The 54,663-nt window shown below is 55.3% G+C and carries 61 protein-coding genes, 2 tRNA genes and 1 pseudogene (1 of these 64 only partly in view); 25 read left to right on the top strand and 39 right to left on the bottom strand.

The features are described from left to right. Both AAC076_RS14500 and AAC076_RS14495 read left to right on the top strand, forming a co-directional pair. A protein-coding gene (locus tag AAC076_RS14500; protein ID WP_339846970.1) for a DUF3987 domain-containing protein crosses the window boundary here: on the top strand, positions 1-920 show its 3' portion. 754 nt of this gene lie to the left of the window's left edge; 920 of the gene's 1,674 nt are visible here — the last part of the coding sequence; its start codon lies off the left edge, out of view; its stop codon occupies positions 918-920. Continuing rightward, complete coding sequence (locus AAC076_RS14495; protein WP_339846968.1) at positions 917-1,498, top strand: hypothetical protein; 582 nt, start codon at positions 917-919, stop codon at positions 1,496-1,498. The genes AAC076_RS14500 and AAC076_RS14495 overlap by 4 nt, the downstream gene beginning before the upstream one ends. Before the next feature lie 829 nt (positions 1,499-2,327). Here the strand turns inward: AAC076_RS14495 and AAC076_RS14490 are convergent. The 7 genes from AAC076_RS14490 to dapA form a co-directional block, all read right to left on the bottom strand. Next, positions 2,328-2,531 (bottom strand): hypothetical protein, encoded by a 204-nt coding sequence (locus AAC076_RS14490; protein ID WP_339846965.1) that lies wholly within the window; start codon positions 2,529-2,531, stop codon positions 2,328-2,330. Then, complete coding sequence (locus AAC076_RS14485) at positions 2,521-3,543, bottom strand: hypothetical protein (RefSeq protein WP_339846963.1); 1,023 nt, start codon at positions 3,541-3,543, stop codon at positions 2,521-2,523. The genes AAC076_RS14490 and AAC076_RS14485 overlap by 11 nt, the downstream gene beginning before the upstream one ends. Before the next feature lie 616 nt (positions 3,544-4,159). Then, a tRNA-Ser gene (locus AAC076_RS14480) sits at positions 4,160-4,249 on the bottom strand. A gap of 47 nt (positions 4,250-4,296) precedes the next feature. Next, a complete protein-coding gene (purC, locus tag AAC076_RS14475) occupies positions 4,297-5,010 on the bottom strand; it encodes a phosphoribosylaminoimidazolesuccinocarboxamide synthase (RefSeq protein ID WP_339846961.1) in 714 nt (237 codons plus the stop codon). After that, positions 5,010-5,807, bottom strand: coding sequence for an MBL fold metallo-hydrolase (locus tag AAC076_RS14470; RefSeq protein WP_339846958.1), 798 nt, complete (start codon positions 5,805-5,807; stop codon positions 5,010-5,012). Before AAC076_RS14470 ends, purC begins: the two co-directional genes overlap by 1 nt. Positions 5,808-5,824: 17 nt before the next feature. Then, on the bottom strand, positions 5,825-6,928 hold the full coding sequence (bamC, locus tag AAC076_RS14465) for an outer membrane protein assembly factor BamC (RefSeq protein ID WP_339846955.1): 1,104 nt from the start codon (positions 6,926-6,928) through the stop codon (positions 5,825-5,827). A 35-nt stretch (positions 6,929-6,963) separates the two neighbouring features. After that, positions 6,964-7,839 carry a 4-hydroxy-tetrahydrodipicolinate synthase gene (dapA, locus tag AAC076_RS14460; protein ID WP_339846952.1) on the bottom strand — a complete coding sequence of 292 codons (876 nt, stop codon included), beginning with the start codon at positions 7,837-7,839 and terminating at the stop codon, positions 6,964-6,966. 242 nt (positions 7,840-8,081) lie between these two features. On the opposite strand from dapA, the gene AAC076_RS14455 reads away from it, so the two are divergent. Continuing rightward, positions 8,082-8,639, top strand: coding sequence for an ACT domain-containing protein (locus AAC076_RS14455; RefSeq protein ID WP_150277614.1), 558 nt, complete (start codon positions 8,082-8,084; stop codon positions 8,637-8,639). Positions 8,640-8,691: 52 nt separating this feature from the next. Continuing rightward, positions 8,692-9,156, top strand: a complete 465-nt coding sequence (locus AAC076_RS14450; RefSeq protein ID WP_339846947.1) for a peroxiredoxin — start codon at positions 8,692-8,694, stop codon at positions 9,154-9,156. Between the two features lie 12 nt (positions 9,157-9,168). Here the strand turns inward: AAC076_RS14450 and AAC076_RS14445 are convergent, their stop codons facing one another. Both AAC076_RS14445 and AAC076_RS14440 read right to left on the bottom strand, forming a co-directional pair. Then, positions 9,169-10,263 carry an AI-2E family transporter gene (locus AAC076_RS14445; RefSeq protein ID WP_339846945.1) on the bottom strand — a complete coding sequence of 365 codons (1,095 nt, stop codon included), beginning with the start codon at positions 10,261-10,263 and terminating at the stop codon, positions 9,169-9,171. An 11-nt stretch (positions 10,264-10,274) separates the two neighbouring features. After that, on the bottom strand, positions 10,275-10,523 hold the full coding sequence (locus AAC076_RS14440; RefSeq protein WP_339846942.1) for a sulfurtransferase TusA family protein: 249 nt from the start codon (positions 10,521-10,523) through the stop codon (positions 10,275-10,277). A 232-nt stretch (positions 10,524-10,755) separates the two neighbouring features. Between AAC076_RS14440 and AAC076_RS14435 the strand changes: the two genes are divergently transcribed. Next, positions 10,756-12,084: a M48 family metalloprotease gene (locus tag AAC076_RS14435; protein WP_339847001.1), complete on the top strand. Its 1,329-nt coding sequence runs from the start codon at positions 10,756-10,758 to the stop codon at positions 12,082-12,084. 7 nt (positions 12,085-12,091) lie between these two features. Here the strand turns inward: AAC076_RS14435 and nadA are convergent, their stop codons facing one another. The 17 genes from nadA to aspS form a co-directional block, all read right to left on the bottom strand. Further along, positions 12,092-13,150 carry a quinolinate synthase NadA gene (nadA, locus tag AAC076_RS14430; RefSeq protein ID WP_339846939.1) on the bottom strand — a complete coding sequence of 353 codons (1,059 nt, stop codon included), beginning with the start codon at positions 13,148-13,150 and terminating at the stop codon, positions 12,092-12,094. Positions 13,151-13,577: 427 nt separating this feature from the next. After that, the gene (locus AAC076_RS14425; protein WP_339846936.1) at positions 13,578-14,036 is read right to left on the bottom strand and encodes a PA2169 family four-helix-bundle protein; all 459 of its coding nucleotides are present in this window, start codon (positions 14,034-14,036) and stop codon (positions 13,578-13,580) included. 237 nt (positions 14,037-14,273) lie between these two features. Continuing rightward, positions 14,274-14,349: transfer RNA gene (locus tag AAC076_RS14420), tRNA-Lys, on the bottom strand. 47 nt (positions 14,350-14,396) lie between these two features. Then, positions 14,397-15,080 carry a 7-cyano-7-deazaguanine synthase QueC gene (gene queC, locus AAC076_RS14415; RefSeq protein ID WP_339846935.1) on the bottom strand — a complete coding sequence of 228 codons (684 nt, stop codon included), beginning with the start codon at positions 15,078-15,080 and terminating at the stop codon, positions 14,397-14,399. 1 nt (position 15,081) lies between these two features. After that, positions 15,082-15,741: a 7-carboxy-7-deazaguanine synthase QueE gene (gene queE, locus AAC076_RS14410; protein WP_339846932.1), complete on the bottom strand. Its 660-nt coding sequence runs from the start codon at positions 15,739-15,741 to the stop codon at positions 15,082-15,084. A gap of 136 nt (positions 15,742-15,877) precedes the next feature. Further along, entirely contained in the window at positions 15,878-16,690 is an 813-nt protein-coding gene (gene ybgF / locus AAC076_RS14405) for a tol-pal system protein YbgF (RefSeq protein ID WP_339846930.1), read from the bottom strand. An 8-nt stretch (positions 16,691-16,698) separates the two neighbouring features. Next, positions 16,699-17,196, bottom strand: coding sequence for a peptidoglycan-associated lipoprotein Pal (gene pal / locus AAC076_RS14400; protein ID WP_339846999.1), 498 nt, complete (start codon positions 17,194-17,196; stop codon positions 16,699-16,701). A gap of 45 nt (positions 17,197-17,241) precedes the next feature. Beyond that, on the bottom strand, positions 17,242-18,546 hold the full coding sequence (tolB, locus tag AAC076_RS14395) for a Tol-Pal system beta propeller repeat protein TolB (protein WP_339846928.1): 1,305 nt from the start codon (positions 18,544-18,546) through the stop codon (positions 17,242-17,244). Further along, the gene (gene tolA, locus AAC076_RS14390; RefSeq protein WP_339846926.1) at positions 18,546-19,592 is read right to left on the bottom strand and encodes a cell envelope integrity protein TolA; all 1,047 of its coding nucleotides are present in this window, start codon (positions 19,590-19,592) and stop codon (positions 18,546-18,548) included. Before tolA ends, tolB begins: the two co-directional genes overlap by 1 nt. Then, complete coding sequence (tolR, locus tag AAC076_RS14385; RefSeq protein ID WP_339846924.1) at positions 19,589-20,035, bottom strand: protein TolR; 447 nt, start codon at positions 20,033-20,035, stop codon at positions 19,589-19,591. The genes tolA and tolR overlap by 4 nt, the downstream gene beginning before the upstream one ends. A 12-nt stretch (positions 20,036-20,047) precedes the next feature. Next, positions 20,048-20,722: a protein TolQ gene (gene tolQ / locus AAC076_RS14380; protein ID WP_339846996.1), complete on the bottom strand. Its 675-nt coding sequence runs from the start codon at positions 20,720-20,722 to the stop codon at positions 20,048-20,050. 4 nt (positions 20,723-20,726) lie between these two features. Further along, a complete protein-coding gene (gene ybgC, locus AAC076_RS14375) occupies positions 20,727-21,194 on the bottom strand; it encodes a tol-pal system-associated acyl-CoA thioesterase (RefSeq protein ID WP_339846922.1) in 468 nt (155 codons plus the stop codon). 60 nt (positions 21,195-21,254) lie between these two features. Further along, positions 21,255-22,316, bottom strand: a complete 1,062-nt coding sequence (gene ruvB, locus AAC076_RS14370; protein WP_339846919.1) for a Holliday junction branch migration DNA helicase RuvB — start codon at positions 22,314-22,316, stop codon at positions 21,255-21,257. A gap of 29 nt (positions 22,317-22,345) precedes the next feature. Further along, complete coding sequence (ruvA, locus tag AAC076_RS14365; protein WP_339846916.1) at positions 22,346-22,951, bottom strand: Holliday junction branch migration protein RuvA; 606 nt, start codon at positions 22,949-22,951, stop codon at positions 22,346-22,348. Positions 22,952-22,973: 22 nt separating this feature from the next. Further along, the gene (ruvC, locus tag AAC076_RS14360) at positions 22,974-23,501 is read right to left on the bottom strand and encodes a crossover junction endodeoxyribonuclease RuvC (protein WP_339846913.1); all 528 of its coding nucleotides are present in this window, start codon (positions 23,499-23,501) and stop codon (positions 22,974-22,976) included. Between the two features lie 121 nt (positions 23,502-23,622). Further along, the gene (locus tag AAC076_RS14355; RefSeq protein ID WP_339846910.1) at positions 23,623-24,369 is read right to left on the bottom strand and encodes a YebC/PmpR family DNA-binding transcriptional regulator; all 747 of its coding nucleotides are present in this window, start codon (positions 24,367-24,369) and stop codon (positions 23,623-23,625) included. A 24-nt stretch (positions 24,370-24,393) separates the two neighbouring features. After that, positions 24,394-26,169: an aspartate--tRNA ligase gene (aspS, locus tag AAC076_RS14350; protein ID WP_339846908.1), complete on the bottom strand. Its 1,776-nt coding sequence runs from the start codon at positions 26,167-26,169 to the stop codon at positions 24,394-24,396. Between the two features lie 342 nt (positions 26,170-26,511). Here aspS and AAC076_RS14345 point away from each other — a divergent pair, with 342 nt between their 5' ends. Both AAC076_RS14345 and AAC076_RS14340 read left to right on the top strand, forming a co-directional pair. Further along, entirely contained in the window at positions 26,512-26,982 is a 471-nt protein-coding gene (locus tag AAC076_RS14345) for a Dps family protein (RefSeq protein WP_339846905.1), read from the top strand. Positions 26,983-27,207: 225 nt separating this feature from the next. Beyond that, the gene (locus tag AAC076_RS14340) at positions 27,208-27,795 is read left to right on the top strand and encodes a cold-shock protein (protein WP_339846902.1); all 588 of its coding nucleotides are present in this window, start codon (positions 27,208-27,210) and stop codon (positions 27,793-27,795) included. Positions 27,796-27,851: 56 nt separating this feature from the next. Here AAC076_RS14340 and AAC076_RS14335 read toward each other — a convergent pair whose 3' ends face one another. After that, positions 27,852-28,067 carry a SlyX family protein gene (locus AAC076_RS14335; protein ID WP_339846994.1) on the bottom strand — a complete coding sequence of 72 codons (216 nt, stop codon included), beginning with the start codon at positions 28,065-28,067 and terminating at the stop codon, positions 27,852-27,854. After that, positions 28,058-28,489, bottom strand: a complete 432-nt coding sequence (locus AAC076_RS14330; RefSeq protein WP_339846899.1) for an HIT domain-containing protein — start codon at positions 28,487-28,489, stop codon at positions 28,058-28,060. Before AAC076_RS14330 ends, AAC076_RS14335 begins: the two co-directional genes overlap by 10 nt. A gap of 315 nt (positions 28,490-28,804) precedes the next feature. Here AAC076_RS14330 and AAC076_RS14325 point away from each other — a divergent pair, with 315 nt between their 5' ends. The 4 genes from AAC076_RS14325 (at position 28,805) to AAC076_RS14310 (ending at position 33,275) form a co-directional block, all read left to right on the top strand. After that, entirely contained in the window at positions 28,805-30,058 is a 1,254-nt protein-coding gene (locus AAC076_RS14325; RefSeq protein ID WP_339846896.1) for an OprD family outer membrane porin, read from the top strand. A 152-nt stretch (positions 30,059-30,210) separates the two neighbouring features. After that, positions 30,211-31,953: a proline--tRNA ligase gene (locus AAC076_RS14320; protein WP_339846893.1), complete on the top strand. Its 1,743-nt coding sequence runs from the start codon at positions 30,211-30,213 to the stop codon at positions 31,951-31,953. A gap of 4 nt (positions 31,954-31,957) precedes the next feature. Then, entirely contained in the window at positions 31,958-32,689 is a 732-nt protein-coding gene (locus AAC076_RS14315) for a hypothetical protein (RefSeq protein WP_339846891.1), read from the top strand. Between the two features lies 1 nt (position 32,690). Beyond that, positions 32,691-33,275: a lytic transglycosylase domain-containing protein gene (locus AAC076_RS14310; RefSeq protein WP_339846888.1), complete on the top strand. Its 585-nt coding sequence runs from the start codon at positions 32,691-32,693 to the stop codon at positions 33,273-33,275. Between the two features lie 10 nt (positions 33,276-33,285). Here the strand turns inward: AAC076_RS14310 and AAC076_RS14305 are convergent, their stop codons facing one another. From AAC076_RS14305 to AAC076_RS14295, 3 genes are read right to left on the bottom strand one after another with little or no spacing between them, the layout of a single operon-like run. Further along, positions 33,286-33,558 (bottom strand): acylphosphatase, encoded by a 273-nt coding sequence (locus tag AAC076_RS14305; RefSeq protein ID WP_339846882.1) that lies wholly within the window; start codon positions 33,556-33,558, stop codon positions 33,286-33,288. Beyond that, on the bottom strand, positions 33,551-34,027 hold the full coding sequence (locus AAC076_RS14300; protein ID WP_339846879.1) for a TlpA disulfide reductase family protein: 477 nt from the start codon (positions 34,025-34,027) through the stop codon (positions 33,551-33,553). Before AAC076_RS14300 ends, AAC076_RS14305 begins: the two co-directional genes overlap by 8 nt. Next, positions 34,024-35,295, bottom strand: a complete 1,272-nt coding sequence (locus tag AAC076_RS14295; protein ID WP_339846876.1) for a YihY family inner membrane protein — start codon at positions 35,293-35,295, stop codon at positions 34,024-34,026. Before AAC076_RS14295 ends, AAC076_RS14300 begins: the two co-directional genes overlap by 4 nt. A 93-nt stretch (positions 35,296-35,388) precedes the next feature. Here AAC076_RS14295 and arsC point away from each other — a divergent pair, with 93 nt between their 5' ends. Genes arsC through AAC076_RS14280 form a run of 3 tightly spaced genes read left to right on the top strand, consistent with a single transcriptional unit; the run spans position 35,389 to position 36,756 of the window. Beyond that, the gene (gene arsC / locus AAC076_RS14290) at positions 35,389-35,742 is read left to right on the top strand and encodes an arsenate reductase (glutaredoxin) (RefSeq protein ID WP_339846873.1); all 354 of its coding nucleotides are present in this window, start codon (positions 35,389-35,391) and stop codon (positions 35,740-35,742) included. Continuing rightward, positions 35,739-36,356: an NAD(P)H:quinone oxidoreductase gene (gene wrbA / locus AAC076_RS14285; protein ID WP_339846870.1), complete on the top strand. Its 618-nt coding sequence runs from the start codon at positions 35,739-35,741 to the stop codon at positions 36,354-36,356. Before arsC ends, wrbA begins: the two co-directional genes overlap by 4 nt. Then, complete coding sequence (locus AAC076_RS14280; protein ID WP_339846867.1) at positions 36,349-36,756, top strand: DUF2069 domain-containing protein; 408 nt, start codon at positions 36,349-36,351, stop codon at positions 36,754-36,756. The genes wrbA and AAC076_RS14280 overlap by 8 nt, the downstream gene beginning before the upstream one ends. A 4-nt stretch (positions 36,757-36,760) precedes the next feature. Here the strand turns inward: AAC076_RS14280 and hda are convergent, their stop codons facing one another. Genes hda through AAC076_RS14265 form a run of 3 tightly spaced genes read right to left on the bottom strand, consistent with a single transcriptional unit; the run spans position 36,761 to position 39,818 of the window. Further along, on the bottom strand, positions 36,761-37,474 hold the full coding sequence (gene hda, locus AAC076_RS14275) for a DnaA regulatory inactivator Hda (protein ID WP_339846864.1): 714 nt from the start codon (positions 37,472-37,474) through the stop codon (positions 36,761-36,763). Continuing rightward, on the bottom strand, positions 37,474-38,592 hold the full coding sequence (locus tag AAC076_RS14270) for an AI-2E family transporter (RefSeq protein ID WP_339846863.1): 1,119 nt from the start codon (positions 38,590-38,592) through the stop codon (positions 37,474-37,476). Before AAC076_RS14270 ends, hda begins: the two co-directional genes overlap by 1 nt. Before the next feature lie 29 nt (positions 38,593-38,621). Then, a complete protein-coding gene (locus AAC076_RS14265; RefSeq protein ID WP_339846860.1) occupies positions 38,622-39,818 on the bottom strand; it encodes a DUF2066 domain-containing protein in 1,197 nt (398 codons plus the stop codon). A gap of 229 nt (positions 39,819-40,047) precedes the next feature. On the opposite strand from AAC076_RS14265, the gene purM reads away from it, so the two are divergent. The 3 genes from purM to AAC076_RS14250 are packed head-to-tail and all read left to right on the top strand — an operon-like array spanning position 40,048 to position 42,554. Further along, positions 40,048-41,115 carry a phosphoribosylformylglycinamidine cyclo-ligase gene (gene purM / locus AAC076_RS14260; RefSeq protein WP_339846858.1) on the top strand — a complete coding sequence of 356 codons (1,068 nt, stop codon included), beginning with the start codon at positions 40,048-40,050 and terminating at the stop codon, positions 41,113-41,115. 4 nt (positions 41,116-41,119) lie between these two features. Next, the gene (gene purN, locus AAC076_RS14255) at positions 41,120-41,800 is read left to right on the top strand and encodes a phosphoribosylglycinamide formyltransferase (RefSeq protein WP_339846856.1); all 681 of its coding nucleotides are present in this window, start codon (positions 41,120-41,122) and stop codon (positions 41,798-41,800) included. Positions 41,801-41,831: 31 nt separating this feature from the next. Continuing rightward, complete coding sequence (locus tag AAC076_RS14250; RefSeq protein WP_339846992.1) at positions 41,832-42,554, top strand: DUF3108 domain-containing protein; 723 nt, start codon at positions 41,832-41,834, stop codon at positions 42,552-42,554. 83 nt (positions 42,555-42,637) lie between these two features. On the opposite strand, the gene AAC076_RS14245 is transcribed toward AAC076_RS14250, so the two are convergent. From AAC076_RS14245 to ilvD, 3 genes are all read right to left on the bottom strand, one after another. Continuing rightward, entirely contained in the window at positions 42,638-43,861 is a 1,224-nt protein-coding gene (locus AAC076_RS14245) for a 3-hydroxyacyl-CoA dehydrogenase NAD-binding domain-containing protein (RefSeq protein WP_339846854.1), read from the bottom strand. Positions 43,862-44,047: 186 nt separating this feature from the next. Beyond that, the gene (locus AAC076_RS14240) at positions 44,048-44,365 is read right to left on the bottom strand and encodes an antibiotic biosynthesis monooxygenase (protein WP_339846852.1); all 318 of its coding nucleotides are present in this window, start codon (positions 44,363-44,365) and stop codon (positions 44,048-44,050) included. Positions 44,366-44,394: 29 nt separating this feature from the next. Beyond that, positions 44,395-46,071, bottom strand: a complete 1,677-nt coding sequence (gene ilvD / locus AAC076_RS14235) for a dihydroxy-acid dehydratase (protein WP_339846849.1) — start codon at positions 46,069-46,071, stop codon at positions 44,395-44,397. A 193-nt stretch (positions 46,072-46,264) separates the two neighbouring features. Here ilvD and AAC076_RS14230 point away from each other — a divergent pair, with 193 nt between their 5' ends. Beyond that, positions 46,265-46,963 carry a tellurite resistance TerB family protein gene (locus tag AAC076_RS14230; protein ID WP_339846847.1) on the top strand — a complete coding sequence of 233 codons (699 nt, stop codon included), beginning with the start codon at positions 46,265-46,267 and terminating at the stop codon, positions 46,961-46,963. A 61-nt stretch (positions 46,964-47,024) separates the two neighbouring features. Here AAC076_RS14230 and arsB read toward each other — a convergent pair whose 3' ends face one another. Further along, entirely contained in the window at positions 47,025-48,095 is a 1,071-nt protein-coding gene (gene arsB, locus AAC076_RS14225) for an ACR3 family arsenite efflux transporter (RefSeq protein ID WP_339846846.1), read from the bottom strand. A 336-nt stretch (positions 48,096-48,431) separates the two neighbouring features. On the opposite strand from arsB, the gene AAC076_RS14220 reads away from it, so the two are divergent. After that, positions 48,432-49,307 (top strand): EamA family transporter, encoded by an 876-nt coding sequence (locus tag AAC076_RS14220; protein ID WP_339846844.1) that lies wholly within the window; start codon positions 48,432-48,434, stop codon positions 49,305-49,307. 8 nt (positions 49,308-49,315) lie between these two features. On the opposite strand, the gene AAC076_RS14215 is transcribed toward AAC076_RS14220, so the two are convergent. Then, complete coding sequence (locus tag AAC076_RS14215; RefSeq protein WP_339846841.1) at positions 49,316-50,224, bottom strand: neutral zinc metallopeptidase; 909 nt, start codon at positions 50,222-50,224, stop codon at positions 49,316-49,318. Between the two features lie 386 nt (positions 50,225-50,610). Here AAC076_RS14215 and AAC076_RS14210 point away from each other — a divergent pair, with 386 nt between their 5' ends. The 6 genes and pseudogenes from AAC076_RS14210 to AAC076_RS14185 form a co-directional block, all read left to right on the top strand. Beyond that, complete coding sequence (locus AAC076_RS14210) at positions 50,611-51,882, top strand: integrase arm-type DNA-binding domain-containing protein (protein ID WP_339846840.1); 1,272 nt, start codon at positions 50,611-50,613, stop codon at positions 51,880-51,882. Between the two features lie 170 nt (positions 51,883-52,052). Next, positions 52,053-52,433, top strand: a complete 381-nt coding sequence (locus AAC076_RS14205; protein ID WP_339846837.1) for a hypothetical protein — start codon at positions 52,053-52,055, stop codon at positions 52,431-52,433. A gap of 286 nt (positions 52,434-52,719) precedes the next feature. Continuing rightward, positions 52,720-53,445, top strand: a complete 726-nt coding sequence (locus tag AAC076_RS14200; protein WP_339846834.1) for a hypothetical protein — start codon at positions 52,720-52,722, stop codon at positions 53,443-53,445. Between the two features lie 82 nt (positions 53,446-53,527). Next, positions 53,528-53,722 carry a hypothetical protein gene (locus AAC076_RS14195; RefSeq protein ID WP_339846832.1) on the top strand — a complete coding sequence of 65 codons (195 nt, stop codon included), beginning with the start codon at positions 53,528-53,530 and terminating at the stop codon, positions 53,720-53,722. 1 nt (position 53,723) lies between these two features. After that, positions 53,724-54,065 (top strand): hypothetical protein, encoded by a 342-nt coding sequence (locus AAC076_RS14190; RefSeq protein ID WP_339846831.1) that lies wholly within the window; start codon positions 53,724-53,726, stop codon positions 54,063-54,065. A gap of 135 nt (positions 54,066-54,200) precedes the next feature. Then, positions 54,201-54,663 (top strand): annotated as a pseudogene (locus AAC076_RS14185) (topoisomerase); the annotation flags it as partial.

Raw genomic sequence — 54,663 nt, 5'->3', positions numbered from 1 at the left:
GCCAAGGCTTCCTAGCGCGCTTTCTGTTTGCCGCACCGGATAGCCTGGCAGGAACGCGATTCATCACCGTGGAGTCATTAAGCCGCAGCGCCTATTGCGATGCACGCGTGCAACGCTACTGGGCACGCTGCAAAGAGATAGCCGCTAGCCCTGAATATATCGACCCGGAAACCAACGAAGTAACACCGCCTTTATTGGATCTAGACGCTGCTGCAATACGCCGCTGGACCGACTTAAAGAACGATATTGAATCTGAACTAGGACCGCTGGGTAACTACGCCGGGATCAAGCCCTTTGCCAACCGTGGTGCAGAACAAGCGCTGCGCCTGGCTGCGGTGCTGGGATGCTTTGAAGGGCTGGAGCAAATCAACGGAGACTGCTTGCACCGTGCTTGCCTGCTGGTAAGTTATTCATTATCGGAGTGGCTACGTTATACGGAGGTAGGGGGTGCCAGCCCCCTGCTGAAAAATGCAGCCTATGTCATGAGCTGGATGCTCCACCCCGCGCGAGTGGATAACTGGCAGACGTTCAATAAAGCAAAGGCTGGTAAGTCTTGGCCCCCTGCGATTCGACCCGCCAAAAAGCGTGACGCGGTATTGACTGTGCTGGTGGAACACAAGCACATACTGACCACCAACGGCGAGCAATTCAGAATCAATCCTTGTGCGGAAACTGCGGAAACTGCGGAGAGCCAGCAACGACATGCCTTACCAGTTGCGGATGAACTGCGAATAGTTGCGGAAAGCCGGAAGCCTGAGCACCCCGCATATCCGCAATCCGCAGATTTTCCGCAAATCCCCTCAGATTTCCCGCAACCCAAAACCAAGCAAACACGGGGCCTTCCGCAAAATCCGCAGCTTCCGCAGCTTCCGCAACTTCAACTATCCGCAGACACCCAGCGCTATGGTGGCGAACTATGAACGCCGCCGTCCTCATCGAGCAAGCAAACACGGCGGGCATCATACTGGCGCTGAATGGTGAAAGTTTAGCCTGGAGCGCCCGTAAGCAACCGTCGCCCGAATTACTGATCCAGCTACGCGAAGGCAAAGCCCAAATCATCGAGCATCTACGCCAGCAGCAACACGGCTGGCTGGATCGTGTGGCCGCCCTACTAAACACCAATGCCGGCACGCTGTTAGAGCATGGATTAATTGACTTGGACGACCTGGCGGAGCAGTACCAAAAGCACCCACGTTTTGCGGCCCTACTGATCGAAACTAGCCCAGCATGGCAAAAGGTTAATCTAGTACGAGACGAGGTACGAGCACCCTACGCTCGGGAGGTGCGTACCGAATGCGTACCGACCAAGGTTAACAAAGGAAACACCCCTAAGCGGGAGAACAGCACCAACAAGCGAAGAGCACCGGAGTGGATAGCAGGACGTGACGCCTTCCACAACCATGCGGTAGGCAACTGCAATAAATGCTACCCGCCTGCGGCCCGCTACTGCCCGACCGGCTTAGACTTGCTGGCGCTATACCAGATGGCGATGCAATGAACGGCTCGGATGCTCTGCGAAAGCTATGGCGTAAATACCATCTAGCCAATCAAACCCGCCATCAAGAATGGGCTGAAAGTGGCTACTGCCGCCCACCACCGGAGTCCGCGTCCTATCCTGACGCCCTGCGCGGCCTTACGTGTGGCGCCAAGACTAGAGCCGGCACACCGTGCAAACGTCGTGACTTATATCTATCTGGCCGTTGTCGATTACATGGCGGCCTATCGACTGGCCCGAGGGGCAAGAGGCTAACCCCATGAGAGGTTGTCAAAAGTTAACCTTTCGAAACCCCTAAACGGATCGCCGCCCCTATTTGCGAAACAACCCCATGCAACCCGCAACACCCCGCCCATTGGGTCCTTTCCCTAACCCCGGCCATTGCGGGTAATTCGAGTCCCGGTGCTTCCCTAGATACGATCCTGCGCCGGCAGCCGGTTGTTGCTTCCTAGTGTCACCGAATGATCGCGGATCACGAGAATGGCAGGGGTGGGCTAAAACTCTGACGCTTTTCTGGTGGAAACCGCTTCCATAACTTCCCCATCATAAACCCGCACAATTTTTCTACTTTCTGAACGGCAGAAGCGTTGCAAGAGGTCAGGAGAGTGGGTGGGTTAAAACTTCCGGCGAAGACCAACCCGAACGACGGGGAGAGCCAAATACTTGTATCCACAAAATTCATGTTTTGTTTAGATACCCAAAAAATTCAGCGCAATGAAGGATCGATGGCGAGACCAAAAGGCCTCTATTCAGGAGTTAGAACCAAAGCTTGCGCTGACCGTGAGACCACAAAAAAGCCCGCGCTTGGCGGGCTTTAGAGTCTAAAGGAATTTCAGGCAAACACTAAAGTACCATTAGCAAAAACAGCTGATACTTCACGGACTTGGGGTCGCGAAGCTTCGTAGGCATCTTTGCTTAAATTCCGATCTTGCGATGAACGGATGCTCCCGCCGATTTCGGCGTAAAAACCCTTGTCGGCAGACTTGGAAGCCTTGCCGCTGACTTGTCCGGATGTTTCACGATATTCAGTGATCATGAGAATACCCTACGTGAGAATGAACGAGACTTGGTTCGTTTAGCATGGCAAATTTCTCTCCACGCTTTATAACTCCGACATGTGTTCGACCGCCAACGGTAGCGATGCCGGTTTCGAAACGCTGCATTCCAGACTGCAGATTTACCAATAACTCTACCAATTCGACAGCATATTGCGTTGGAAGGTTCGCAAAGTCAACGGTGGTTACGTAGTCGTAGATAGGCAGATCTACACCTACCTGGGGCAGGCTAATCGGAAAAGTGCCCGGAACTGCAATTCCGGCGCCGTTCAGTTGGTCCAAAACCGATTTCGCAATCTGTTGAGCTTGCGTAGTCAAATCGTCCCCTACCTTTCTAAAGATAGCTCTTTGAAGCCGGCTGTCAATTCCCATTAAAAGACGCTCTACAAAGTCCGCTTGGCCCGCCCAGCAAGCGCCGGTGCCAGACCCATCCTCAAATTGCCTTACCCTGGTATTTTCTTTAATGGAAACTTTGTAGAGAGGGCTTCCCTGTTCCTCTGATGAGTAACCACCAATTATGAACTGCAGGTCTGGGAAATGTTGGCGCTGCTCTTCTCCAGCCGTAGAGAAGCTGACAGATGCCTCCCACTCTGCCCTCATGTGATCGGCAAACGAGCCTACGGCCTCTCTCACAGACGAGAAACCTTTATCGTTGGCACACGTTTCCCTGCGGAAATTGCCGGCGTGACCGGCGATAGTTAGGCCGTTCATTGTAGCCATCCCGGCTGTAACCCCCGCTACGGAGCATTCGTCATCCTCAAAAACAAGAAACATTTTTTGAGCGCCGGTGAATACGTCAGTCACAACGTGGCGCAGCTCGGATGCGGAAAAAACTTTATTGCCTTGAGCATCAATTATGTCGTTGCCCGCGAGATCCTTAGCAAAACTGTCTCCATTAGAAAATGGCATTACGGCAAGAGCCGTCCTGCTAGATAGGCTGTCGCAGCCAAGTACCACGCCTTCGTAGGTTGATATAGCAATATTAATAGTCACTTAAAATGCTTTCCCTTGTTTTATAAGCCGACTTCATTGTCGGGGTGTCCAGCAGCAGACGCCTATATTGACCATAGATCGCCGAGAGCCAGAAGAGCGGGAGTAATGTCTCTCACCTCGATTTAATCGGGAACAAGGGCGGGCCGTCATAGACGATCTGTAGGTACGCTACGCTCGTGTAACTGATTATCGGTTCATAAAGAATTTCTGTCTATTTCCGTCTAATGAAAAGCTTTAACAGTTATCGCGAGACCCGAACCATCACAACCTTAACCACCACTTCAAACACTAACCACTCGATCGCCTTCCGCTCGGCCCAGCGCTCAATGCGCCTCAAGAACCCCGCTGAGCGTATAAGCCGCATTAACGCAACCTTCCCATCCGAGCTGTTTACACCTCGCCTGAATGCCGCCTATCAAAATGATCTGTCAGAAATGAGGCTAGTGAGCAGCGCGGTAGCAACTATTTCCCTGACCACAACGTCTTGAGTTTGGATTTCATACCCCCGACATCAACTTGAGATTTAGCCAAAAAAACCTTGTGGGGGATCAAGTGGGGGAACAGAAATTCATACAAACAACAAGGCCCCGATATACGGGGCCTATATGCTTGTATCTGGCGGAGAGTCAGGGATTCGAACCCTGGGAACTGTTGCCAGTTCAACGGATTTCGAATCCGTCCCGTTCGACCACTCCGGCAACTCTCCTAAGTCGGCGCGCATCATAACAGCTTTGACTGATGCGGCGGTAGGGGTTAGCTCAGAGGGACGCCAAGACGCTGGGCCACTTCTTCATAGGCCTCGATAACACCACCGAGGCCCTGACGAAACCGGTCCTTGTCCATTTTCTTGCCGGTGGCCTTGTCCCACAGGCGGCAACCATCCGGGCTAAATTCGTCGCCCAACACGATCTCACCCTTGAACACGCCAAACTCAAGCTTGAAGTCCACCAGGATCAGACCGGCCTCATCGAACAGCCGACTCAGGATACTGTTGACCTGAAGTGTGAGCTCCTGCATCCGCTTGAGCTGCTCTGCGGTAGCCCAGCCAAACGTCACCACATGGGATTCATTGATGAAGGGGTCGCCCTTGGCATCATCCTTGAGGAAGAGTTCGAAGGTGGGCGGCGTTAGCGCCTTGCCTTCTTCGATGCCGAGACGCTTAACCAGGCTTCCGGCAGCATGATTACGCACTACGCATTCGACCGGAATCATGTCCAGCTTCTTCACCAACACTTCCGTGTCGGAAAGCAACGCATCAAACTGAGTAGGAATACCGGCCGCTTCAAGCTTTTGCATAATGAAGGCATTAAACCGGTTGTTGACCATACCCTTGCGCTCAAGCTGTTCGATCTTTTTTCCGTCAAAAGCAGAAGTGTCGTTGCGAAACAGCAGGATCAAGCGATCCGGATCGTCGGTAGTGAATACCGATTTGGCCTTGCCGCGATAGAGTTCTGTGCGTTTTTCCATTATCGGCTCCCGCTGTGCGCAAAAAGTGGTTGGGTCATGCCCGTTATATTCTGCCAGGGCAGCCCCTGGTTCTGTTCGGCCAGGTGCAACTCACCTGACCATCCGGCTAAAGCGCCATGCAATTCGTCCAGCGCCAGATCCGGCCGGTTATTTTTCTCGCTGATGTGCGCAATCGCCACATGCCGTAGTACGGAGCGATCCATTGCCGTCAGGAGCCCGGCAGCCTGCTGATTACTCAAATGCCCCAGATCACCTGCCACTCTGGCACGTAAACTGGGCGGATAGGGTCCGTTGGCCAACATGTGCGGATCGTAGTTGGCTTCAAGAAACAGCCCGTCCAATCCTCTGTAGCGTTCAATAATCCAGGGGGTGATCATGCCGGTATCCGTCAGAATGCCGAACCGGTACTGCCCACTGTCGAAGATGAACTGACACGGCTCACGCGCATCATGGGGTACAGCCACCGGCTCAACATGCAGCTCACCAATGGTAAAACCCCGATTCAGCTGCACGACTTCAACTGGCGCCTGAAATTCGCGTAACGCATGCAAGGTGCCGTGGGTCATGTAAACCGGCAACTGGTAACGCCTGGCCAGCGCCTCGACGCCCTTTACATGATCGGAATGCTCGTGCGTGACTAGGATCGCGCTCAGTTGCCGCGCACTCAAACCAACCTGGGCCAGCCGTTTTTCTGTCGCACGCAGACTGAAACCGCAGTCAATCAACAGACGAGTCTGACCGGACTCGACAACCGTGGCGTTGCCACGACTGCCACTGCCCAGCGAGCAATACCGCATAGGTTATACCCGCTTGATCAGTTCAGGTTCATCTGGATGCGCTCGAGCACATCGGTTGCAACCCTTGGATCTGCAGCGGTGTTGATGGTCTCATCCACTGTGACCTGCACGGTGCCACCAACAGCAGTCAAGCGAACCTCGGTGCGCTGCGCTCTGTCGTCTTCAGAAGCCTCGTCCCGACCGAAGAGCCGACCGAAGAAACCAGGCTCTTCCTGATTGCTGGCAGCCTGGGCAAGATCGATGTAGTAAACACCCGAACTGCGATTCAGGTCGGCTATGCGGATATCCGCCTGGCTGAGTGCCTGCCCGATAGCCGCCCAGGCTCGATTGAAATCGCTTTGCAGGGTTAAAACCGGATTGCCTGCGCCATCACGTGCAAGTACTGCCCGTGGACCTGCCTGGGCAGCCACCAGCGAAGTAATTGAAGCACCGCTGCTGGATTGGTTCAGATAGGTCTCGATTTCCGCCAGCACGGCTCTTTCGAGATTGGCGTTATCCGAGTTTGTCGGCCAATCGCTAAGCGTACCGCCCTGGCTGCGCGACATCTGGGTTATGTAAATCTCGCTGTTTGCGCCTTCCACACCCGGCTCGACCCGCATACGAAAACGGTGTTCCTGGCCCTCGATTCTGCGGCCCTCGCCGATGGCAGGGAGAATGCGGCGCAGCAGCGGATTGTCCGCCTGCAGGTCAAAGGCAACCCAATCGCTCTGCAATTGCCCAAGACTCGGGGTCTCGCTTGCCACTGGGACCTGATAATCATTCCAGAACTGGCGCACTAGAGGCCAAACTTCGGCGGCGCTGCGTTGTGCCTGTACCCATCGAATGGACCCATTCTGTTGCAGGGAAAACTCGGCCGCATCAGCGCTGACCAACATCGGCTGGGGACGGGGTACTTCGAACTTCTCGCTGGTCTCCTGAGCTTGTACCTGCCCGGGCACTGGCAGCAGGTCGCCCAGTGGCTTGCTGTTCACGCCCGCCGGAATATCAATTCTTGGCTCGATAACAACACCCTGGTAGTCCGATCCACGATCCCGGAAATAGCCATCCTCACCAGCGAGATAACCACAGCCGCCCAGACCAGCAAGCAGCGCGAGCGTTAAAGCACCCAGTACAGGCTTCATAAACAATTCCTTGGTATACATGGTTCGAGGCGATTTCACAGGATGCCGCATTCGCGAAGGGCAGCACGTACCGATTCGTGGAAGCGAGGACTGAGCGAAGTCAGCGGTAACCGCAGCGAGTCAGCCATCATACCCATCTCATGGAGTGCCCACTTCACTGGAATCGGATTGGATTCAACGAACATGGCCTTGTGCAGAGGCATGAGAGATTCGTTCATCTGACGCGCAAGATCAGCATTGCCTTCAAGCGCAGCCTTGCACAACTCATGCATTGCCTTGGGCGCCACATTCGCGGTGACGGAGACGTTACCCTTGCCGCCCATCAGAATAAGTTCCGCCGCAGTAGGATCGTCGCCAGAGTAAACCGCCATGCGATCAGCAACGCGATCAATCAGTTCGCGCGCCCGCTGGAGGTCCCCTGTCGCTTCCTTGATGCCGATAATATTACTTATGTCGGCCAGACGCTCCACGGTTTCCGGCAACATGTCACAGGCAGTTCTACCCGGGACGTTGTAGAGAATCTGAGGAACTGCCACTGCTTCTGCAATGAAGCGAAAATGCTGATACAAGCCTTCCTGGGTGGGCTTGTTATAGTACGGCGTCACGAGCAGGCAGGCATCGGCGCCTACACTGCGGGCCGCTTCTGTGAGCTCAACAGCTTCGCGGGTAGAGTTGGCACCTGTACCCGCAATGACCGGAATACGCCCGGCCACCTGGTCAACCACGCGCCGGATTGCTTCTTTGTGCTCGGCCATGTCCAGAGTCGCCGACTCGCCGGTAGTGCCAACGGCCACAATACCGTCGGTGCCTTGATCGAGGTGAAAATCAATCAGGCGCTCCAGAGCCTGCCAGTCAAGCCCGCCCCGTGAATCCATCGGTGTTGCCAGCGCCACCAGGCTGCCTGAAATCATGCAACTGCTCCAGTTGAAACATTGACCCGCAATGGTACTTTCGCCGTGCTGTCAGCACAAGGGAAGCCACACACAAATCGCCGCCCAACAGAGCCTTGCAAGATGTCTGCGCGGTCCTGCTCGCGGCAAGTCGTCCTCAGCACGTTGACATTGATCCCAGGGGCATAGAGGGCGACAATAATGCTTCTGACGTCTTGCCATAACCTGCACCGCAAGCCGCACATCAGCTTTTGAGGAACACCATGTCGACCCCAGCACCACAGAAGGAACAGTTCCTGGTTATCAGTGCCCTGGGCGGGCAAACCACCACATTGGTCACCACCTTTACTCGGTTATGCATGGAGCAGCGTTGTTTGATCGTCAGCAGTCGCATGAGCAGACACGGTACCTGCTCTGCCCTGCTACTACAGGTCAGCGGGAACTGGGATGCGCTGGCACGCCTGGAGACGTTGCTGCACACAGTGGCCCGTCGTGAGCAATTCACCCTTTCGATGAGCCGGAGCACCACACTGGACGAAAGGCCCCAGGCGCTGCCGTACAACGTGTTTGTCACCGCGGCACAGCGGCCAGAATTATGCGGAGAGCTGTGCGCTTTTTTCCAACAACTGGAAATCGACATTGAGGAACTGTTCAGCTTTACCTACATGGCGCAGCACACAGGTACCGCCATGCTGAACATGACGCTGACCATCGCCATACCGGCAAAAACGCAACTTAGCTGGCTGCGTGAACAATTTCTGGATTTTTGTGACGAACTCAATCTGGACGCGGTCATCGAGCCCTGGCGACCAGTACACTGAACACCGAACCTTTGCCCGAACCTGAAACCCAACGCGAAAGGAAAAAACCGGCATGACCATTGAACTGGACCAACCCGTACCTGCGTTTACCGCCCAGGCTACCAGCAGCGTAACAGTCGACTCAGAGCAGCTCAGTGGCCAGCATTACGTGCTGTATTTTTATCCCAAGGACAATACGCCGGGCTGCACTACCGAAGGCCAGGATTTTCGGGATTGCCACGACGATTTTATTGCGGCCAATACGCGGGTGTTCGGTGTATCACGTGACAGCCTGCGCACCCACGAAAACTTTCGCAGCAAACAAGGCTTTCCCTTCGAGCTGATTAGTGACGCGGACGATTCGCTCTGCCAGCTGTTCGACGTAATCAAGATGAAGCAGATGTATGGCAAGGAGTATGAGGGTATAGAGCGCAGCACTTTCCTGGTTGATGCCCAGGGCGTGCTGCGAGGGGAATGGCGGAAGGTGAAGGTAAAGGGCCACGTATCAGAGGTATTGGCTGCAGCCCGGTCTCTTTAGCACTCTCGATTATCAGGGAGCCTCAACCACCTCCGCGGGTTGCGGCTCCGGGTCCTGTTCATGCGTCCCCGGCCATGCGTTGAGGACAGCCTTGAACAAGGTGGCCAGCGGAATGGCAAAGAATATTCCCCAGAACCCCCACAGCCCGCCAAAAATCAGTACCGCCGCAATGATGGCGACGGGATGCAGATTGACTGCTTCGGAAAACAGAACCGGTACCAGGACGTTGCCGTCAAGGGCCTGAATCACTGCATAGACAATCATCAGCACCATGAACTCGTTACCCAACCCCCACTGGAAGAGTCCGATCAGGGCGATGGGAATTGTCGCGATGGTGGCACCTATGTAAGGAACCAGGACAGACAATCCGACCATGACTGCCATCAGTGCAGCGTAATTGAGACCCAGAACAGCGAAGGAGACATAACTGACCGCACCAACGATCAGTATTTCCACTGCCTTGCCACGAATATAGTTACCAATCTGCTGATTCATCTCGGTCCAGACTTCGTTCATCAACCGCCGATCACGGGGCAGCCGCCCTACCAGCCAGGCAATGATCTTGTCGCTATCCATCAGAAAAAAGAAAACCAGAATCGGCACCAATACCAGGTATACGAGAATGGTAAGGAGCATGGGCAAGCCTGCCAGAGATTGGGACAGCACCCATTGCCCGAACTGACCGAGCTCACCATTGATCGACGCCACTATGCGTTCAATTTGGCCTGAGGAGACCAGCGCAGGATATTGTTCTGGCAAGTGCGCCAATTGCGCCTGCCACTCGACCAGCATACGCGGCAACTCGTTGAACAGATTGATTACCTGCCGCCACACCAGCGGCACGATGATGCCGAACAGTGCTGCCAGCGCGCCAAGAAACAGCAAAAACACCAGCCATACAGCAATGGTCTGGTGCACACCCCATTTCTCAAGCCGGGTCACCATTCCCTGCAATAGATAGGCGAGCACAACCCCTGTCAGCAGCGGAGCAATACTGTCGCCGAAGGTGATAATAATCGCGAAACCCAACGCGAGCAGTACCGCTAGAACGACTGCTTCCTCGTCGGAAAAATAACGATGCACCCAGTTACGGAATACCTTGATCATGCCTGTTGATCTCACTCCTTGCGCAACCAATAATGAAATTCGTTGTCCTGAATGGATGAATCGAGTAATTCGTGTCCGGCAAGCTCGCAGAATCGTTTGAAATCCCGTTGCGACCCAGCATCGGTTGCCAACACCAGAAGAATCTGGCCGCCAGCCAGTCTGTTGAGCGCCTGCTTTGCTTTGAGCAAGGGCAATGGACAGCTCAATCCTCGGGCATCGAGTGTCTGATCGGCGGTAAACGTGATGGGGACTTCAGCCATGCGAGGGCTCCTGATCAACTAGTGCTACAGTATAACCCCTCGGGGGTTGATGGCAGATAACCTTATCCCACTGGATACGCAGGTAACCATGCATAGCATCACAGCGCTACCTATCGGGCGATTACACACAGGTTTGAAAGGGCTGGCCCTCGGGCTGTTAGTCAGCCTTGCCTCACCGGTTGGCGCCACAGAGTTCAACCTGCCGTCCCTGGGAGATACCAGCTCGTCTATCATGTCTTCTCAGCAGGAGTACCAGTTGGGTCGGGCCTGGCTTTCAATGCTGCGCGGCGCCGTCCCTACCATGGACGATCCTTTGCTGAAGGATTTTATCGAGCGTCATGTATACAGTCTTGTAGAAACCAGCCAGTTGTCCGACCGACGCCTGGCATTTGTCCTGATTGAAAGTCCGCAACTGAATGCCTTTGCCGCCCCTGGCGGCGTAGTCGGCGTGAATGGCGGACTGTTTCTCAATGCCTACACCGAGGCCGAGTTCGCTTCTGTCATGGCCCACGAATTGGCTCACCTCTCGCAACGTCATTTCGCCCGCAACCTGCAGCAGCAAGAGCGCATGCGAATACCCATGATGACCGCCATGCTGGCCGGTGTCATTCTGGCGGCAGCTGGTGGTGGTGACGCGGGCATAGCTGCGTTGGCATCCACTCAGGCGGCAGCCATACAGGAACAGCGGCGCTTCTCCCGACAAAACGAGCAGGAAGCAGACAGAATCGGTCTGATAAACCTGGAGCGTGCTGGTTACGATCCTGAGGCGATGCCCGACATGTTTGAACGTCTCTCTCAAATGAGCCGTTTCAGCCGCAAGCCGCCGGAATTTCTATTGACCCACCCGGTTACCCAGTCGCGTATCTCTGACTCGCGCAATCGGGCAGAGCAACTGGAGAAAGGCGGTCAGAGCGACAGTCCCGAGTACCAGATGATGCGTGCCCGAGTTCAGCTGTACTACGAACAAAGCCCAGGGCTTGCGGCTCAGCGTTTTCGCATCTTGCTCGAAGAGCATGACGGTGATCACGCTGCGGCACGATACGGGCTTGTACTCGCCCTGATCCGCAGCGGTCAGCACGAGGAGGCTCTCAGCGCAATTGAACCGTTACTCGCCGAACAGGGAGACAACGTTGCCGTCAACCTCGCGGCTGTGGAGCTGGATATCAGTCGAGGCTTGCTGGAGAAAGCCCTGGCACGGGTAGACCGTCTTCTCAAGATCAACCCCGACAGCTATCCACTGCAGGAGGCCAAGGCCGATATTTTATTGCGCAGTCGACGTTATGCCGAAGGCGAGAGGGTGATCAATCGCTTGGCAAGCCAGCGTGAAAACGATCCCGATGTATGGTATATGACCGCCGAAATACGCGGTCTGGCGGGCAACATTGTCGGTGTTCATACCGCCAGAGCAGAGTATTTCATGCTGGCCGGCGACCTTGACCAGGCAGCCGAGCAATTGGAGCTGGCCGCCGTGCGCGCAGATGATGATTATGTACAAAGCGCCCGCATTCAGGCCCGGCAGCAATACCTGATGGAGCAGCGCACCATCATAGAGAACCTGTGATCTGTGATCAGGCATTACCGACCGCATTGAGGCGAGCATTACGGGTGAATTCGAGCATCCTCTCCAAGGGCTTGACCGCGCGGGGAACAAGATGCTCTGGCACGTGAATCTCATTGGTTCCCTGCTCCAAACTTTGCAACAGCGCCGGGAGAGTGTTCATCGCCATCCAGGGGCAGTGCGCGCAACTGCGACAGGTCGCTCCGCTGCCCGCAGTGGGCGCCTCGATCAACAGTTTGCCCGGTGCTCCCTGCTGCATCTTGTAGAAGATGCCTCGATCAGTAGCGACGATAAAGGTCTCATTGGGTAAGGTCTGGGTTGCCTTGATCAGTTGGCTGGTAGAGCCCACCACATCCGCGAGCTCCACTACCGACATGGGGGACTCGGGATGGACCAGAATGGCAGCATCCGGATACACGGCTTTCAGATCCAGCAGCGCCTTGGCCTTGAATTCCTCATGGACGATGCATGACCCCTCCCAGAGAAGCATATCGGCACCCGTCTCACGCTGTATGTAATTGCCCAGGTGCTGATCCGGTGCCCAAATGATCTTTTCGCCTTTATCCATCAGATGACCGACGATTTCGAGTGCACAGCTGGAAGTCACTACCCAATCCGCACGCGCTTTGACCGCAGCTGACGTATTGGCATACACCACCACGGTGCGATCGGGATGCTGGTCGCAAAAGGCCGTAAACTCCTCTATCGGGCAACCGATATCCAATGAACACGTGGCCTCCAGCGTTGGCATCAGAACCTGTTTCTCGGGGCTAAGTATTTTCGATGTTTCGCCCATGAAGCGTACGCCAGCTACCACAAGAGTGCTGGCTGAATGTTCCTTGCCGAAACGAGCCATCTCCAAAGAGTCGGAAACGCAGCCACCTGTCTCCTCGGCCAATGCCTGCAAAACCGGATCGGTGTAGTAATGGGCCACCAGAACAGCGTTTCGGGCATCCAGGGCCGCGCGGATCCGTGCCTTGTAATCCGCTTCTTCCGCGACTGTGAGGGGCGCGACCTGCTTGGCTGCAAGATGAGCCTGAACCAAAACCCGCTCGGGAATTTGTGACATGACGAAGATCCTGTGATCGTAACAATAGCGCTGATTATACCACGCCGACCGCTGTGAATAATCGATCAACGGTGTACCCCAATAGAGTGCTCGGGCATACAGACGAGAACAGATACGCGGACTGTCTGACTCGCATATCTGACAATCTCTCGACCAGCATTTCTGGAGTTATTCTGCCCTCCATGCTGAAGGGATCATCGATTCGACTGCGATACGCTTTAAAACGAGGAAGGAACAAACCGGTTGCGACCTGTGAGCACAGTGTTACTGAGCATCACGACCATAGCGAGTATCGCTTGCTGTCTGCCGGAATGCCGGTGACAGCTCATGTCTGAGGGAGGAGTTACAGGGATCTGATGAGGATGTAGAGCGCCTGGAACGGCGAGCAGAGCTTCGAGAGTCCGCCGCCGCTCAGCATGCAAGCTACTCAGCTACGCGCGCGCTCAGCGTCACGTAAAACCTTGATCTGATCGTGATTACGCAGCACACCTTGGTATTGGCGCTCTACCACCTCACGCACATCCGCAGGCAGATGTGCTTCGAGCGCTTCCTTGTAACTCTTCTTTGCAACATCTTCCCCACGCTCACACTCGTTGAGAATCGCCTTTTCGTCCTTGCCTGAGATCATTGACTTGAGATCAACCCAGCGCCGGTGAATGTCGCCAGCCATGCTGGTATCTTCCTCAGGGTCGCCACCCAGGCGAGTCACGATAGCCTGAAGCTCCGTTGCCGCCTTACCGCACTCGGTCGCGTGATCACTGAGCAGCGCCTTGAGCTCGGGACGTTTCACGTCATCGGCGCATACCTTGAAACCTTTTTCACCATCCTTAGAGGTTTCAATCAAATCGTTGAGTACTTTGATGGTTTCTTTAGCTGCTGAGGTCATGGACTTCCTCCGTTAATTACATGGATGCAGAAATGAAATATCGCAAAACACGTCATTTCATTTGCCAGAATTTGGACGTTGCGAGCATGCGGAGGTTCAAACATTAACTCGAGTCGGCGCAGTCGAAAAACGAAAACCGACGCTCAGCTATTTGATTAAGGAGAGCTGGTATGGAAAAAATATTTGGAAAAAGCGCGGGGGTGGCGCCTATCAAAAGAACAGAGAGGGAGGTAAAAATGGTGGGTCGTGTAGGATTCGAACCTACGACCAATTGGTTAAAAGCCAACTGCTCTACCAACTGAGCTAACGACCCGGAACGCGCGCTATAGTACTGATTTATCAGATAAACTCAAGTTTTTTTTACTGTCTCGCATAAGGTGTCGGATCATTTACCCCCGCGGCAACAAATCCCTCCGAGCGCAGACGGCAGCTGTCACAACGGCCACAGGCCCGTCCAAGACTATCTGCCTGGTAGCAGGAAACAGTAAGACTGTAATCGACCCCAAGCTGCACGCCTGCCTCGATTATTCGACCTTTGCTCATATTCTGCAGTGGGGCTCTGATGCGGAAGCCGGCACCCTCCACTCCTGCACGTGTGGCCAGGTTTGCCACACGCTCAAATGCTTCAACGAAAGCCGGTCTGCAATCGGGGTAGCCTGAATAGTCGACCGCGTTGACACCGATAAAAATATCCCGAGCTTCGAGCACTTCTGCCCAACCCAGTGCCAACGCCAGAAAGACCGTGTTGCGCGCAGGCACATAGGTAACCGGAATCCCTTCACCCGCCACCTCAGGCACATCAATACTATCGTCGGTCAAGGCTGAGCCGCCCATGCCATCCATATCCAGCTTTATGACCTTATGGGCTTCCACCGCGGCACTGGACGCGAGCCGCGCTGCTGCGTTCAGCTCCGCACTGTGGCGCTGTCCATAATCAAAGCTCAACGTGTAGCAGCGATACCCTTCTGCCTGGGCCATCGCCAGAACCGTCGCCGAATCCAGGCCACCGGAAAGTAGGACTACTGCTTTTTTACTATTGGCCATGTCAGTGTCCTGGCTCATCGTTCCAGAGATATTTATGCAACTGCAGCTGAAAGCGTACCGGGAGATTGTCCTCAACAATCCAGTCGGCCAGCAGCCTCGGGGCAAGCTGTCCGTGACTGGGCGAGAAGAGTACGTCCCCTACTCTTTCGTACAGCGAATACTCATCGAGCTTAAAGCGCGCCCATTCGTAATCCTGCCTGCTACACACAACGAACTTCACCTGGTCATGCTTCCCAAGCACCGCCATGTTTGAATACAGGTTGCGGCTGGACTCTGCCGAATCGGGTGTCTTGAGGTCCACCACGCGGCTCACCCGCGAATCCACCGCACTTACATCCAGTGCACCACTGGTCTCAAGGGATACGTCATAACCTGCTTCACAGAGCGCTTGGAGCAAGGGCACGCAATTGGGCTGGGCGAGGGGCTCCCCACCGGTCACACAGATAAAACGCGGTTTGTAATCAGCTATCTGGGCGAGGATAGCCGCCAGGGTTTGAGTTTCTCCACCGATAAATGCGTAAGCGGTATCACAGTACTGACACCGTAGAGGGCATCCAGTAAGGCGCACGAATACGGTGGGCAGCCCGATAGAGCGACTTTCGCCCTGAAGAGAATAAAATATCTCCGTGATTCGGAGCGTCGAGGAAAGATCTACTGACATGGTTGGCATCCAGGGCGGAACTGCGGAAAAGGCAGAAGCCCAAAGGGACTATCGCTCGCACACCTGATGGATCAGGAAACGAACATGACGGCCGTAATGGTGAAAGGAAAAACCAGCACCTCTTGGCCCGGACTGTTTAGCCCAGACCGTCCAGATCACGCCTTGCCAACTGAGCTGCAGAGGAATTCGGGTGCCGGGTAAGTACTTGCTGATACAGCTCTATAGCCTTGTCACGATTACCCAGACGGCGCTCGACGTCCGCGAGCTTGTAGAGCGCATCGGCTTCCTTGCGGTGACCGGGATACTCGCTAATCACTAACGCGAACGCGCGGCCAGCAGAATCCAGGTTGGACTCCACGAGGTGAATCTCACCCAACCAATACTGCGCATTCCCAGCGTACTCGCTGTTCGGGAAGCGTCTGACGAAGGCACTGAAAGCCTGAATCGCCTTTTCGAAATCTCGCGCCTTGACCAGATCAAAGGCTGCATCGTACATCAATTTTTCTCGCGCCGGATCGACCTCAGCCGCACCGGTACTGCCTTGCGGTGCTGTTGCACCACCATTGTTTCCCGGCTGACTAGCAGCAGGGCTTTCACGCGCATCAATCGGGGCCTGCTGATCTGTCTGACTCGGTGCCGCACCAGCGCCCGCGGACAACCTGCGGTCGATATCCTGGTACTGATCCAGCTGATCCTGCTCCATCTGCTTGACACGGTATTCCTGCTCCTCCAGCCTGCCGCGCAACATGGCGACTTCCTGTTGAAGCTGATACAGCTGCTGCAATAGCTGGCCCTCTATCGAGGTACCAGCTGTGGCCTGCGGGGACGCAGGGGTAGACGATTGACTACCGCGGACACCGCCCGCGCTACCGTCAATAACCGGCACCTGTGCCATTGCCGCGATTGGCAACAGCATCAAAGCAACTGTTAAACCCCTGAACCCTTTCATATGACCTCTTACTTACGCAGTTCTACGCGACGGTTCTGAGCCCAAGCTTCTTCGCCTGAACCCATGGCAGCCGGCTTCTCTTCACCGTAGGAGACCAGCTCCAGCTGTGAAGGAGAAACGCCCTGACCAGCCAGGTAGCGCTGAACGGCGGCAGCACGACGCTCGCCCAGAGCCATGTTGTACTCGCGTGAGCCACGCTCGTCAGTGTGGCCTTCCAGCACTACACGGTTACCTGCAGCACGAAGATCCTTGGCATGCACATCAAGGGCACGCATGGCCTCAGGCTTGAGATCAGCGCTATCGAGCTCAAAGTAGAACGTAGTGACCGCACGCAGCGCAGCTTCTTCGCTGGACATGTTGTCGCCTGTCGCAACTGGAGTGGTGTAACCAGCGTTTGGATCAACTGCACCCATGCCGCCAGTGTCGCCACCTTTAGAAGAACAACCAACAACTACGCCCAAAGCTACAACCAGCGCCGCAAATTTACCGAATTTAATTACTTGCATCATAAGACTCCTGGAAAACCCCACATGTTTTAATGATTTTACACCCTAGGGCAGGTATGGGGACCACGATGGCACGCGCAGGTCAGTGAATTGAGTCGGGATAACCGACCTAGCACGACCATTGGTAGATACCAGCATGAGTACGCCCCGTCCCTGTTGACGGGTGGCATAAATTAACATGACGCCATTGGGAGAAACAGTGGGAGATTCATCCAATGATGTTTCTGTTAAAACCCTCAGATTACCGCGCTCCAGGTCCTGGATGGCAATCTGAAAATTACGGTTACCCTCTTGGCGGTGCACCATAACCATGGTGCGACCATCAACAGAGAGTTTGGCATTGGCGTTATAGTTGCCGACGAAGGTCAGCCGCTCGGTAACACCAGCGTTGATATTCTGTTTGTAGATCTGCGGACGTCCACCACGATCCGAGGTGAAAACGATCGTGTTGGCATCCAGCCAGTCCGGCTCGGTATCAATTGCGAAATGATTGGTCAGGCGGCGCAATTGCTTACTGGCCAGCTCCATCACATAGATCTCGGGATTACCATCGCGAGACAGCACAAAAGCAAGGCGCTCGCCATCAGGCGACCATGAAGGTGCACCATTGAGCCCCTCAAAACTGGTGATTCGCTCCCGACGACCGGTCTGAATATAATGCACGAATATTTCGGGACGACCCGATTCGAAGGACACATAGGCAATACGCTGGCCATCCGGAGCATATGACGGGGTCAGAATAGGCTCACGCGATTGCAATAATGTGACGGCACGAGCTCCGTCGTAGTCCGAGCGCTGCAGCGTGAATCGGGTGTTATCGACGGAAAACCGTTCAGCGGCCACGTACAATAGCTTGGTATTGAACGCACCCTTGATGCCGGTGATCTCCTCGAATACCAGGTCACTCAAATGATGTGACATGTCCCTCAACTGGCTTACGGTGCCGGTGACTGTGCGAGTCATCATGACTTCTTCACGGATCACATTGTATAGACTGAACTGCAATCGATACTGATCGGAACCCGGGTCGGCATTGACTTGCCCGGCAATCACATAATCCACACCCAGAATCCGCCAATCGCGCGGGAAGATCTCGCTTGCCTGGGTCGGCGTGCTGAGCATATTGCGCCGATCGAATGGAGCGAACATGCCGCTATTGCGCAGATCATTCGAGACGATCTCGGCCATATCTTCAGGCAAAGGGGTGCCACCCTGCCAGCCGAAGGGCACAACCGCGATGGGGGCGGCCTTGTCGTTACCCTGAGTAATCTCGATAACGCGCTGCGCATAAAGATTCTGTGCAATCAGCATCAACGCGATTGCGCTAAGCCATATTTTCAACATCTTCATCAGAATGATAAATCCTCTGCTCTGAAATTCAGCCTGTACTCACGAAAATCCCTATTAAAGATAGCTGGATTTTCACGTGCTAATTGTTGGATTTCAGGAATCCGGCCTACATTTCGGACCGCTCTCACGGCTGATTGATCAAAACCCGGATCACCGCTGCTGTTAGCTATCACTGCGTCGGCGATCTGACCTGTTGGAAGCAGGCTTATAGTGATCGTTACTACCATACCCTTGCGCGCGGACGGAGGTCTGCTCCACTGCTCGGTAACAAGACGACGAATCAGATCGTCGTAGCTCGCCGCTACCTGCTCTCCGGTCTCGTCAGCCTGTGCCTGCTGATACTGGGTTTCGTCTGCCAGGAGATCGGCAAGCGCCTTGGCCTTGGCCTCTTCCTGCGCCCGCTTCTGCTCCGCCTGCTTCTCTGCAGCAGCCTTCGCCGCAGCAGCCTTAAGCTTAGCTTCTTCTGCCGCTTTATTTTTTGCCTGCTCGGCAGCCTGTTTCTTCGCTGCTTCTTCGGCTGCTTTCTTCTTTGCCGCCTCAGCTGCTGCCTTTTTTGCTGTTTCCTCGGCAGCGAGCTTGCGCGCCGCATCAGCCTTGCGTTGAGCCTCAGCTTCGGCTTTCTTGGCGGCCTCGAGTTGCTTGGCTGCTTCAGATTGCTGTTTCTCGGCGGCTTGCGCCGCCTTCTGTTGTTCTTCGCGCTGCTGGACAGCTTGCGCTGCGGCAGCTTGCTCCTTCGCCTTTGCGGCAGCGGCCTCAGCCTGCTCCTGTTTCTGCTGCGCGCGTTTGAGCTCTTCCGCCTCGTGACGCTGCGCTGCAGTGCGCGCCGCCTCTCCGGCTATGCGCTGATCGGTCTGCGTCTGCGCCGGGCTCTTGGAGTTCAGCTGTACCAGAGTCGCCTGAACTATTGGCTTGGCTGGCTCGAATTCCGGCGCACTGCTGAACGAAACGAAAAGCAGTAAAACCACAGCCAGATGCACGGCAAGAGCCTTGAGCACTGATGCAACATAACTGCCGGTTTCCGCCTGACGCGGTTCACGAGTATTCACGGCGCCTCTGTTATCAGTCCCACGTTAGGGACGCCTGCTTGCTGCAATGTCGCCATCGCAGTGACGACCAACCCGTAATTAGCTTCGCGGTCGCCACGTATGTAAACCAGCGTGTCCGGTCGGGCGCTGATGATCTTGGTCACACCCGAGGACATTTCCTCAAGGGATATGGCGCTGTCAGTCTGGTTTTCCGTATCAACAGTTTCACCCAGATTCCAGAAATAGGTTCCATCAGCCAACACCGACAGGGTGAGCACCTGTTGATTGCTATCGGAGGGCATAACCTCACTGGCTACCTGGGGCAAGTCAACCTTCACGCCCTGATTCATCATCGGAGCCGTTACCATAAAAATCACCAGCAACACGAGCATAACGTCGATGTAGGGAACGACGTTCATCTCTGCAACGGGTTTGCGTTTCTGGCGTCTGCCTTGCACCTGCATGTTGACTCCCGTTTACTCGTCGTTGCTGGCGTGGACGCGACGGTGAAGAATGCTCGAGAACTCGTCAGCAAAAGTGTAGTAACGACTGATAAGCGTTTCCGAGCGTGCGGAGAAACGGTTATAGGCAATAACTGCCGGTATCGCTGCAAACAAGCCAATTGCCGTTGCGATCAGAGCTTCGGCAATGCCCGGAGCAACGGTCGCGAGGGTAGCCTGCTGCGCCGTAGCAAGGCCGCGGAAGGAGTTCATGATCCCCCACACAGTACCGAACAGGCCTATGTAAGGACTGGTCGAACCGACCGTGGCGAGAAAAGGCAAGTGTTGATCAAGCTTTTCCTCCTCCTTGGAAATCGCCACACGCATGGAGCGCTGTACCGCATCCATCACGGCATCCGGATCAACGCCGGCCTGTTGGCGCATCCGGGAAAACTCCTTGAAACCGGCACGGAATATCTGTTCAAGCCCGGAGTTGTTATCCGGGTTACCAGTGACCTGGCGGTATAACTTGGACAGATCAATTCCCGACCAGAATCGATCCTCAAAGTCATCAAGCGCGGTTTTTGCGGAACGGATAAAGGCTCCACGCTGGAAAATGATAACCCAGGACATAATGGATGCCGCCACCAGAATCAGCATAACCAGCTGTACCAGTACGCTGGCTGTAGAAATCAGGTGCCACATCGACATTTGATCAGCTTGCACGCGTTGCCTCTCCTCGCTCGGTCTTGCTATCTATTACCTGCCGTGCCCTGAACGCTGCGCTCAGGACAGGCGGAATTCCTCTGGGTTTGTACCGATCTGCGCTGACACATGCAACAAGCACTTCCCCCTCACACAATACGTCGCCGTCGACCCTTCTTACCTGCTGGCGGAAACGTATACTGGCGCGCTTGAGATCAACCACTTCCACGCTGACTTCCAGCTCATCGTCCAGTCGCGCGGGCGCGTGGTAACGGGCGGTCACCGAATGCACAACGAAAATAATGTTTTCAGTCTGCAGGACACTTTGGTCAAACCCCAGGGAACGGACCATTTCGGTTCGCGCACGTTCCATAAATTTGAGGTAATTGACGTAATATACGATGCCGCCGGCATCAGTATCTTCAAAGTAGACTCGGACTCTCAGCGCGAACGGCGGTCCGGAATAGTCAGCGCGCATAATGTAGAGCCAACGGTGAGCTTTGCATAGTGTTTCCCAACCAATATCGAAAATATTTTTTCAAGCCCCATCGGGATCCTGACCCGGGCCAAACAGGTCCCCAGCGGGCTGCGTCATCCGGCCAGGCAAATCGAGTCCAAAGTGAGCATACGCGTGCCGGGTAAGCATCCGCCCTCTGGGCGTACGGGTAATAAAGCCCTGTTGAATCAAAAAGGGTTCCAGCACGTCTTCTATTGTGTGCCGCTCTTCACTGATAGCGGCGGCCAGACTGTCGATACCCACCGGCCCGCCATCAAACTTGTCGATCATCGCCAGCAATAACCGGCGGTCCATGTGATCAAAGCCTTTGACGTCAATATCCAGCAGATTCAGGGCCTGGTCAGCTATGTCTGATGAGATGGCCCCGGTGCCGCGCACTTCGGCGAAGTCACGCACGCGACGCAACAAGCGATTGGCGATTCGCGGTGTACCGCGCGAGCGACGGGCTATCTCCAGCGCACCGTGCTCCTCAACCTGCAGTCCGAGTATCTTTGCCGAGCGGGTCACGATTGTGGCCAGATCATCGACGCCGTAAAACTCCAGGCGCTGGGTAATACCGAACCGATCACGCAGAGGATTGGTCAGCATACCGGCCCTGGTAGTAGCGCCCACGAGGGTAAAGGGTGGCAAGTCGAGCTTGATTGAGCGAGCAGCGGGGCCTTCGCCGATCATGATATCGAGCTGATAGTCCTCCATTGCCGGATAGAGAATTTCCTCGACCACCGGTGAAAGACGGTGAATCTCGTCAACAAAAAGCACATCGCCCGCTTCAAGACTGGTCAGCATGGCTGCCAGATCCCCAGCACGTTCGAGCACGGGGCCGGAGGTGCTCTTGATCTTAACCCCCATCTCCTGAGCGATGATATTTGCCAGGGTGGTCTTGCCCAGCCCGGGAGGACCAAAAATCAGCACGTGATCCAGGGCTTCGCCACGGCCTTTCGCCGCCTTGATAAAAAGCTCCATCTGCTCGCGCACGCTCGGCTGACCTATGTAGTCGGCCAAGCGGTAAGGGCGGATCGCCCGGTCAATTACATCTTCCTGCTGCCGCGGTGCGGCTGCGATCAAGCGATCTTCTTCCAGCATGGAGATCCCGTGGGTTAAATACAGACCAATTAAAAGATGCCCTTGAGCGCGCGACGAATCAACTCTTCGCTACTCATGCCATCCTCTTCCACTGCGGCGACCGCGCGACTGGCCTCCTGCGGCTTGTAACCGAGAGCTATCAGGGCGCTGACCGCGTCAGTGCTTTGTGAGACAGCGGGAGGATTATTGCCCTCCCCGACCAGCGGCTTGAACGAACCGGGCAACGCTTCCCACGCCTTGAAGCGATCACGCAGTTCAATAAGAAGACGTTCGGCCGTTTTCTTACCTACCCCAGGTACGCGTACAAGTGCGCTGGTATCCTGCGCCTGCACTGACCGAATCAGCTCATCAACCTCAAGCCCGGACATCAAAGCGAGCGCCAACTTGGGCCCCACTCCATTGAGCCTTATCAGCTCACGGAAAAGCTCACGCTCGCGCTTCTCGACAAAGGCATATAACAGTTGAGCGTCTTCGCGCACGACCATGTGGGTATGCAGGGTGACCGACTGCCCCAGAGCAGGCAGTTTGTAAAAGGTACTCATTGGCGCATCCAGTTCATAACCTACGCCCTGCACATCCAGCAAAATGTGAGGCGGCTGCTTCTCGAGCAGCAGCCCTGTCAATCGTCCAATCATTCGGGCATCTCTCTTCTAGCGCTCATCTGTGGCGAACCCGGCCGCTGCGTAACCCCAGAAGCCCGCCACCCAGTTGTGTATTGAGGGCTGTCGAATGAGCATGACAGAGGGCTGCCGCCAGGGCATCCGCAGCATCCGCCTGGGGCGTGCCAGACAAGCCAAGCAACTGGGTGACCATATGCTGTACCTGGGTCTTGTCAGCCGCGCCTGTACCGACTACCGATTGCTTGATCTGCCGGGCAGTATATTCGTGGACATCCATTCCAGTGTGTACCGCTGCCACAATGGCAGCACCCCGGGCCTGGCCCAACTTGAGTGCTGAATCAGGATTACGCGCGAGAAAAACCTGTTCGATGCTGAGAATGTCCGGCTCATACTGCTTGATCAGCTCGCTCAAACCCTCGAAGATCAATTTGAGCCTGCCCGGCAGAGGCCCGCCACCCAGGCGTATACACCCGGACGTAACATATTCACACCTGCCCGCGTGCTCGCGGACTATTCCGTAGCCCGTCGTTCGCGAACCTGGGTCTATACCCAATATCAGGGCCATGCGTGTTCATTCCCGCTGTTTGGATGAGGCCTAGTGTGCCATATCCGCTTTGCCTTTCGACAAAAGAACGTTGCTATGAAAAAGGGAGGCATTTGCCTCCCCTTCCTATGCGCTTTAGGCTTCAACCAAGCTGTTCCAACACGTCATCGGGTATATCAGCGTTACTGTAGACGTTCTGCACATCGTCCAGATCCTCGAGCATATCGACCAATCGGAGAACGCTCTCGGCTCCAGCCAGATCCAGAGCTACGGTGGTAGCGGGGATCATGCTGATATCCGCGGCCTCACGAACAAAGCCTGCCTGGTCGAGAGCGTCGCGGACACCACCGAACTCTTCAAAGGTGGTGAATACGTCGATCGAGCCGTCGTTATTGCTGACGACATCCTCAGCGCCCGCTTCAAGAGCGCCCTCGATCAGAGCGTCCTCGTCCGCATCCGACCCATAGCTGATCTGACCTCGACGCTCGAACAGATAGGCCACAGAGCCATCGGTACCCAGATTGCCACCACACTTGTTAAAGGCATGGCGAACCTCACTGACAGTGCGGTTACGGTTATCAGTCATCACCTCGACCAGTACCGCTACGCCGCCGGGACCATACCCCTCATAGGTAAGCTCCTCGACATTGTCTGCATCAGTACTGCCCACACCGCGTGCTATCGCGCGGTCGATGGTGTCGCGGGTCATATTGGCGGTCAGTGATTTATCCACTGCCGCCCGCAGTCGCGGGTTATCAGCCGGCTCAGGGCCGCCAAGCTTGGCGGCCACTGTCAACTCCCTGATCAGCTTGTTGAAGACCTTGCCACGCTTGGCATCCTGGGCGGCCTTGCGGTGCTTGATATTGGCCCATTTGGAATGTCCGGCCATGCTCGACTCCGTTGTTCGGACTGATTATTCGACCTTGGGCTGCTCGCGCAAGCGGATGTGCAGTTCGCGCAATGCCTTGCTATCCACTGCGCCTGGCGCCTGGGTCATCACGCAGGCAGCGCTCTGCGTTTTCGGGAAGGCGATCACTTCGCGGATCGACTGAGCCCCAGTCACCAGCATCACCAGACGGTCCAGGCCAAAGGCCAGACCACCGTGAGGCGGCGCACCGTACTTCAATGCATCCAGCAGGAAGCCAAATTTCTCCTGCTGCTCTTCTGCACTGATACCCAGGATATTGAAAACTGCCTGCTGCATTTCCTTGCGGTGAATACGAATCGAACCACCGCCCAGCTCAGTGCCGTTGAGCACCATGTCATAAGCGCGCGAGAGCGCCGTAGCCGGGTTGGCAGCCAGATCTTCCGGGCTACACTTGGGTGCAGTGAAAGGATGGTGCAATGCGCTGAGGCTACCGTCATCGTTTTCTTCAAACATGGGGAAGTCGATCACCCACAACGGCGCCCACTCGCAGGTCAGCAGCTCAAGATCATGACCGAGCTTGATACGCAGCGCACCCAGCGCCTCGGAAACGATCTTCGCCTTGTCAGCCCCAAAGAACACGATATCGCCATCCACCGCGCCTACGCGATCCAGAATGACCTCGAGGTTTGCCTCAGGGATGAACTTCACTATGGGTGACTGCAAACCTTCAACACCCTTGGCTCGCTCATTGACCTTGATGTAGGCCAGCCCCTTGGCACCGTAGATGCCAACGTACTTCGTGTAGTCGTCAATCTGTTTGCGCGGCATGCTCGCGCCACCCGGTACGCGCAGGGCGGCAACGCGGCCCTTGGGGTCGCTGGCCGGACCACTGAAGACCTTGAAGTCTACTTCGGCCAACTGATCGGCAACATCCACCAGCTCCAGCGGGTTACGCAGGTCCGGCTTGTCGGAGCCGTAGCGACGCATGGCCTCTTCGAAAGTCATATGCGGGAAATTGCCCAGTTCCACGTCCAACACTTCCTTGAAGAGCTTCTGGATCATGCCCTCGGTCAGGTCAATGATGTCCTTCTCGTCCATGAAGCTGGTTTCAATATCGATCTGGGTAAATTCAGGCTGACGATCAGCTCGCAGATCTTCGTCACGGAAGCATTTGGCGATCTGGTAATAACGATCAAAGCCGGAAACCATGAGCAATTGCTTGAAGAGCTGGGGTGACTGGGGCAAGGCAAAAAAAGTGCCCGGGTGGGTGCGACTGGGCACCAGATAGTCACGGGCGCCCTCAGGGGTAGCACGGGTCAGAATTGGGGTTTCCACGTCCAGAAAGCCGTTCTCATCCAGATAACGACGCACACTGCTGGTAATACGCGAGCGCAGCTTCAGCTTGGCGGCCATCTCCGGACGACGAAGATCGATAAACCGGTAGCGCAGACGGGTTTCCTCGCCCACATCAGAGTACTCGTCGAGGGGGAACGGCGGTGTTTCTGCCTGGTTCAGTACTTCCAGGTCATACCCCAGCACTTCAATCGCACCAGAAGCCATGTTGGGATTTACCGCACCGGAGGGACGCGGGCGGACCTTACCCGTTACCTTGACCACATACTCACTGCGAACGCGATCTGCCAAAGCAAAGGTTTCTTCACGGTCCGGATCGAAAACCACCTGCGCCAGGCCTTCACGATCACGAATATCCAGAAAGATCACACCACCGTGGTCACGACGCCGGTGAACCCAACCGCAAAGGGTGACTTCCTGTTCCGCCAGCGATTCGTTCAACTGGCCGCAATAGTGGGTACGCATCATGTTGTGGTATTCCTGTCGTAGAGATCGGGCAGCCTGGGAGACCCTTTGCGGGCCAACCGCAAAGCGGCGCACTGAGAAAAGCGCAATAATATACCCGAAAAACGCCCTTGTCGGCGAGAACCTCGGACACCAGGTGTACTCGCATTCAGGTTACTGAACCCTTCGGAAGAAATGCTGTCCCTTATACATAGCCTTGCAATATTCGGTTTCGACAAATTAGCCGTCCAAGCACGCGTGCTGCCGATCAGCGTCTATACTGCCGGCATCAAGCCTTACGGCGAAAGTCGAGCGAGTTCAGCTCGGAAAACATATTTGAATCAATCCCATCCAACAGGAGTCATGATGAAAATCGATATTGGCATCAAAGAAAATGATCGCGAGAAAATTGCCGAAGGCCTATCTCACCTGCTGGCAGACACCTACACGCTCTACCTGAAAACGCATAATTTTCACTGGAACGTAAAAGGCCCCATGTTTCAGACATTGCACATGATGTTCGAGACCCACTACATGGAGCTTGCGCAGGCTGTGGATGATATCGCCGAACGCATTCGTACACTGGGGTTCCCCGCACCAGGTACTTACAAGCAGTTCGTCGAGCTCAGCAGCATCAAGGAAGAAGCCGGCGTGCCAGATGCCTTGGACATGGTTCGCCTGCTGGTGGAAGGTCACGAGTCATGCGTTCGCACGGCACGGGAATCCTTTCCCATCTGCGACGAAACCCACGACGAGCCGACTGCCGACTTGCTGACCCAGCGCATGCAAGTGCACGAGAAAACCGCCTGGATGCTGCGCAGCCTGCTCGAAGAGTAACGCTAGCCGTTGCGTCCAGTGATCGTCGGCGGATAGTCAGCTATCCGCCGACAATTTTTTTCAAACGCTCTCACTGCAACTTTGCCCTTCTATTAAGCTCTGAACGTTCACACTTTGAGCCCTTGACTGTTTCAGGTTACAGTGCGCGCCCCGGCTTTACCTCTCTATTGCGCCGGGCACAGGCACTTTCCCGTTACCAATGTCATAGCATCCAAGGTGAAATTCTTGAATACGTTTCGTTATCTGCACCTCATCATCGGCCTAGCCGCATTAATAACTGGTCTGGTCAACACGCTCCCTTTCTTTACTCAAAGCGGCTTGGTCAATCTTAACGCCATCCTTCTGTTGTTTACCGGCCTGCTTAACCTGCAGCAGTTCATCGCACGACCTCGCGTAGACACCGCATTACGCCACGGTATAGCCATTGCGGTTTCGATTGGCCTGCTGGTGGCAGCTCTGCTTCCTCTTGTGGCAATGTGGGTTACCGCATTCGAAGCTCTGGTCATTTACGCGACTGGTCTGGCCATCGGAGTCGTATGCCTGGCAACGGCAATGACTTTGGCCAGCGAGATACAGAAACTTTCCTTCAACCTGCCCGGTCGGCATTCGGATCGCGAAGCAGGCACGGTAAAGTGGTTTAATACCAACAAGGGCTTTGGCTTCATATCACGTGATCAGGGCGATGATGTGTTCGTGCATTTTCGCGCCATCCGCGGCGAAGGTCACCGGGCATTGGAAGAAGGCCAAAGGGTTGAATTCGTCGTTGCCCGCCGTGAAAAAGGGCTGCAAGCCGAAGATGTGGTTATTCTCTAACCCGAAATAAGACCGGCGCCCTCCAGGGGCGCCGGTTTGATAAACACACAACGATTTCAATAGTGCGGCGGAGGTTGATCCTCATCATTAGAAGGCAAAGAGCTGGCAAGATCGGCCTGCCTCCTGGCCAGCACCTCGACCGCCCTTCGTAACTTTTCCATTTCCATTTGCTGTGCCGCTACCGTTTCACTCAGCGACTGTATCGTATCGTCCTGGAACACCAGCCGTATCTCCAGGTCCGCAACTCTGTTCTCAAGATCACTCATAGCGATTGCTCCGCAAACTCAAAGTCGGGTGGCAGCATACGTTTCAGTTGACTGAGGCGCGCCTGCATTTCGTCAACGGTACAAGGTTTCACCGGTAACCGTCCCCACACTGGGGCGGGCCAGGCCGCATCATTGCTATAGCGAACCACATGGTGAATATGCAGCTGACTGACTACATTTCCCAAAGCAGCAACATTCATCTTGTCCGCGGAAAAGGTCTTGCTTAAAAGTTGGCTCAACAGGGAGGACTCAGCCGACAAACGCTGCTGATCGCGCTCACTGAGTTCAAAAATCTCTGTTACGTCGTTTACCCGCGGAACCAGAATGCACCAGGGATACTGGGAATCGTTCATCAGCAGCAGTCGACATAACGGAAAATCGCCCAGCTGAACACAATCATTTGCCAACCGTTGATCTAGCTTGAACATGCGACTCCCATTAGGTTGTAGGCACATTAGCGAAAAAATATACGCGCTATAGAGCGCCGCCCGTCTCAAAGTGAGACGTTTGTGAAACGAATCACGTAAAACTGCGATATTTAGATTATAATAGCGCGGTTAAAATGACCTGAGCAGTTTATGATACTCGGATAGAGTGTAGGTCAAGGCTTCAAGAACATGTTTTTTAAGCCTAATCTTTCGCTATTCATCTTTTGATGCTTTAATCTGGTTGGATAACAATTAAAAGATGATCGGTCCCGGTTTCCGTGACCATAGCTTGTTTTTAATCTGAAGGAGCAAATAATGAAAAACGTTATCAAATGGAGCTCCACTGCGCTGGCCGTCGCGGCTGCGAATGGACTTATCGTGTCACAAGCTACCGCAGCTGTTGAAAACAACGAAGGCTTCATCGAGAGCTCTTCGGCTACCCTCAGCAACCGCACAATGAACTTCAATCGCGACTTCCGCAGCCCTGGCGTTGCCCAGAGCAAGCGCGATGAGACTGCTACTGGTTTCGTTCTGAACTTCGAATCCGGTTACTCCCGCGGCCCAATCGGCCTGGGCTTCGATACCATCGCGATGATGGGTATCAAGCTGGACAGCACCAATGCTGATGCCGGCACAGGCCTGCTGCCAAGCACCTTTGGCGATAGCGGCCCAGCCAACTACGCCGAAATCCGTGGCGCAGTAAAAGCCCACATCGTAGAAGACACCATTCTGCGTTACGGCGTACACCTGCCGTCCAACCCGGTCATCGCCTATGATGACGCTCGCCTGCTGCCTAACCACTACGAAGGCTACAGCATCACCAACGAGTCTATCGACGGCCTGTTTGTAGAAGCCGGTCGCATGAATGACCGCAGCGAAATGAACAGCTCATCTGAAACCGATGGCGCTTTCATTGCTGATGAGAAAATCACCTACCTGGGTGGCACATACGCATTCTCCGACGACCTGAGCACTAGTCTCTACACTTCCGATGCAGATAACCTGTGGAAGCGTCACTTTGTAGGTCTGACCTACAACCTGCCACTGGCTAATGACATGTCTCTGGTAACCGACCTGGCTCACTACCAGACTTCGGACGAAAGCGGCCCTGCTACCGACTATGACAACGATGCAACTTCCCTGGCGCTGACTCTGGGTGCAGGTAACCATGCGTTCGTTGTTGCGTATCAGCAAATGGGCGGCGACGCTGGCTTTACATATTATGACGGCGCTATCTTCCTGGCCAACTCGGTTCAGTACCTTGACTTCAATGCCAAGGACGAGCGCTCCTATCAGGCCCGTTACGACTATGACTTCGCTGGCCTGGGCCTTCCCGGTCTGACCTTCATGACCCGCTACATCACCAGTGACAACATCGATGCGGCACCAGCCGTACGCGACAGCCGCTGGGAGCGTGACACCAACATCAGCTACACCGTTCAGAACGGTGCTCTTGAAGGTGTTAACGTACTGTGGCGCAACGCTACCATCCGTCAGGACGATACACTTGACGGTGGCGACGTTGACGAGAACCGCCTGATCGTTTCCTACACCTGGGATCTGCTCTAAGCAAACCAGCGGTAAGAAACAGAAAACCCGGCTAAGGCCGGGTTTTTTTATGCCCTGAGATAAATTGGCTGGACCCAAGCGGTCTATACGCCAACAGACCACAAACGTACAATAACCTCAATTGCCCAAACCGCCTCAGGATTTACTGCCCAATGCGCACCAGCCAATATCTGATCTCCACGCTAAAGGAAACACCCGCTGACGCCACCGTGATCAGCCACCAGTTGATGCTACGCGCGGGGATGATCCGTAAGATCGCTTCGGGTCTATACACCTGGCTGCCTATGGGCCTGCGGGTTCTGCGCAAGGTCGAAAACATTGTCCGCGAAGAAATGAACAATGCCGGCGCCCTGGAAATACTGATGCCCGCCATTCAGCCTGCCGAGCTCTGGCAGGAATCCGGTCGCTGGGAGGAATACGGCCCGGAACTGCTGCGACTTAAAGATCGCCATGATCGCGAGTTCTGTGTAGGCCCGACACACGAAGAAGTCATAACCGATCTTGCCCGAACCGAAATCAGCAGCTACAAGCAGTTGCCGCTAAACATGTACCAGATACAGACCAAGTTTCGTGACGAGATCCGTCCGCGCTTCGGTCTGATGCGCGCGCGCGAATTTGTCATGAAAGATGCGTACTCATTTCACCTGGATCAGGATTCGCTAGAAAAGACCTACCAGGGTATGTACCAGGCCTATTCCAACGTATTTACCCGGCTGGGACTCAACTTCCGTCCGGTAGTAGCTGATAATGGGTCCATCGGCGGCGAAGGCTCCCATGAGTTTCATGTGCTCGCAGACTCCGGAGAAGATGCAGTCGTTTTCTCGGACACTGGCACCTATGCAGCCAATATGGAAAAAGCCACTGCCTTGCCGCCCCAGGGCGAGCGACTCAGCGCCTCGGCCGAAAAAACTCTGGTGGAAACGCCCGGTAAATTCACTATTGAGGCCGTCTGCGACTTCCTCGGGCTTCCAGCAACTCAAACCGTGAAAACTCTGGTGGTTCTCGGCGAAGCCGGAGAGAGCAAGCAGCATCCCATGGTTGCACTGGTTCTGCGCGGCGACCATGAACTGAACGAAATCAAGGCGGAGAGACATCCGGCTATTCATGCTCCTTTGACTCTCGCCAGCGAAGCGCAGATTCTTCAAGCCATTGGCTGTCGACCCGGCTCAATAGGACCTGTCGGCCTGGAGATTACGGTCATAGCCGACTACGAAGCTGCACACCTCGCAGACTTCGTATGCGGCGCCAATCAGGATGGTAACCACTTTACCGGCGTGAACTGGGACCGTGATGCGAACTACGACGAAGTAGCCGATCTGCGTAACGTGGTTGAGGGTGACGCAAGTCCGGACGGCCAGGGTACGTTGGTTATCAAGCGTGGCATCGAGGTTGGTCATATATTCCAGCTGGGTCGCAAATACAGTGAGGCAATGAACTGCACGGTGCTCAATGAGCAAGGCAAAGCCAGCACCCTCAGCATGGGGTGTTATGGCATCGGCGTTTCACGCGTCGTGGCCGCAGCAATAGAGCAGAATCATGATCAGCGCGGGATTGTATGGCCTGAGGCCCTTGCGCCCTTCCAGGTGGCCCTGGTGCCCCTGAAAATGGAAAGCTCCGAACAGGTCAAGGCTGAAACCGAGAAGCTCTACAAGGCACTTCAGAGCGCTGGAGTAGATGTATTACTCGACGACCGGGATAAGAAAGTCAGCCCTGGGGTCAAGTTTGCCGATATGGATCTGATCGGGATTCCACACCGGGTCGTCATTGGTGACCGTGGTCTTGACGAAGGCCAGGTCGAGTACAAATATCGCCGGGAAAGCGACGCTCGCAATATCAAGGTCGAGGATATTCTTGCGTTTCTGCTGCAAAACACTGGTAACGCCCGGGAAGAGTGAGCTTATGCATATGACTTTGCCAAGGCTTCGTACGCTACCATCATCTGTCGAGCGCCTGGGGCCCAACCTTAAAGCTATCGCAACGCTTGCCAGCATGCTGCTGGTGGGCTGTGCTGCGCAGGCACCGGAAAAAGAATCTGCGCGAGAACATGTTGACCGCGAAATGATCAGCCACACGGTGCAGATAGATATAGGTGAGTCACCCGTTATGGCGCTGCCGCAGCGAAAAGTGCGGGTTACCGAGCAGCTGCTTTATAAGGTCGACTACTTTGATCGTCAGGGTAATGTGCTGGACACCCGCGAGGAGTATCAAAGGCTCCCATGGGCGGAAAAACCCATTTCCGTTGTTGCAGGTAATTTCCAGACGATCCTGTACACCGACAAGGACGGACATCTACAACTGAATCTGTTGAACGATGGTTTCCTGGATCTTGACTACCAGAATCTTCGCGTAATCCAACTCAGCGCCAAGGCAGATCAGGCGGTGCGCGGCGAGGTAGATCTTCTGGTGGGTCGGGATCTGCGCAGCAAATTGCATGAAGCGGTTGAGCTGATTTACGACAACCTGGAAGAAGATGACGTGGATCAGTGGGCCTATCGGGTAAAGCGCCTTGAGGAATTGGGCCTTGAAGTAGAGTCGAATCAACTGGAAAACATGCTCATACTTCTGACTACTGGCGATCCGATGCTGCAGGGTGAATTCATCCAGGCACTGGAAGTTAACAGCCGCCCCTGACATGGCGATACGCACAGGGATAGTGACAGCAGCAATCATAGCCTGGCTCGGACTGGCAGGACCAGTGCCGGCCCAGGACGCCGGGGAGGTGGATCAGCAGCTCAAGGCCTTGCTGATCGACACTGTGGCGCGCTCAAGCAGCTTCGACGATCGTTTCGATGCCGAGGTCTGGCTGGTCGATATGTCTGCGCGCATGGCGCCCTACCTGCCAGATGAGCAGGAGAGGCTCGATTTTTTACGCCTCGTACATCAGGCGTCCAGCAGCGCAGGCCTCAAACCCGACCTGGTCATAGCCCTTATCCATGCTGAAAGCCTGTTTGACAGATATGCTCTTTCTGTCGCCGGAGCACAGGGAGTGATGCAGGTAATGCCCTTCTGGAAACATGAACTGGGACGCCCAGAAGACAATCTGATCGACCTCGCCACAAACCTGCGTTACGGATGCACCATCCTCAAGTACTACCTGGACAAGGAAAAAGGCAATCTAAGACGGGGCCTGGCACGCTACAACGGCAGTTTGGGAAGCCAGAAATACCCGGATCGGGTAATCGACTACTGGTATACCTATTGGTACGTCAACGAGTGACGTCCAAGACTCAAAGCTGAACGAAACCTGCAATGTCCTGCCAGATACAGGCATCAAGTTCAACCGACTCGACTCTCGCTGCACCGGGCCCCTCGCGCAGCCAGTGTGCCATTGTCTCAACCTTGTCCTGCTCACCACACAACATCACCTCGACAGAGCCGTCATTGCGGTTTCTGACCCAGCCATCTACCCCAAAATGGGTGGCCTGTTGTACCGTGGCACGGCGAAAGCCCACGCCCTGGACCTTGCCCCGGACAAACCCTTGAACGCTAAGCCTAGTCATTACTCTCTCCACCAATACCCTCGCCTGTGTGCAGCAAACCCAGCAGCTCTTGCTCGGTCTGCGGCCCTTGCAACGTATGCACAAGCTTGCCCTGCGGGTCGATGATATAGGTAGTCGGCAAAATCTGCGGCAAGGCCAAACCGTATGCCTCTGCGAAATCGTGGCCCACTACGGAGAAGCGGATGTCCATTTCTTCGCTCAAAACCCGCAATTCTTCCCCCTGATAATCGTCAAAATGAATGCCCAGCACGACGACCTCGCCCGAAGCCACCGCGAGTGAGTTCAATTCCGGCAACTCCTTCCGACAGGGCGCACACCACTCGGCCCAGTAATTGACCACAATCCAGCGCCCTTCCAGGTCTGCCGCGAGCACCGGCGAGCCCTGATGGTCAACCCACTGCTGCTGACTGCAGGCAGCCAAGGTCAAAAGCATCGATAGGGCAATGAGTATCCTGAGTCCGCAGTTCATGCGGTCACCCCATCTGTCGAACGTACAACTGTCTCGTTCGCCGCCAGCTCTTTGGCCAGCCAGTCCTTGATGCTGCCTCCCAGAATTTCCTCGCGCTGACCTTCCAGGCGGCCCAGCGCATCAAGCAGCACCGGATACCAGGATGCATCAGTGTGCAGGCGCGATGGCAGTTCAGAAGTATTGGGAACCGGCCAGGGCATACGGGCAAAGAGATCGGCAAGTTCCATCTGACCCAGGTCACGACTCAGGACATAACCACCATGCTGTGCACGGGCAATGATCCGCTCGGTCTCAAGCCATTCCGTCTGCTCAAGCCATAGCTCCTCATGCATGACCCAACCCGCATTGTTGACTTTACCCAGGTCGACTACATCCCCGCGCTTGTGCGCCTGGAGGAAAACCTGGAGCAGGCCGAGCATGCTCAGCAAACCCGGAAGCATTGGGCGTTTCCAGGCGTTACTGTTTCCCAGATTGGCAACCAGTTCGGCCCCGAAAAGGATGATCAGCCAGCTAACGTAGATCCACAGCAGAAATAGAGGGAATGCGGCAAAGGCTCCATAGATAAGCTGATAACCGGGAAACAAAGCCACATATAACGCGAAAGATGCCTTTGCACCCTCGAATAACAGCGCGACAAGAACACCGCCTGCCAGACCGTGACGCAAGGGCACTCGGGTGTTGGGTACAGCGACATATACCAGTGTGAAGGCAGCGATATTCAGAATCAGCGGAATCCAGCCGAGCAGCAATCGGGTAAGAGTATCGACGGCTGCGCCAGTGCCAAAAAAGTTGAGCGATGTCAGATAGGTGCTGACCACAAAACCGGCACCCAGCAGCAAAGGGCCCAGACTCAGCACCGCCCAGTACAACAGAAAACTGGAAACCCCACGCCTGGCCTGGCGAATGCGCCATATAGCATTGAAGGCACGCTCGATGTTCAGCAGCATCAATAGTGCCGTGATCAACAGCAGTGCCACCCCTACTCCGGTGAGCTGACGAGCCTGATCGGAAAACTGGCTGAGATACTCACGCAAGGTGTCGCCGGTAGAGGGAACAAAGTTGCTGAAAATGAAATCTTCAACCTGGCTACCTACCTGATCAAAGGCCGGGATGGCTGCCAGCATGGCATAGCTGACCGTCATCACCGGGACGACGGCAAATAGCGTGGTGTAAGTCAGCGCCGCAGCGTTCTTGACACAGTTGTCTTCACTGAAGCGTCGAAAAAGGTAACGGCAAAAATGCAGTAACAGGTTGAGTCTTGGCGACATCCAGATACCCTGACAGCCAGAAGAATTAACGCTTAGAATAAACCCCATACCCGGCATAAGCCACCGACCACGCTCACAGTAACGGAGACACCCATGTCCGTCGCACGCATTTATCATAACCCTCGCTGCTCGAAATCCCGCCAGGCCCTGGCTTTGATCGAAGAGCAGGGAGAGGCGCCGGAAATAATCGATTACATCAAGACGCCTCTGGACAACGCATCCATAAGTGAACTTCTGACGATGCTCGACATGAGCGCGCGCGATCTGATGCGCAAGAAGGAAGATACCTACAAGGAGCTCAACCTGAACAATCCCGAGCTCAGCGAAGCGCAATTGGTTCAGGCACTGGCTGACTACCCCAGGCTGATTGAGCGACCGATTGTGGTACGTAACGGCCAGGCCGTGCTCGCCCGTCCGCCGGAAAAAGTACTGGAGCTCTTTGCATGAGCCCTACTGCTCCCTATGTTCTGGTTCTGTTTTATAGCCGTCACGGTGCCACCTCGAAAATGGCCCGCCTGGTCGCTGAGGGTGTCGAAAAAGCCGGTCTGGAAGCACGCGTGCGGACCGTACCTGAGGTATCGCCGGAAACCAGGGCTAGCAGCCCCGCCGTTCCGCCAGCGGGCCCGGTTTACTGTACTGAAGATGACCTGCGCAACTGTTCAGCACTGATCCTCGGCAGCCCTACCCGATTCGGTAATATGGCGGCTCCGCTCAAGTATTTCATCGATGGCACCAGCAGTCTCTGGCTGGCTGGAAGCCTCACAGACAAGCCGGCAGCCGTGTTCACTTCAACAGCCAGCATGCATGGGGGACAGGAGAGCACCCTGCTGTCCATGCAGTTACCGCTGCTGCACCATGGCATGTTGCTGGTAGGTCTGCCTTATGCAAACACAGAGCTGACCGAAACCCGGGGCGGTGGTACACCCTACGGTGCAAGTCACCACGCAGGCACCGACGGATCTCGGTCGCTGGACCCTCAGGAATCAGCCTTGTGTCGCGCACTCGGGCAACGCGTTGCCACCCTCACCCGCACGCTGCAAGCCGGAGCTACCCATGTCTAAAATTGAAAAGCCTTTGCCGTCCTTGAACTATCTTGAGCCGCGTATGCGCATCACCAGAATACTGTCTCTGGTCGGATATCTCGGGGTGATTTTTACACTGCTCACCTATAACGCACTCTTCGCGGACCTGCATGGAGCCAATCCGCTGGTGATTATCGGGACGCTGTTGGTGCCCTTGCTGATTTTCATGCCAGGTATAATCATTGGCAATGTGCGTGCCCATGCCTGGCTGTGCTTCGCCATCAACCTGTACTTTATTTATGGCGTGCTGGTCTGTTTTCAGCCAGGGCGGCTGATGTACGGCTCACTGCTGGTTGGCTTCAGTGTGCTTTATTTCATACCAGCAATGGGCTATGTGCGCTGGGGATTCCAGGCCAAGAGGGTCAGCGAAGGGGGCTAGACGACTACCAATTCATGATCCGCTTGACGAAGGGAATGGTCAGGCGATGCTGGGCTTGCAGGGACGCCTGATCGAGCTTTTCAAGGGCGGCAAACAGTTCACCCATACCTCGGGCACCCCGATTCAACATGTATCGTGCGACCTCATCAGTCAGTTGAAGACCACGCCCCTCCGCCCTCAATTTCAGAACCTCCTGCTTACCCTGATCATCAAGTGCCTGCATTTGCAAAACCAGCCCCCATCCCAAACGTGATGTCAGGTCGGCAAGCTCAAGAGCCATGCTTCTGGGCGCAGAATCGGCAGCCAGCAGCAGCCGTCCACCCCGCTCCCTCAGACGGTTGTAGAGATGGAAAAGCGCCTCCTGCCAATCTGCATGTCCCACCACCGCGTCCAGCTCGTCCAGACACAGCAGGTCCACCTCTTCCATACCCTCAAAAAGGGCCGGCCCATATTCGATCATATTCGCCAGGGGAAGATACATTGCCACGCCCCCTGCCTCGTCCATGCGATGACACGCAGCCTGTAGCAAATGTGAACGACCACTTCCGGAAGCGCCCCAGAGATACAAAGCGCCATCACCGGGATTGCTTTGCGGGTCTGCCAGTGTTTGCACGGCCCTTACCGCCAGCTGATTGGGACCGGAAAAAAAATTGCGGAAAGTGGCTTCGTCGCTGAGTTTGACGCTCAACGACAGCTGTATGGGGCTTCCAGTCGACATTAAAGAACGGGGGCCTCAGGCTCTGATTCAGACTGATCATCCAGATCCGTCGGATCTTCATCACTATGCTCACGATAGGCACTTGAGTTCTTGTATCGATCCAGCATGTACCGCACCAGAACCATTAATACAGCTGCAACCGGCAGTGCCAGCAACACACCGACAAAACCGAAAAGCTGACCACCGGCCAGTACCGCAAAGATAACCGCAACCGGGTGCAGGCCTATGCGGTCACCAACCAGGAGGGGTACCAGCAAAGTGCTTTCTATTATCTGACCCAGACCGAATACGACAACGACGGCAACCAGATGGAACACATCACCAAACTGGAAGATCGCTGCGATAAGGGCGGCGCCTACCCCAACAACAAAGCCAAGATAAGGAACGATACTTGCGAGCCCGGCAATCATGCCAATCAGCAGTGCCAGCTCAAGCCCAATGAGCCACAGCCCCAGGGAATAGATAACCCCCAGGCAGAGCATGACCAGCAATTGCCCCCGAATGAACGAGCTAAGCACCTCATCACAGTCGCGAACCAGTCTTACAGCAAGGTCTTCATGATGTCTGGGCAGCAAATTCCTGATGCGCTGCATGATTTCCTTCCAGTCGCGCATCAGGTAAAACGCGACCACCGGGATCATCGCCAGATTCACCAGCCAGGTGAGCAAAGCCATGGTCGAGCGCGTAGCCTGTTGCAGGACAATCCCTACAATTCCGCCCGTCTTGGCAAGGTTCTCACGGATCGTATTGGTGACTGTCTCAAGACGGAAGCTGCTGACATCGACGCCCAAGCGAGATTCGAACCAGGGCAGCGCAGTCTGGTTGAACCAGGTCACCATTGCCGGGATCTGCTCTCGCAAAATATCTATTTCGTTGATTAGCAGCGGTATAAGAATCAACAGCATAAGGGCAAAAACACCCGTTACACCGGCAAAAACCACAACCACGCCAGCCATCCGGGGCACACCGCGGGATTCGAGACGGCCCACAGCGGGATCGCCCAGATAAGCCAGCAGAATTCCAATCAGAAAGGGTGGCAAGATAGGCTGCAACAGATAGATCATCAGCAACAGCGCGGCAAATCCAAAAACCCAGTACCAACGGGTATCAGTAATCATTTTCAGTTCCTTGAAAAAGAAAGGGCAGCTTAGCGCCAGCGAAAGAACATGACGTTCGCGGCCGGCTCCGGCTCAGGGAGTTCGACATCAGGCTCAAGCTCCAGTTCGGCACTCTGGTCCCCAGATTCCATTGTTAAAGCATCGTCCACCACCGTAACGCTATCATCAACGCTGTTATTGCTGTCGACCGGAGATAAGTCCGCATCACCTGGCAGGTTGCCCGGAGTTAATTCTGGGCCTGGTTCGGGTTCGGGTTCGGGTTTCGGTGCAGACATACGTCGCATACGTTGATCCAGAATGAGCAAGCGCTCCAACTGCTCTTCGGTCCCGGGAAAATCCAGGGCAAGGCGCACCTGGTCACCTTTAATGCTCAGGACACTGGGCGTCTGTTTACTTCCAACCTGTTGTAAGGTGCGTTGCAGGGCAGCGAACTCATCCAGATTATCTATGCCTTGAACAACAACCTCCCAGTTCGATACATCGCTGGTATTGGTAGGGGAGACCGCATACTGATCAAGCACCAGGTCCGCCACTTCGAGCATCAACTGATCTGCTGCTGCGGCTTTCGATTCCGCGGTTATCCGACCGTTTTCTGCCTGCTCATTGAGCCACCAGTTCCATGCGAGCACCGAACCTTCCGATGTATCCTCGATAGTCAAAGCAAGCACCGCGCTGGCATCATATCGTTCACTGGCCCGCTTGAGGGTGGGCCCATCCGCCTTTCGAATGGTCTCGATATCGACCAGAGTCCGATCCTCCAGGTCTGCCAATGGCAGGCTCAAGGCGACCGCTCGATATTCAGCAGCATCTTTGAGAGCAACCGCCCAGTCGCTCCCCTGGCCCAGTAGTTCGACATTGATCCCGCCACTTTCCAAAGCCCATAGCATTACCGAGGGACGGTTAGGTCCGAGCATGGGAAGACTCGCCTCCGTCAACAGGTTGCGAAGTGAGGCCGGCTCGAACTCGACTCGAAGACCACCGGCCTCAGTTCCGGCAATGCGCCGCATGAATTGCTGCGGGTCCTGCATCGCAGCCAACACCGCTTCACTGTCAACCGCTTCGCTACCCGCCTGTCGGGCGATCATCAATTCGAAGGCCTCGCGCATAGCCTGGCTGCGATCCAGCCCCTCCCGGGCAGGTATCTCGACCCGATAGAATCCTTCGAGGACTGCAGCTTGCGCAAGTGCCGAGAACCCCAGCGCCAACGCTATAAGCAGAAAAGACAACCTTCTTCGCACCTGATACATGGAGAGTTCTCGCCGAGCTGACAACATGAATAATGCGCATACATTAAACGCGCGTCGCCATGCCGGCAACCAAGGGAACCAACTGGCTGCCGGTATCGCTCGGCGAGCATGGTTCTCGGCCCGTCATGTTGCTAAACTAGCGGGCTTAAGTGCACCGGTTTCAAACAAAGCCGTTGCTGTTCCCCTTTCCAGTCGTCGAGATCCCAGAATGAGCAGCCAGACCCCTCCAAAGCCTTCCATCAGCTACAAGGACGCTGGCGTCGACATCGATGCCGGCAATGCGCTGATCGACCGGATCAAGCACGTCGCCAAACGGACCAGTCGTCCAGAAGTCATGGGTGGTCTCGGTGGTTTCGGTGCATTGTGTGAAATACCAGCGGGATATCGGCAGCCTGTACTGGTCTCGGGCACGGATGGGGTTGGCACCAAGCTGCGGTTAGCAATGGATCTGGCCAAGCATGACAGCATCGGAATCGATCTGGTGGCCATGTGTGTCAACGATCTGGTGGTCTGCGGCGCCGAACCACTATTTTTTCTCGACTATTACGCCACCGGCAAACTGAACATTGATATTGCCGCGGAAGTCGTAAGTGGTATTGGTGCCGGCTGCGAACTCGCCGGCTGCGCTCTGGTAGGTGGTGAGACGGCAGAGATGCCAGGCATGTACGAGGGTGAAGACTACGATCTGGCCGGTTTCTGCGTAGGCGTGGTTGAAAAATCGGAAATAATCGACGGCAGCCGCGTACAGGCTGGAGACGTCCTGCTTGCACTTCCCTCTTCAGGCCCGCACTCCAACGGTTACTCCCTGGTGCGCAAAATCATCGAGGTCGCCGGTGCAGACATCAGCCAGGTTCAGCTGGAAGGACAAAATCTGACCGAACTGCTGATGGCGCCAACGCGCATCTACGTGAAGCCCCTGTTGCAACTGATCAAACAGACCGGTGCGGTCAAGGCCATGGCGCACATCACTGGTGGCGGGTTGCTGGAAAATATCCCCCGCGTACTTCCGGCCAATACGGGTGCGCACATCGATCTGGACAGCTGGCAACGTCCGGCGGTTTTCAACTGGCTGCAGGAACAGGGCAATGTTGAAGAAAACGAAATGCACCGGGTTCTCAATTGCGGTGTCGGCATGGTCATTTGCGTAGGCTCCGAAGACGCTGAACGTGCCTTGCAGGTGTTGCAAGACGCTGGCGAAACGCCCTGGATTATTGGCAGCATCAACCAGCTCGCAGACGGTGCGGAGCCAGTCACTCTGCACCGCGGAGGTCAGTGAAACAGTGAGCTGCCGCATTCTGGTACTCATTTCAGGCTCAGGAACCAATCTGCAGGCGCTGATCGATAGCTTGAGGGCTCGTCCGACCGAGGGTCAGATCGTTGCGGTGGTATGTAACCGCCCTGGCGCCTTGGGCATTGAGAGGGCGCGCAATGCCAACATCCCTGCTGTCACACTGGACCACAAGGATTACCCTGATCGTGAAACCTATGATCAGGCGCTCATGGAGCAGATTGATCACTTCGAGCCTGATCTGATTCTTCTGGCCGGCTTCATGAGGATCCTGACTGAAAAGTTTGTTTCGCACTACCGTGGTCTTTTATTGAACATTCACCCATCTCTGTTGCCCAAGCACAAAGGTCTGCACACGCATCAGCGGGTGCTGGACGCTGGCGAAGGCGAACATGGCAGTACAGTGCATTTTGTCACGCTGGAACTCGATGGCGGCCCCCTGATAGTTCGGGCCAGAATTCCTGTACTTGCTGGCGATACGCCCGCCTCGCTTGCAGCCCGGGTACAAGAACAAGAGCATCACCTTTATCCATTGGCGATGCACTGGTTCGTCCAGGGACGCCTGCGACTCATCGACGATCAGGCTTGTCTCGACGGATCAGTGATTCCACCTGAAGGCCTAAAACTTGAAGATTTCAATAACGACCTGCGAGAAGATTCCTATGCCTCATAGCACGTCGCAACACCGCTTGGTAAGCCATGCCATGCGCTGGCTGGTCATTGCCGGATTGAGCCTTGGCTCAGCCGCACTCTCCGCCGCGGAGCTCGTACCGTTCACCGCCAGTTACGCTGCCGACATGAAGCGAATCCCGGTTAATGGCGAAGCCATTCACACCCTTGAACACAATACTGACGGAACCTGGAACCTCAGCTTCACAGCCGGCATGTTTGTCGCCAGATTGTCTGAAAGCAGCACCCTTAAACTCGAAGAGGACCGCTTGGTGCCGCTCAGCTATCACTACGAGCGTAAAGGTCTGGGTCGCAGCCGCGAGACGACCCAAGTCTTCGACTGGGAAAACCAGGTGGTTACCGGCGAGCACAAGGGAGAAAGCTTCACCCTGCCCACCGAGCCCGGTTTACTCGACAAGACAACCTATCAGTTGGCACTACAGCGGGATCTGATGGACGGACGCACAGAAATGACCTATCGCGTCGTAGACGGTGACGATATCGATGAATATCAATTCAGGGTCGTTGGTGAGGAGCGAGTCACAACCCGTGCAGGGCAGTTTGATGCGATCGAGGTCGAACGGGTTCGCGAAGCTGATTCCAAGCGCCAAACTACCCTGTGGTTCGCCAAGGACTGGAACTTTCTGCTTGTGCGCTTGAGTCAGATCGAAACGGACGGCCAGCACTATCGAATCATGCTCAAGGAAGCAACGGTCAATGGCCAGCCGGTCGTGGGTTCACCCGTACTCGAGGAGTAATCAGGCCGCTCTCTTCTCAGAAGAATCCACAAAAAAACCGCGGGGCCGTAAAGCCGCCGCGGTTTTTTATGGCCTGTCGCAGCTTACTTCTGAGTGAAGCGCTCACCCGCTGCAGCCCGGCGAACCAAACCTTCAGCCGGTTTCCAGAAATCACCCTGACGGGCCTCAAGCTCGCGAATCTGCTTGAGCACTTCATCCAGACCCAGGCTGTCGGCATAGCTCATCGGTCCACCACGCTCCGCGGGGAAGCCATAGCCGTAGAGATAAACGCGGTCAATATCCTCAGCCGACTCTGCATAGCCTTCGTCGAGAATTCGGGCGCCTTCATTTACCAGGGCCAGGATGCAACGCTGAACGATTTCGTCAGCACCTACATCGCGCTGGGTATAACCAGCCTCTTCAGCCACTTCGCGGGCCAGCATGTCGGTTTCTGGATCATGGATCGCCTGACGGCTACCGGGTTCGTACTTGTAGAATCCATGGCCGCTCTTTTGTCCGAAACGCTCCATTTCACACAGCTTGTTATCCAGCCATACGATCGGCTCACCGCGGCCGATGCCGGCCAACTGACGTGAGCGCCAGCCCAGATCGATTCCGACCACGTCGTACATGCGGTATGGACCCATGGCCATCCCGAAGCCCTGCAGTGCCTGATCCACTTCCCATGGAGTAGAGCCTTCCAGTACAACTTCACGCGACTGGCGCGAGTATTTCTCGAGCATGCGGTTGCCAATAAAACCATGGCAATTGCCAGCAAGAACCGCCTGCTTGCCGATCTTCTTGCCTACTTGCAGACAGGCATCCATGACGTCCTGGGCGGTAGCTTTGCCACGAACGACTTCCAGAAGCTTCATGATGTGGGCGGGGCTGAAGAAATGCAGACCCAGCACCTGAGTCGGGCGCTGCGTTGCCGAAGCAATTTCGTCAATATCCAGATAGGAGGTGTTTGTCGCCAGCGTGGCGGATGCTTTCACCGCCTTGTCGAGTTCAGCAAAGATCTTTTTCTTCAGATCCATGTTTTCGTAGACCGCTTCAACAACCAGATCCATGTCCTGCAGATCAGCGTATTCCTGAGTAGTGCTGATACGACCAAGACGCGCCTGGGCCTCAGCGTCATCAAAACGCTCCTGGGCAACAGAGCGCTTGTAGACGCTGGCAATATCCACAAGACCTTTTTCCAGCATCTCTCCATTGACGTCGAGCCAGGTGACGGGATAGCCAGCGTTGACGAAATTCATGACGATACCGCGGCCCATGGTGCCGGCACCGATTACACCTACCTTTCTGATTTCTTCAAAAGAAGCCATCGCAGCATACCTCCTGGTCGAGTTGGGAATTGCGACCGCGGTCAAAAGAAAAGGATGACCGCAGCGTCTTTAAATCAAGGACCGATACATTACGCAAAAGTACGCCGGATTTGAAACAAATAAGCTGGATTAGTGCTATTCACACTATGAATAAATTAAGAGCCTACCAGCAGCGGCTTGCCGCCCTCAAACCACATCAGGCGGCATAACTTCCCATTCAGGCTCCTCGAACTCACCTATTACAGTGATCTCACAGTTTCTCGCATGCTTCTCGAGAATAGACCGGACCAGTTCGTCACGGCCATCATCCTTTGCATCCCGTGCAGACTTGGACTCCCAACTGGCAATGGCCAGAAGCACGTCCGGCTCCCCAATCTTGCGATGCAGTCGTGTGCCCAGTGCCCCAGGTGTTTGCTGAATCACCTCACTGGCCTGGACCCAGGCATCGGCGTATTCATCGACCGTGTAACCAGGCTTCATACGCACTTCGAAAATGAATTTCATCACAGCCTCTCCCACTCATCAAAGCCGTTTCAGGGCAGATCGGTGACTGCTCCTATGGATGCGCTGGTAACCGTGCGCGCATACTTGGCCAGCAATCCGCGCTTGTACTTGGGCTCCGGTGGCTGCCAACGGGACCTGCGCTCCTGCATGTGCGCTTCACTAACATGCAGATCAATAGTATTGGCGTCGGCGTCGATGGTTATCTGATCTCCGTCTTCAATCAGTGCTATCGGTCCTCCGTCAGCGGCCTCCGGCGCGACATGGCCGACCACGAAACCGTGACTGCCGCCCGAGAACCGACCATCGGTAATCAGCGCAACATCACTCCCCAGTCCTCGACCCATGATGGCTGATGTCGGTGATAACATCTCACGCATTCCGGGGCCACCCTTGGGTCCCTCGTAGCGAATAACCACCACATCTCCAGCGACGACTGTGCCGCCGATAATGCTCGCCTGGGCATCTTCTTCCGAATGGAATACTCGGGCCCGACCGCTGAAGCGCGTACCTTCCTTGCCGGTTATCTTGGCAACCGCACCGTCTGGTGCGAGATTGCCGTACAGAATACGCAGGTGGCTGTCGGCTTTGATCGGGCTCTCCAGGGCGCGAATGATGTCCTGTTCCTGGGGATAGGGCGTCACGTTCAGGAGGTTTTCCGCCAGGGTAGCGCCGGTTACGGTCATGCATTCACCGTGTAACAATCCGGCGTCAAGCAGCATCTTCATAAGGGGTTGAATGCCACCGATGGCGACCAACTCGGACATCATGTACCGACCGCTGGGCCGGAGATCCGCAAGAACAGGGACCCTTTGGCCGATCCGCGAAAAATCCTGAAGCGTCAGTTCAACATCGACCGTACTGGCCATTGCCAGCAAATGCAGAACCGCATTGGTCGAACCACCCAGCGCAATAACCACGGTAATCGCATTTTCGAACGCCTCGCGGGTCATGATATCGCTAGGCTTCAGATCCAGCTCCAGGAGGTTAAGGACTGCTGCACCCGCCGCTCGACAATCTTCCAGCTTGCTCTGCGAGGTGGCGTTCTGCGCCGAGCTGCCGGGGAGACTCATGCCCATAGCCTCGATAGCCGAGGCCATGGTGTTGGCGGTATACATTCCGCCACAGGATCCCGGGCCAGGGATGGCTGTTTCCTCAATCTGCTTGAGCTCAATCAGATCCATATCGCCTTTTGCACAAGCGCCAACCGCCTCGAACACCGAAATGATATCGGTGTGCCCTGCCCCAGGCAGAATGGTCCCGCCATAGACAAAAACCGAAGGGCGGTTCAACCGAGCCATGCCCATGACGCAGCCGGGCATGTTCTTGTCACAGCCGCCAATGGTGACCAGCCCGTCGAAGCCCTGGCAACCGGTCACGGCCTCGATCGAGTCGGCAATCACCTCACGGGAAACCAGCGAATACTTCATACCCTCGGTACCGTTGGCAATGCCGTCGGAAATCGTGATGGTATTGAATATAACGCTCTTGCCGCCCGCCGCATCGACGCCCTGCCCAGCGACTTCAGCCAGTCGATTGATATGCATGTTGCACGGCGTGACCATGCTCCACGTAGAGGCTATCCCCACCTGCGGTTTCTCAAAGTCTGCGCTCTCGAAGCCGACCGCTCTCAACATAGCGCGCCCGGGTGCCTTTCCCGTCCCGTCGACCACTTGCGAAGAATATCGGCGCCTCTTGTCCTGGGTCATGTTCTTCTCCTTCCGCTTCATATGAATATGCTGTTCCGCCAGCCTAGCACTCTTGTGTACGACAGAGCTTCAGGCGCGGACTGAAAACCGCAAGCATTGGAAACGATTGTCCATCTACCGCATCAAACACTGGGCACTATATGATGACGTCAATATCTTAAAGCCAACCAAACCAAACTGATTGGAGGTCTCAATGAATACGCGCAGTCTGCTGGACCAGTTGCTCAATGCCGGGAAGGATATGATGCAAAATCAGGGCAGCGGCAACACACAACCACAATCGCGCTCTGGGGGCAGCTCTCCCTTGGGCGGACTGCTGGGCAGTGTCGGCGGTGGCGCGCTGGGTGGCGGTGCGATGAGCCTGCTGATGGGTAGCAAAAAAGCTCGCAAAATGGGTGGCAAGGTTGCCGTCTATGGCGGCCTCGCAGCTCTCGGAGTCGTCGCATACAAGGCCTACAGCAACTGGCAGAGCCAGGCCCAGGGCAACGTAAGCCCAGGTCAGCCACAAACAATAGATCGCGTACCGCCCGCGCAGATAGAGCAACACAGCCAGGCAATCTTGCGCGCTGTCATCGGTGCCGCCAAGGCCGACGGACATATCGATGAACGTGAGCGTGTATTGATTGATGGTGAGGTCGAGAGAATCACTGACGACTCCGAACTCAAGCGATGGTTCGACCAGGAGCTGGCCAAGCCTCTCGATCCCGCTGACGTAGCCCGATCCGCGGCAACGCCGGAGATCGCTGCGGAAATGTATCTGGCCAGTCTGGTCATGGTTGATGACCAAAACTTCATGGAGCGCAGCTACATGGAAGAACTGGCTCGCCAGCTTAAACTGGATCCGGCATTGAAGGCCGAACTGGAAGCCCAGGCCGCCAACAGCATCGGCTGACTCCACGCAGCTCATCAACCCATGAAGCGATACGCTTCATGCTGCTCCAACCGAGTATCGATCATGAAGCGGGGAAATACTTGCGCGTCCTGTTGGCAATACGCACCAGCATGAGCATGACCGGCACCTCAACCAACACACCCACCACCGTGGCCAATGCGGCGCCAGACTGGAGCCCGAACAGCCCAATGGCCACAGCCACTGCCAGCTCGAAAAAGTTGCTTGCACCAATCAAGCCCGCCGGGGCTGCCACGCTATGCGGCACGTTCCAGGTTCTGGCCCAGCCGTAAGCGATAAAAAAGATCAGAAACGTCTGGATAGTCAGGGGGATGGCTATCAACAGAATATGTAACGGATTATCGATAATCACATCCCCCTGGAATGCAAACAGCAGAACCAAGGTGATGATCAGTCCGGTCGGCGTTATTGGAGCGATACGCTTCATGAAGATGGTATCGAACCATTCAAGACCACGACGCTTGATCAAAGCGCGACGAGTGACGTATCCGCAGCCCAGGGGTATGACTATATAAAGCACCACCGACAGAACAACCGTATCCCAGGGCACCTGAATATTCGATACATCCAGCAGAAAAACCACGATAGGCGCAAAGGCTACCAGCATGATCAGATCATTGAGGGCGACCTGCACCAGAGTGTAGGCGGCGTCCCCGCGGGTCAGATAGCTCCACACGAACACCATCGCAGTGCAGGGTGCGGCACCCAGCAGGATGGCCCCCGCCAGATACTCCCGGGCTTTCTCGGCAGGGATCAGCGGGGCAAACACGATCATCAGAAAAAACCAGGCGATGAAAAACATGCTGAACGGCTTGATCAGCCAGTTGACCGTGGTCGTGATCACCAGGCCCTTTGGCTGCCGACGTACACCGAGGAGCGAGTTGAAATCGATCTGCAGCATCATTGGGAAAATCATTGCCCAGATCAGCAGCGCGACCGGGATCGACACCTGTGCATACTCAAAGCGCGAGAGCGTTTCTGGCAGGACAGGCAAAAATTGCCCAAGCAGAATGCCCAGAACTATTGCAAAAGCCACCCAGACGGACAGAAAGCGTTCGAAAAGCCCCATGCCCTCAGACGTCGTTGGAACCAAAGAGTCCTTATCCGTACTCATGTTTCAGCTCCAATGCCAATGAATTTGCTTGTCTATGGTTATTCCCCAAGGGTGTCTTACTGAATCAAGCCAGACTTAATAGAGGTTTCAACTTTCGAGAAACCGCAAACCCCATAACCTTCTGGCGCCCTTGAGTTGTAAGGGTACGCTCAAACTCCAGTCAGAGGGACATCAATACTGCCCCGTGTTGCTTTGAAGTATGGGCATACCCTGTGAGCGAAAACGTGCAAAAACTGATAGTTTAGCGCGCCAATAGTCTCAACGAATTGGTAAGCACTGCGCAGGCATCTTCGCCCTGGTTGGACTTGTCATTCTTCTGTCGTTCCCCGAGGTACCATGCCTTTTCTAATCGCCGTTACCCTTTTATGGGCCCTGTCGTTCAGTCTGATTGGCGAGTATCTGGCCGGTCAGGTCGACAGCTATTTTTCAGTACTGACACGCACCGCATTAGCCAGCCTGTTATTTCTACCCCTGCTGCGACTGCGTGCCTTACGGCTTCCCATAGTTGGAGGGTTGCTACTGATTGGCGCGTTGCAGTTCGGTGTTACCTATATCTGCCTCTACCTGTCTTTCGAGTACATCTCGGTGCCGGAAGTACTGCTGTTCACCATTTTTACGCCACTGCACATTGCCCTGGTGGATAACCTGATACGTCGGCGCTTTAGTCTGGGTCCGCTGATTGCAGCGAGCATCGCTGTGGTCGGCGCCGGCATCATTCGTTATGACGGACTGAGCGACAGCTTTATTCGCGGCTTTCTGATCATGCAACTGGCCAACCTGACCTTCGCAGCGGGTCAGGTGGGGTATGCGCACCTGGCACGTCGCTATCAAATGACGCCACGCATTCAGTGGCAGAGTTTCGGCTTGTTTTTTATCGGTGCTTTTATGGTAGTGCTGCCAGCCTGGCTGTTACTCGGGGACCACAGCCGCATGCCGCATACCAGCTTGCAGTGGGGCGTACTTGCCTGGCTCGGGATTGCTGCTTCAGGATTGGGATTTTTCTTCTGGAATCGCGGCGCAGCGCAGGTTGATGCCGGTACTCTGGGAGTAATGAACAACGCACTGGTACCAGCCGGATTAGTCGTCAATCTGGTCATCTGGAATCACGATGCGGACTTGTTACGCCTAGCTGCCGGCTCAGTGGTGATCGCGCTATCGCTTTGGGTCAACGCGCGCTGGGACGCCTGGCGTGGCGTCCCGATCAAGGTATGAGGGGCTTGCTATATGGCAGTCGCCGAGAAGGTGTCGCAGGCGACAATCTGACCCGACTCGAAGCCCCGCTTGAACCATTTCACACGCTGTGCAGAGCTGCCATGTGTGAAGCTGTCGGGCACCACATCCCGTCCCGCCTGGCGTTGCAAGCGATCGTCGCCGATGGCTGAGGCTGCAGTCAATGCTTCCTCCAGGTCATCGGGGTCAAGCAACTGTCGCTGACGGTTAGCCACATGGCCCCAGATACCGGCAAAACAATCAGCCTGCAATTCCTGTCGCACCGAAAGCGCGTTGACGACAGACTGTGGTTCACCGGCGCCAGCCTGTCGGACTTTCTGGTTGATGCCGAGTAGATTCTGCACGTGATGTCCCACCTCGTGAGCAATAACGTAGGCCTGCGCAAAATCGCCGGGAGCACCCAGGTTCTGCCGCATGTCGTTGAAGAACGCGAGATCGAGATAGACCTGATTGTCACCTGGACAGTAAAACGGTCCAACAGCTGAACTGGCGGTACCGCAGGCGGAATTCACGCGATTGGAAAAAAGCACCAGACGGGGCTCTTGATAGGTTTTACCAGCAGCGCTGAACAGGGCGTTCCATGTCGTTTCAGTATCCGCCAATACCACCGAGACGAATTGCGCCAACTCCTGCTCCTGCGGACTGAATTCACGCGGGCTTTGACTGACACTCTGGCTGCTGGACCCCAGCAGCGCGGGCAACACGTCGATGCCCAGCATTTTTGCGCCGAAGATAGCCACCACGCCGAGGACAAGGACAATACGCCCAATCTTGCTACGCAGCATCATCGGCAGAAAGCGCACCAACAATAGACCCGCACCGCCGCCACTGGCGCGCTGGATACTTTGACCGCGGCGATCTTCCACATTATTACTCTGTCTTCTGCCGCGCCAATCCATTGCTGTTCTCCTAGTGCTATTGTCCTGGTCGATATTTGCCTGCAGAGCTCAGGATCCGGGCAAAGGAAGCAACTATACACCCGCTCTGATGTGCCTATATCACAACATCTCTGTGAGGAACTTCGGTTGCGAATTCACATTTCCAGAAGCCAGAAAGCAAAAACCCCCGAAAACGTAACGTCATCAGGGGTTTAGCTAAGCTGTATGGCGGAGAGAGAGTCCGTCCAGCACCGCTAACAGCCAGTCTCAACAGTGATCCTCCGCAACCAACTGAACACCACTATAAGCCAGTAAATACGGGGAATTTATACTATCTGGCACTGCTTGATATATCACTGACTAACACCTATTATCAGGGCTCTTAGTGTCTACCAAGGTGTCTACCAGTGTCTACCAAGAGAATCAAAGCCGATACCGCCCGCGGAGTCTCCGCCCTGCTGAAAGAAGGCAAACCAGGCCAGCACGCGGTCGGCAATGGCTTGTACTTGAAGGTATCGGCACCCGGCATAGGCTCATGGTTTTTCCGCTACAAGATCGGCGGCAAGACCCGGCGCATGGGACTGGGAAAAGCCGGCACCGCCAACGCTTCCAACAAAGACCCTCTGACATTGGCCGAGGCCAGCAAGGCGGCGATGGAACCACGCACACACCTAAGCAATGGTTTGGACCCCCTGGAGCATCGCAACGAACTACAGCGCCAAAAGGAGACTGCCAGCGCCACGTTCGATAGCTTGGCTGCTGACTATATTGCCGCGCATCGAGTAGGCTGGAAAAACGCAAAGCATGCCCAGCAATGGGAAAACACGCTCAAAACATACGCCAGCCCGGTGATTGGCAAGCTATCGCCCGGCAGCATCACGACTGCGCACGTTCTGGAAGTGCTCAACAAAGAAGACTTTTGGGCCGAGAAGCCCGAGACCGCCAGCCGAGTACGCAACCGCATTGAACTGGTGCTGGATGCCGCCAAAGCCAAAGGGCTGAGAGAGGGAGAGAACCCCGCACGCTGGCGCGGGCATCTGGACAAGTTGCTGCCACGGCGAGAAAAGGTCCAAGCAGTCAAGCACCATACCGCCCTGCCCCATTCTGAGTTACCCGCTTTCATGGCGCTGCTGGCAGATGCCGAAGACACCACAGCCAAAGCCATGCAAATGACCATCCTGACAGCCTGCCGTACCAGTGAGGTGTTGAACGCAACCTGGGATGAAATCAACATGAGCGCGAAGACGTGGACAATCCCTGCCGCACGCATGAAGGCCCGCAAAGAACACCGGGCACCGCTTACTGATCCAGTCATCGCCCTGCTGGAGTCACTGCCCCGCATCGAGGGCAACCCCTATATTTTTGCCGGTGCGCGCCAAGGCAGACCGCTTTCCAATATGGCTATGCTGATGGGGCTTCGCCGCATTGAACGGGGCGATCTGACTATGCACGGCTTCCGCTCCACCTTCCGCGACTGGGCCGGCGAGTGTACACCGCACCCCCGCGACGTTTGCGAGCAGGCACTAGCCCATAGCCTGGGCAACGCAGTTGAAGCAGCTTACAGACGGGGCGACCTTTTCGAGAAGCGCCGCGCCCTGATGGCGGACTGGGCGCACTACATCACCACCGCGCCAACAGAGAAGGTAATTCGCGGGGATTTTTCAAAGAAATCAGGATGACCAGCCCCTTAGTTTGAATCGGCTTAGTTACTTAAAGAGGGGGTCTTTGACTCATCAAGGCGATTTTCGTCACCACCTACGTTCTTTTCGGATGCGCCATTGACTCGGACGCTGTAATGGGGCCATATAATCGGTACTGCCACTCCATTCCGAGAAATCAAAGGAAATCAATGAAATTATTTTTGCTAATTCCGGTGCTGTTTCCGCTTGCAGTCTTGGCAACAGAGGCGCCACCCAACCCGTCAGGCCCAAACCCCATGCAATTTACAGGTAGTGTTGTCACGGTTGTATTTGATGACTCTCAAGGAGAAATCGGGCCTCCTGGCAAGGTTGAATATACTGCTTTGGTTCTTGATGAGTCGTTGACCGTTCAAACTGACCTTGGCTATATGGTCACTACTGATCGGGTACAGTTTGGCTTAGACAATGGAGAAGTTTTGATGGACGGGGTCAGAGTGAAGCTCGATTGTGGTTTTGTAATGGGGGCTGAGACCGGCCACCATCACGAGCCGCTAATTTGCGGCAAAAGTAAAGTGACTGAGTTACGGTAGAGAGCAGCTCTTCGCGCTAGACCTCCTCCCTTCGCCCGCGAAGGCGGTCTTAGATTCGACGCCGCCGGCGCCAGTTTAGCTTACCGTCCAATGCTGGATTTACGCAGTGAAGGCTACTCATCGCGCTGGACCGTGCCATTAGCGCCTAACGCACCAGACGAACCACCAGGATCTGAAAAGGCCCACTAACCTCTCGAGTTTGACCAGTCTAGCCCGACGGGGCGAAGAGCGGATCACCTACCCGCCTGGCTGGTTGATTTAGTAGGTTGCCCGAGGAGGCGCAAGGATGGCTAGAGGTTTTACACTCAAGTTAGATGCCGGGCTTTATACGTTTGGAATGCCTACTGCCTTGGCGAGCCAACTTGTGGACGATGATGAAAGCCGCCTGGCTTCGCCGATCAGCGTAAAAGAAATGAGGGTGATTCCCGACGGTTTTCTGTTTGTCATAGACCCCAATTCTGGCCCGCCTTTCTATGAGCTCAAATACGAACCAGAAGATTTTGCCGAATTTCTAAAGGAGCTCGGTCAATCAGGCGTATCCAGATCGGCTTTGCTCTCGTTAGATACTGTCGGAGCCTCAAGCATATTCAAGACATTCTACGAATGGATGAATCACAAGCTGGCGGAACTGTTTGAGCGTGATATTAAAGCCGGCAAGCTGACATTTGAGGAAGCTCGAGAGCTACGGAAGGAGGTTTTTGATATACCGGCATTCGCTGATTTTTTCAAAGCAAGTTGGCTCGCCGGTGATATGCCGAAGGGAAAAAAAGGCAAGCGCCGGAGCTTCAATAGAAACGTTGAGGAGCTATACGCATTCGCCAGCCGCATTTACCGGGAAAATCAAGGTAAGTCTTGGGAGGACGCCTGCGGTGATGCCATAGAGCAAAATCCCGGTCTCGTGCCCGCGGGCTGGGCTGCTGATCCAGAAGGCAACCTCAAAAGAGAAGCTGCGCGCTACTGGGACAAATCAGAATACTCCCAACTTTCCTACCGCAAGGCTCGGGACATATAACCATTATTATCTGCCCCTGACCCGCTGCTTGCTCACTGTCAATCTGGCCATGCTAACAACCGACACCTAGGAGTCGCCCAGCATGTCTATGACCGCCGAAGCAGTAACAAACCAAACCCTAACCCGCCCCAAGCAGACCGCTGAACATTTCCAAATCAGCATCATGACCTTGCACCGCTGGCGCAAGCAGAAAGGTTTTCCCCAGCCACTCAAGCGCGGCGCGGTTGTTCTATACAACTGCCCCGCAATCAAAGCCTGGCTGAATGGGGAGTCCTGAAATGAAAAAAGCGACCCATTCCGAAGAACAAGGCCGCCCACACAGCGCCAATTCTACCACCAAACCGCCGAGCAAGATTGCACGCATCCTGGCGCACCTGCTGGCTGGAGGCAGTCTCAACCGCTTTGAAGCCGAGCGCCTGGGCGATCACTGCCTGAACACCACTATCTCCACACTGGCAAACCGTCACGATCTGGACTTTCAGCGCCAGCCAGAGCGCGTACCTAACAACTGGGGCACACCTTGCAACGTCCACCGCTACAGCTTGCCCCGCAGCCAGCACGAACGCGGCGCCCGCGTCCTGGGCTACCTGATGCGCCTCCGCCCTGCTAGGGAGGAATAGGACTATGCCCAACAATCACTACCTGCCCGCCGCCTGGCTAATCAGAACCGCGGCATGGCTACACGCCAGCGGAGTATTAACGGAAGCGGTGACGTTGTTTGCCGCGGTCTGCTTGGTATTAGGAGGACGCCTGCTATGAATGCCTATGCAAACCAACTCCGCGAAGCCATGCAATCCGTCTATGGCGCCTTTGATTGGGCGCTGATGCTAGACGGCCAGCTCCACCGGGGCACCGCACCAGGCGACCGGCCAGGCAGCAACAATCTGTGGTACGTCGTGTATACAGACGGTATTCCGTCTGGTGCTTTTGGAAGCTGGAAGATTGGCGACTACCACACTTGGAGCAGTCGGAGACCAACCGACAGCCGCGAAGCGAAGCACCTGCGCCAGCAAATGGAAGAGGCCCGACGCCAACGGGAAGCGGATATGCGCCAGCGCCAACAAGGGGCGGCGGAGTACGCACGCAGGCTCTGGCGTGACGCTCGCCGCGCTGATCCAGATCATCCATACCTGGCAGCCAAAGGAGTGCGCCCGCACGCTCTACGCCAACAGGGTGACGCCCTGCTGATACCCCTGACACATAACGGCGAACTGGTGA

The organism is uncultured Halopseudomonas sp., from assembly GCF_963977355.1.
In the GTDB taxonomy this organism is placed as follows: domain Bacteria; phylum Pseudomonadota; class Gammaproteobacteria; order Pseudomonadales; family Pseudomonadaceae; genus Halopseudomonas.
Note: the sequence above shows the minus strand (reverse complement) of the source record. Positions and strands in the feature narration are given on the sequence as shown.

What these genes read in the sequence shown, in the direction of transcription:
- AAC076_RS14305 (WP_339846882.1), bottom strand. Translation starts at nt 33,558, where the DNA reads ATGACTAGGCTTAGCGTTCAAGGGTTTGTCCGGGGCAAGGTCCAGGGC.
- ybgF (WP_339846930.1), bottom strand. Translation starts at nt 16,690, where the DNA reads ATGAAAGGGTTCAGGGGTTTAACAGTTGCTTTGATGCTGTTGCCAATC.
- AAC076_RS14345 (WP_339846905.1), top strand. Translation starts at nt 26,512, where the DNA reads ATGAAAATCGATATTGGCATCAAAGAAAATGATCGCGAGAAAATTGCC.
- AAC076_RS14295 (WP_339846876.1), bottom strand. Translation starts at nt 35,295, where the DNA reads ATGTCGCCAAGACTCAACCTGTTACTGCATTTTTGCCGTTACCTTTTT.
- AAC076_RS14245 (WP_339846854.1), bottom strand. Translation starts at nt 43,861, where the DNA reads ATGGCTTCTTTTGAAGAAATCAGAAAGGTAGGTGTAATCGGTGCCGGC.
- AAC076_RS14330 (WP_339846899.1), bottom strand. Translation starts at nt 28,489, where the DNA reads ATGTTCAAGCTAGATCAACGGTTGGCAAATGATTGTGTTCAGCTGGGC.
- wrbA (WP_339846870.1), top strand. Translation starts at nt 35,739, where the DNA reads ATGAGCCCTACTGCTCCCTATGTTCTGGTTCTGTTTTATAGCCGTCAC.
- AAC076_RS14230 (WP_339846847.1), top strand. Translation starts at nt 46,265, where the DNA reads ATGAATACGCGCAGTCTGCTGGACCAGTTGCTCAATGCCGGGAAGGAT.
- AAC076_RS14355 (WP_339846910.1), bottom strand. Translation starts at nt 24,369, where the DNA reads ATGGCCGGACATTCCAAATGGGCCAATATCAAGCACCGCAAGGCCGCC.
- aspS (WP_339846908.1), bottom strand. Translation starts at nt 26,169, where the DNA reads ATGATGCGTACCCACTATTGCGGCCAGTTGAACGAATCGCTGGCGGAA.
- AAC076_RS14490 (WP_339846965.1), bottom strand. Translation starts at nt 2,531, where the DNA reads ATGATCACTGAATATCGTGAAACATCCGGACAAGTCAGCGGCAAGGCT.
- ybgC (WP_339846922.1), bottom strand. Translation starts at nt 21,194, where the DNA reads ATGCGCGCTGACTATTCCGGACCGCCGTTCGCGCTGAGAGTCCGAGTC.
- ilvD (WP_339846849.1), bottom strand. Translation starts at nt 46,071, where the DNA reads ATGACCCAGGACAAGAGGCGCCGATATTCTTCGCAAGTGGTCGACGGG.
- AAC076_RS14190 (WP_339846831.1), top strand. Translation starts at nt 53,724, where the DNA reads ATGAAAAAAGCGACCCATTCCGAAGAACAAGGCCGCCCACACAGCGCC.
- AAC076_RS14310 (WP_339846888.1), top strand. Translation starts at nt 32,691, where the DNA reads ATGGCGATACGCACAGGGATAGTGACAGCAGCAATCATAGCCTGGCTC.
- AAC076_RS14280 (WP_339846867.1), top strand. Translation starts at nt 36,349, where the DNA reads ATGTCTAAAATTGAAAAGCCTTTGCCGTCCTTGAACTATCTTGAGCCG.
- AAC076_RS14470 (WP_339846958.1), bottom strand. Translation starts at nt 5,807, where the DNA reads ATGCGGTATTGCTCGCTGGGCAGTGGCAGTCGTGGCAACGCCACGGTT.
- AAC076_RS14215 (WP_339846841.1), bottom strand. Translation starts at nt 50,224, where the DNA reads ATGGATTGGCGCGGCAGAAGACAGAGTAATAATGTGGAAGATCGCCGC.
- tolQ (WP_339846996.1), bottom strand. Translation starts at nt 20,722, where the DNA reads ATGTCGATGTGGCACCTGATTTCTACAGCCAGCGTACTGGTACAGCTG.
- queC (WP_339846935.1), bottom strand. Translation starts at nt 15,080, where the DNA reads ATGGCCAATAGTAAAAAAGCAGTAGTCCTACTTTCCGGTGGCCTGGAT.
- ruvC (WP_339846913.1), bottom strand. Translation starts at nt 23,501, where the DNA reads ATGGCCCTGATATTGGGTATAGACCCAGGTTCGCGAACGACGGGCTAC.
- AAC076_RS14450 (WP_339846947.1), top strand. Translation starts at nt 8,692, where the DNA reads ATGACCATTGAACTGGACCAACCCGTACCTGCGTTTACCGCCCAGGCT.
- AAC076_RS14200 (WP_339846834.1), top strand. Translation starts at nt 52,720, where the DNA reads ATGGCTAGAGGTTTTACACTCAAGTTAGATGCCGGGCTTTATACGTTT.
- AAC076_RS14455 (WP_150277614.1), top strand. Translation starts at nt 8,082, where the DNA reads ATGTCGACCCCAGCACCACAGAAGGAACAGTTCCTGGTTATCAGTGCC.
- AAC076_RS14195 (WP_339846832.1), top strand. Translation starts at nt 53,528, where the DNA reads ATGTCTATGACCGCCGAAGCAGTAACAAACCAAACCCTAACCCGCCCC.
- ruvB (WP_339846919.1), bottom strand. Translation starts at nt 22,316, where the DNA reads ATGCTGGAAGAAGATCGCTTGATCGCAGCCGCACCGCGGCAGCAGGAA.
- pal (WP_339846999.1), bottom strand. Translation starts at nt 17,196, where the DNA reads ATGCAAGTAATTAAATTCGGTAAATTTGCGGCGCTGGTTGTAGCTTTG.
- arsC (WP_339846873.1), top strand. Translation starts at nt 35,389, where the DNA reads ATGTCCGTCGCACGCATTTATCATAACCCTCGCTGCTCGAAATCCCGC.
- AAC076_RS14495 (WP_339846968.1), top strand. Translation starts at nt 917, where the DNA reads ATGAACGCCGCCGTCCTCATCGAGCAAGCAAACACGGCGGGCATCATA.
- AAC076_RS14435 (WP_339847001.1), top strand. Translation starts at nt 10,756, where the DNA reads ATGTCTTCTCAGCAGGAGTACCAGTTGGGTCGGGCCTGGCTTTCAATG.
- arsB (WP_339846846.1), bottom strand. Translation starts at nt 48,095, where the DNA reads ATGAGTACGGATAAGGACTCTTTGGTTCCAACGACGTCTGAGGGCATG.
- tolB (WP_339846928.1), bottom strand. Translation starts at nt 18,546, where the DNA reads ATGAAGATGTTGAAAATATGGCTTAGCGCAATCGCGTTGATGCTGATT.
- nadA (WP_339846939.1), bottom strand. Translation starts at nt 13,150, where the DNA reads ATGTCACAAATTCCCGAGCGGGTTTTGGTTCAGGCTCATCTTGCAGCC.
- AAC076_RS14270 (WP_339846863.1), bottom strand. Translation starts at nt 38,592, where the DNA reads ATGATTACTGATACCCGTTGGTACTGGGTTTTTGGATTTGCCGCGCTG.
- AAC076_RS14315 (WP_339846891.1), top strand. Translation starts at nt 31,958, where the DNA reads ATGCATATGACTTTGCCAAGGCTTCGTACGCTACCATCATCTGTCGAG.
- hda (WP_339846864.1), bottom strand. Translation starts at nt 37,474, where the DNA reads ATGTCGACTGGAAGCCCCATACAGCTGTCGTTGAGCGTCAAACTCAGC.
- queE (WP_339846932.1), bottom strand. Translation starts at nt 15,741, where the DNA reads ATGTCAGTAGATCTTTCCTCGACGCTCCGAATCACGGAGATATTTTAT.
- purM (WP_339846858.1), top strand. Translation starts at nt 40,048, where the DNA reads ATGAGCAGCCAGACCCCTCCAAAGCCTTCCATCAGCTACAAGGACGCT.
- AAC076_RS14250 (WP_339846992.1), top strand. Translation starts at nt 41,832, where the DNA reads ATGCGCTGGCTGGTCATTGCCGGATTGAGCCTTGGCTCAGCCGCACTC.
- ruvA (WP_339846916.1), bottom strand. Translation starts at nt 22,951, where the DNA reads ATGATTGGACGATTGACAGGGCTGCTGCTCGAGAAGCAGCCGCCTCAC.
- AAC076_RS14220 (WP_339846844.1), top strand. Translation starts at nt 48,432, where the DNA reads ATGCCTTTTCTAATCGCCGTTACCCTTTTATGGGCCCTGTCGTTCAGT.
- AAC076_RS14205 (WP_339846837.1), top strand. Translation starts at nt 52,053, where the DNA reads ATGAAATTATTTTTGCTAATTCCGGTGCTGTTTCCGCTTGCAGTCTTG.
- AAC076_RS14425 (WP_339846936.1), bottom strand. Translation starts at nt 14,036, where the DNA reads ATGACCTCAGCAGCTAAAGAAACCATCAAAGTACTCAACGATTTGATT.
- AAC076_RS14240 (WP_339846852.1), bottom strand. Translation starts at nt 44,365, where the DNA reads ATGAAATTCATTTTCGAAGTGCGTATGAAGCCTGGTTACACGGTCGAT.
- bamC (WP_339846955.1), bottom strand. Translation starts at nt 6,928, where the DNA reads ATGAAGCCTGTACTGGGTGCTTTAACGCTCGCGCTGCTTGCTGGTCTG.
- AAC076_RS14440 (WP_339846942.1), bottom strand. Translation starts at nt 10,523, where the DNA reads ATGGCTGAAGTCCCCATCACGTTTACCGCCGATCAGACACTCGATGCC.
- AAC076_RS14300 (WP_339846879.1), bottom strand. Translation starts at nt 34,027, where the DNA reads ATGAACTGCGGACTCAGGATACTCATTGCCCTATCGATGCTTTTGACC.
- dapA (WP_339846952.1), bottom strand. Translation starts at nt 7,839, where the DNA reads ATGATTTCAGGCAGCCTGGTGGCGCTGGCAACACCGATGGATTCACGG.
- purC (WP_339846961.1), bottom strand. Translation starts at nt 5,010, where the DNA reads ATGGAAAAACGCACAGAACTCTATCGCGGCAAGGCCAAATCGGTATTC.
- AAC076_RS14320 (WP_339846893.1), top strand. Translation starts at nt 30,211, where the DNA reads ATGCGCACCAGCCAATATCTGATCTCCACGCTAAAGGAAACACCCGCT.
- AAC076_RS14325 (WP_339846896.1), top strand. Translation starts at nt 28,805, where the DNA reads ATGAAAAACGTTATCAAATGGAGCTCCACTGCGCTGGCCGTCGCGGCT.
- tolR (WP_339846924.1), bottom strand. Translation starts at nt 20,035, where the DNA reads ATGCAGGTGCAAGGCAGACGCCAGAAACGCAAACCCGTTGCAGAGATG.
- AAC076_RS14445 (WP_339846945.1), bottom strand. Translation starts at nt 10,263, where the DNA reads ATGATCAAGGTATTCCGTAACTGGGTGCATCGTTATTTTTCCGACGAG.